This is a genomic window from Streptomyces sp. YIM 98790 (genome assembly GCF_011421595.1).
GTDB lineage: Bacteria > Actinomycetota > Actinomycetes > Streptomycetales > Streptomycetaceae > Streptomyces.
In genome coordinates this window covers 1-57671 of record NZ_WTLH01000001.1, presented here as the reverse complement: position 1 = coordinate 57671, position 57671 = coordinate 1, and the positions used below count along the sequence as shown (strand labels likewise).

The following is a 57671-nucleotide window of genomic DNA, read 5'->3' as shown; positions in this document are numbered from 1 at the left end:
GTGCCCACGGCCGCGCCGAACACCCTCTCCTCCAGATTGTCAGACATCACGTCCGCGGACATCGCCTGTCTCCTCCTTCACGGGCCGCCGGGGGCCGTCCGGCCCCCGGCTCCCCTCCTGACCCCGGTACCCGGTTCCGTCCGGGCGTCCACAGACGTCGATACGGTCGCCGCGGCTCGATCGGTTCGGCACCCGCCCGCGCCTTCCCGGAGAACACGGTTGTCCGGCCCCTGCCGTCGAGGCATGCTGTCGGGACGGGACCGGAACGTTTCGGGAGGCGTCCGGGATGGTGCGGTTCGCGGTCCTGGGACCGGTGCTGACGCATGACGAGCACGGCCGGCGCATCGAACTGCGCGGCCGTACGCAGCGCTGCCTGCTGGGCCTGCTGCTCAGCCGCCCGGGCGAGGTCATCTCCCGGGAGCGGCTGGCCGAGGCGGTGGGCGCGGGGTCGGCCGGTGCCGTGCACAGCGCCGTCTCCCGGCTGCGGGGCGCACTCGGGCCCGGCGGTGCGGAGGTGATCCGCACCGAGGGCTCCGGCTATCTGGCCGAGGTGTCGCCGGAGCGGCTGGACGCGCTGCGGTTCGAGCGGCTGCTCGCCGCCGCCCGCCGGGCGGAGCGTGAGGGCGGACCGGCCCGGGCCGCGGAGGCGCTGCGGCTGCTCACCGAGGCCGAGGCGCTGTGGCACGGTGACAGCGCGTACCAGGACCTGGCGGACCTGCTGCCGCTCGGCCCGGTGACGGCCCGGCTGGACGAGCTGCGGCTGGTCGCGGCCGAGGACCGGGCCGAGCTGCTGAGGGCACTGGGCCGGCCCGCCGAGGCGGCCTCCCTGCTGGAGGCGCACCATCTGGCGCATCCGCTGCGGGAGCGGCCGATCGGCCTGCTGATGCGGGTCTGGTACGGCTTGGGCCAGCAGACCCGGGCGCTGGAGCTGTTCCGGCGACACCGGCTGCGGCTGGCCGAGGAGCTGGGCATCGACCCGGCGCCCGAGCTGTGCGCACTGGAGACGGCGATCCTCCGCCACGATCTGCCCCCGGCTCCGGCGCCGACGCCGACGCCGGAGCCGGAGCCGGTCGCCGCCCCGCCGCCGGCCGTTCCGGTGGGCATGGACATGGGCGCAGGCATGGGCGCAGGCATGGGCATCGGCGCGGCCGTATCCGCGGCCGTGTCCGCACCCGTGACCACGCCTGTGTCCGCGCCCGTGACCACGCCGCCGGCCCCGCCCGGCCCGGCACCCGGGCTGCCCGTGCCGCCCACCTCCCTGATCGGCCGGGACGAGCAGCTCGACCGGCTGACCGAACTGCTGGACGCGCACCCGCTGGTCTCCCTGGTCGGCACCGGCGGGGTGGGCAAGACCCGGCTCGCCGCGCACGCCGCACGGCTGGTGGGGCACCGCTTCCCGGACGGCGTGATCGAGTGCCGGCTCGCCGACCTGGACGGCCCGGCCGCGCTGTTCCAGGAGCTGTCCGTGGCCCTGGGCCTGCTGCCGGAGAGCGAGCGGCGGCTGGCCGACCTCGTCCCGGCCGCGCTCTGCCTCCGCAAGTCCCTGCTGGTGCTGGACAACTGCGAGCATCTGATCGAGCCGGTGGCGGAGCTGGCCGCCCGGCTGGTGCAGCAGGCCGAGCATCTGCGCATCCTGGTCACCAGCCGCGAGCCGCTCGCCGTGGAGGGCGAACAGGTGTTTCCGGTGGAGCCGCTGGGCGGGCCGGACGCGGTCGCCCTCTTCCTGGACCGGGCCCGCGCCGCCGACCCGCACTTCGGCCCCGGGCCGGGGACCGGGGAGCGCACCGCCGTGGCCGAGCTGTGCCGGCGGCTGGACGGCCTGCCGCTGGCCATCGAACTGGCGGCGGTGCGCAGCCGCGCGCTCTCACCGGCCGGAATCCTGCGGCTGCTGGACGACGGGCTGGCGGTGCTCTCCGGCCGCCGGCGCCACCCCGAGGGGCCGCGCCACCGGTCGCTGACCTCGGTCGTGGACTGGTCGTTCCGCCTCCTCACCGGTCCGGAGCGCACCCTGTTCACCCAACTTGCCGTCTTCCCGGGAAGCTTCACCCTGGACGCGGTGGCCGGGGTGACGTGCGCCCGTCCCCACCTGCTGGCCGATCTGGTGGAACAGTCCCTGGTCCGCCGTTCCGGGGCGCGCTACTCCCTGCTGGAGACGCTGCGCCAGTACGGGCGGGAGCGGCTTGCCGAACGGGACGGGCAGCTCGACGCGCTGCGCGCCCGGCACGCCGCCTGGTACACCGCGCATGCCGAGGCCCTGGTCACCAGCGCGCCACCGCCCGACGAGCACTGGGTGACCGCCCTGGAACGGGAGCTGCCGCACTTCCGCGCCGCCCAGCAGTGGTATGCGGAGTCCGGCGATCTGGACGGCCTGCTGCGGCTGCTGCGCGCCCTGCACTACTTCGGCTGCATGACGCTGCGGCCGGAGATCCTCGCCTGGGCCCGCACCGCCCTCCGGATCGCCGGATGGCCCGGCGGCGACGGCGACGGCGACGGCGGCGAGGGCGAGGGCCGGGGGCATCCGCTGCTGGGCTCGGCGATGGGCACCGCCGCGCTGGCCGCCTGGTTCGAGGGCGACATCGAGGAGGCACGGCGCCTTGCCCGCGCCGGAGCCGCCTACGCCGAACGGCACGGCGACCCCGGCGGCCGGTACGCGCACGACGTGCTGGGCGACATCGCCTGGGCCGAGGAGCGGAGCGCCGAGGCGCTGCACCACTACCGCCGGGTGCGGCAGCTCGCGGCCGAGGCGGGCGAGGCGCACGGGGTCCGGTTCAGCGACGGCTGCGTCGCTTTCGCCCTCCTGGCCACCGGCGACGAGGAGCAGGCCCGCCGCCTGTCCGACACGGTGGCGCCGCCCGCCGCCGAGCCCGACCCGGGCTCGCTGGACGCGCAGATCGTGGCCGAGCTGGTGCGCGCGGAGATCGCGCTGCGCGGCGACGCGGACCGGGACGGCGAACTGCCGGAGGAGTTCCTGCACGCCGCCCGGCTGGGGCAGCGCACCTCCAGCACCATGCTGACCATGTCCGCCTGGGTGGCGCTGGCCACGGCACAGAGCGAGTACGACGGCAGCGGCACACGGGCGGCCCGCACCTACCGCTCGCTGCTTGCCGACTGGCCCAGCCAGGGGGCGGAGCTGGCGCTGGCCATCGCGCTGCGCGGGGTGCTCGATCTGCTGGTCCGCCATGGTGTGGACGAGCCGGCGGCGGTACTGTGCGGCGCGCTGCCGCCCGCCCCGGCGTCGATCCTCTTCACCGGGGTCTCGGCCCGGGCCGAGGCGGTGGCCGGGATGCTGCGCGCCCGGCTGGGCCAGGGGCGGTTCCGGGAGCTGTGCGACCGGGGCCGGCACCTGACCCGTACCGCCGTCCTGTCCCACGCGACCGCGGCCCTCGACCGCCTGACCGGCTGAGCCGCGGCCGGCCGCCGCACGCGGGAGGGCGGCGGGACGGGGCGGGACGGGGCGGGACGGGACGGGGCGGGACGGGGCGGGGCGGAGACGTCATGTGACGGAAACCGGGCGGGCATGTGCGGGCGTCCCGCGGGCCACCGGGGCGCCGGATAGTCGGCGCCGTGTGCAGACGTTCCGTTTCCCCGCAGGGAGGGCACCGCATGCGGTACCGGGCCAGAACCACCATCCGTTCGCTCCTCGCCGTGGCGCTGGTGGCGCTGACGGTGACCGCCGGGAGCACGCAGCACCACCAGGGCGGCGGCCGGCACGACCACCACCGGCCCCACCACGGAAAGCCCCACTTCGACCTCCAGGCGCATCGCGGCGGTCTCGGCCTGGTGGTGGAATCCACCCTGGCGTCCTTCGCCCACGCGCTGGAGACCGGGGTGTCCACGCTGGAGCTGGACGTCCAGATCACCGGGGACGGCGAGGCCGTGGTCACCCACGACCGCCGGATCTCCGGCGCCAAGTGCCGGGACACCGGACCGGCCTTCGACGGCGACCCGCAGTACCCCTACGTCGGCAAGTACGTCGTCGATCTGACGCTGGCCCAGGTGCGCACCCTGGACTGCGGTTCGCAGACCCTGCCCCAGTACCCCGGGCAGCGGCCCAGCCCCGGCGCCCGGATGCCGCTGCTGTCCGAGGTCTTCGACCTGGTCAAGGACGCCCGGGCGTACGGCGTCACGCTGAACGTGGAGACCAAGGTGGAGGCGGCGGCACCGCACGAGACCGCGCCCCGCGAGCAGTTCGTGCAGGTGGTGGCCGAGGAGGTGCGGCGGGCCGGAATGCTGCGCCGGGTCACGATTCAGAGCTTCGACTGGGGCGCGCTGATGCGGATGCGCGAGGTGGAGCCCCGGCTGCCGATCGTGGCGCTGACCAACGGCCAGCCCTTCCTCCAGGCAGGGCTGCCGGGTGCCTCGCCCTGGCTGGGCGGCATCGACATCGACGACTTCGGCGGCAGCCTGGTGGCGGCCGTCTCGTCCTTCGGTGCGGACGCCGTCTCGCCGGTGCACGGCGATCCGCAGGGCGGCGCGGTCGGTGACCCGGACTACCGGCCGTATGTCACGGCCGAGCTGGTGCGCCAGGCGCACGAGGCGGGGCTGAAGGTGATCCCGTGGACCGTGAACGACCCGGCCACCATGCACAAGCTGATCGACGACGGCGTGGACGGGATCATCACGGACTATCCGGACCGGCTGCGGCAGGTCATGGCCGAGCGCGGGCTGAAGCTTCCCCGGGCGTACCGGACGCCGCACCACCGCTGAGCACCGCCGCTGCGCAGCAGGGCGGGCACCGCGGCGGAGGACCGGGACTCCGGGAACGGCGGAGCCCGGCGGGCCCGCCCCGGGCGGCCGGTCGGCCGCGGGGGCGGGTCCGCCGGGCTGGGCCGGTACGGACGGACGGCGGTCAGGACGGCGGTCAGGACGGCGCGGAGCCGCCCAGGTTCTCCGCCAGGAGGTCCAGCAGCGGCTGCCGCCGCACACAGTTGCCCAGGGCGAAGGAGTCCGCCAGGGCCAGCAGCTCCGGCTCGTCCAGCCCGCGGAACAGCTCGGCGTACTCGGGCAGCAGCGCCTGCGCGATCAGGACGTGCCGGATCAGGTCGTCGGTCTGGTAGCGCCCGCCCCACGGGTAGGCGAACCAGTCCGGCGCCTCGGTCTCGATCAGCCGGTGCAGCGGCTCCAGCGCGTCCGCCGACTCCTCCATCGTGGAGCCCCAGCGGTCCGCGCCCAGCCGCTTCTTCTTGGCGATGAACGGGCCGAAGCGGTCCAGGTACGGGCCCGCCGGGTCCGGGCTGACCAGCCCCTGGAGGCCGACGTCCTTGTACGTCCACAGCGACCAGCCGGCCTGGTGCTCGTCGTAGAGCGCAAGCTGGTCGCGCAGGATCTGGTACCGCTGCGCGTCCTTCTCCGGATCGCCGGTGTACACCGGGCCGAACTCGCCGACCCACAGCGGCGTGCCGGTCTCCCGCTGGAAGCGGGTGCGCTTGTCGAAGGCGGCCCGCAGATGGCCGGCGTCCACCCACTCACCGCGCGTGTACCCCGGGTACGGGCCGCCGTGCGCGAAGCCGGCCAGCGCGTAGTCGTGGCAGACGAACACGGTGTTCTCGTAGACCTCGCGGAAGACCGAGAAGTCCGTGGAGTAGGTGTTGCCGTCCAGGAACAGCACGTGGTGCGGGTCGATCGCGCGCACCGCCTTGACCAGGCGGTCGTAGAACGGGCCGATGGCCTCGCCGGTCGGGTCGGCGGGCTCGTTGATGGGGTTGTAGCCGCCGACCCACGGGTTGTCCTTGTAGCGGTCGGCCATGACCTCCCACAGCTTGACCACCCGGTCCTGGAAGTGCCGGTGCAGCCAGAAGGAGGCCACATGGGTCGGGTTGTCGGAGTGCCAGTGCTGGTTCTGCGCGCCGGGCAGGGCGTGCAGGTCGATCACGCTGTAGATGCCGTGCTCGCCCAGCAGCGCGATCACCCGGTCGAGCTGTGCGAAGCCCTCCTCGATGATCTCGAAGGGCCGCAGGTCCGACTCGAAGTGCCGGTAGTTGACGGGGATGCGCACGCAGTTGGTGCCCAGGGCGGCGAGCAGCGCCGCGTCCTCCTCGGTGAAGAAGGAGGTGAGCAGCCGGTCGAAGAACAGGGCCGCGCGGTCCGGGCCGATCACGGAGGTCACCGCCTGGCGCATCCCCGCCTCGGTGGAGGGATAGCCGGTGATGAAGTTCTCCATGTTCATCCAGCCGCCCAGCCCGACGCCGCGCAGCCGGACGGTGTTGCCCTCGCCGTCGGTCAGGCGGCTGCCGGAGACCCGCAGCATCGGTGCGGAGGTGTGTGCCGTCACGGTCGTCCTCTCATCCCTTGGTGGCGCCGGCGGTGAGACCGCTGGCCAGGTGGCGTTCGGCGATGGCGAAGAATCCGAGCGCGGGCAGCATGGCGAGCACCAGGTAGGCCAGGACCTTGGCGGTGTCGGACGCGTACTGCCCCTGGAACTGCTGAACGCCCAGCGGCAGCGTCCACCAGCTGGGGTCGGTGAAGACGACCAGCGGAAGGAAGTAGTTGTTCCAGCTCACCACGAGCGCCAGCACCGAGACGGTGGCCAGCGCCGGGCGGGACATCGGCATCAGGATGCGCCAGAAGAAGCCGGCCGGGGAGCAGCCGTCCAGGATGGCCGCCTCCTCCACCTCGTGCGGGACCTCCCGGAAGAAGCCGCGCAGGATGATGATGGTGATCGGCAGGCCGAAGGCGGCCTGGGGCAGGATCACGCCCAGCGGGTTGTCCAGCAGTCCCATCTCGCGCAGCAGCACGAACAGCGGCAGGATCGCGACCGCCGGCGGGAACATCAGGCCGATGGTGAAGAGGGTGAAGAAGCCCTCCCGCATGCGGAACGCGAAGCGGGCCAGGACAAAGGCCACCATCGCGCCGGCGATCACGGTGATCACGGTGGTGCCGAGAGCGACCAGCGTGCTGTTGAACAGCTGCCGCCAGAAGTCGCCGGCGGTCAGCACGTCGGTGTAGTTCTCCGGGTGCCACGGGTCCGGCAGGCCGAAGGCGTTGTCGGCGAGCTGGGTGGTGTCCTTGAAGCCGCCGATGACGGCGAACAGCAGCGGGATCAGCACCAGCGCGACCAGGGTCAGTGCCAGGGCGTGCAGGGAGAGCCCGGCGAGCACCGGGCGGCGCCGGACGTTGCCGGAGCCGCGGCGGGCCTTGGCCGGCCGGGAGCCGCCCGTCTTGGAGACGACGGCGTCGGCGGTCTTGTCGGTGCGGGCAGTCACTTCCTGCCTCCCATGGTGGTCAGGGCGCCCGCGGTGTCACGGCGCAGAACGAACCGCTGGTACAGCAGCGCGAACACCAGGCTGATCATGAAGATCGCGACGGAGAAGGCGCTGGCGTAGCCGATCTGGTAGCGCTGGAAGCCGTAGTCGAACATGGTCACGGCCAGCGTCTCGGAGGAGTGCACCGGGCCGCCCCGGGTGAGAATCCACACCAGGTCGAACAGCTGGATGGTGCCGATCACGGAGAGGAAGGCGCTGATGCGGATGGTGGGGGCGAGCAGCGGCAGGGTGATGTGCCGGAACTGCTGCCAGCCGCTGGCGCCGTCCAGCGAGGCCGCCTCGTACAGCTCGGTGGGGATGGACTGCCGGCCGGCCAGGTAGAGGATGGTGTGGAAGCCGAAGAACCGCCAGGTGATCACCACGAACAGGGCGATCATCACGGTGTCGGGCTCGGCCAGCCACGCCTTCTGCCAGGACTCCAGGCCCACGCTGCCCAGGATCTGGTTGAACAGGCCGTCCCGCGGCGACAGGATCAGGCTGAACAGCACACCGGTGATGACCTCGGAGATCACGTACGGGGCGAAGAACAGCACCCGGTACAGGGCCCGGCCGCGCATGCGCTGGTTGAGCAGCAGCGCCAGGCTCATCGCCATCGGGAGCTGGATGCAGAGCGAGAGCACCACCAGCAGCCCGCCGCGCCGCAGGTCCCCGCTGAACAGCGGGTCCTCGAACATCCGGGTGAAGTTGTCGAACCCGATGAAGTCGGTGGGGAGGCCGCCGAAGCCGTTCCACTTGAACCAGCTGAAGTACACCGCCAGGGCGACCGGCACGAGGACCAGCAGGGTGTAGATGAGCAGCGCGGGTGCCATGAAGAGGGCTATGGTGCCGCGGCGCCGGCTGCGGACGCGCGCGGGGGAACCCGTGGACGTGCGGGTCTTCCGCACGCGGGCGTCTCCCCCGCCCGCGGCGGACGGCCGCTCGCCGGTCATCACCGGAGGTGTCATGTCTCGTCGCTCCGATTCGGTACGGAAAGGTGTGCGGCCGGGGGTTCGGCCGGGCCCGCGTTCGGTGTCGCGGACGGTGTCGCACTGGGCGGCACCGCGCTGTGCCGTCGCGACCTGAGGTGTATGTGATCGTGCATGGGTCTGACCGGTCGGATGCGCCGGACGGGGATCGTGCTGTCGGGTGGATGCAGATTCGGTTCTGCTGTGCCGCTGGGGCTGTGCGGTTCGGGGGATGCGGTTGTGTCGTTCAATTGTGCGATGCGGTTGTCCGATTCAGTTGTTTGATCCAGTTGGGCGATTCAGTTGGGCGATTCAGTTGGGCGATTCAGTTGGGCGATTCAGCGGGCGATTCAGTTGCGGTGCGCGCTCCCCGGAGGGCGGGAGCGGAGGAAAGGCCGCGCCGGACGGGACCGGCTCTCCTTGGTGTCCGGCGCGGCCGTCTGTGGACCTCAGCCCTCGGTCTGCGCGGTGATCGAGATGGCTTCGGTGACCTCCTCCGGTGTCGCCTCGCCGGCCAGCAGCTCCGCGACACTGTCATTGACCTGGCCGCCCACCGCGGGCGGGAATGCCTGGTCGAGGTAGAGCTGGAATCCGGTCGCCTCGGAGAGTGACTGGGCGACCATCCGCAGGTTGTCGTCCTGCACCATGTCCACGGCGTCGACCAGGGCCGGCAGGCCCGCGCCCGACTCCACGAACTTGGCGTGCTGCTCCCGCTCCGAGATGAAGAGGAGGAAGTTCACGGCCTCCCGGGGGGAGTCCGCGGCGAGCGCGAAGCCGTTGCCGCCGCCGAACGCCTCGTTGATGTTGCCCTCGCCGCCCTCGACCGACGGGAAGGGGAAGAAGCCCAGGTCCTCCCCGATGCCGCCGCCGGAGTCCGCCTGGACCGACGGCGCCCACTGGCCCATCAGCTCCATGGCGGCCTTGCCGGAGCCCATCAGGGCGGCCTGGCCGTCCGCGGTGGAGTACTCGGCGCCCATGAAGCCCTCCTGGAAGGGCTCCAGCTCGGCCAGCTCCTGCAGCTTCTCGCCGGCCTTGACGAAACCGGGCGCGGAGAAGTCCTGGCTGGTGGCGGCGGACTGGAGCATGTCCAGGCCGCCGATCCGCATGGCCAGGTAGGACCAGTAGAAGTGGCCCGGCCACTTCTCCTTGCCCGCCAGGGCGATCGGGATGATCCCGGCGTCCTTCAGCGTCTGCACCGTCTCCAGGAACTCCTCCCAGGTGGCGGGCGGCTCCTCGATGCCCGCCTCGGCGAAGAGCGCCTTGTTGTACCAGAAACCCACCATGCCGGCGTCGATGGGGATGCCGTAGACATTCCCGTGGATCTTGTACGGCGTGATCGCGGCGGTGGTGAAGGAGTCCAGCGCCGGTGCGCCGACCACGCTCAGATCGCGGACCAGCCCGGCGTCCACCTGCTGGGCCAGCACGCCGCCGCCCCAGGTGGAGAAGATGTCCGGCAGGTCACCGGCCGCGGTCTGGGTGGTCATCTTGGACTTGAACGCCTCGTTCTCCAGGGCGGTCATCTTGATGTCCACCCCGGGGTTCTCGGCCTCGAACTCCTTGGCCCACTGCTCGTAGATGGTCTTGTTCGGCTCAGTGGTCCCGATGTGCCACCACTCGATGGTGACCTCACCGTCGTCGCCGGACGAGCCCACGCCGCACGCGCTCAGGAGTAGTGAGGAAGTGGCGGCCACGGCCGCCACGGCCATCAGACCCCGCCGACGCAACGACATGCTCGTGCCCCTTTGCACTCGTTCAAAACTTTTCGGCCATAATCCGAATTTTTCGTAGGCGCACCCTAAGAAGCCTCCTGCCGGTCGTCAACGTTCCGGCCTCAACCCCCGTGAATCGAGGCCGAAAAGACTCGCTTCCCTCATCGAAGGCGCATTCGACGAGCACGGAACCTCTCAGGAACCTCCCGGGAACCGGGGGCCTCCCCGGCCCTCGGCTCTCCCTTTCGGATCGGACCGATCGCCACCGGCCGCCCGGTCCCGCCCGGGGCGTCCGGCGCACGGCACGCGCCGGACGCCCCGCCCGGCGCGGTCACCACTGCGGGGGGCAAGTGGGTGGTGACGGTGACCGCGCCGGACGGGACCGAGCGGAATCTCAGCCCTCGGCCTGGGCAGTGGCCGTGATGGCCTCGGTGACCTGCTCCGGCGACGCGTTGCCGCCGAGCAGCTCGGCCACGCTGTCGTTGACCTGGCCGCCGACCGCCGGGGCGTACGCCTGGTCGAGGTAGAGCTGGAAGCCGGTGGCGGTGGAAACCGTCTCGGCCACGACCTTCAGGTTGGCGTCCTGGACCAGGTCCACGGAGTCCTGCAGGACCGGCAGGCCGGCACCGGACTCGGCGAACTCGGCCTGCTGCTCACGCTCGGAGATGAAGGCCAGGAAGTCCACGGCCTCGTCCGGGGCGTCCGCGGCCACGGCGAAGCCGTTGCCGCCGCCCAGCACCTCGGTGGCGGAACCGGCGCCGCCCTCGACCGACGGGAAGGGGAAGAAGCCCAGGTCGTCACCGATGCCGCCGCCGGCGTCGGCCTCCACGGACGGGGCCCACTGGCCCATCAGCTCCATGGCGGCCTTGCCGGAGCCCACCAGGGCGGCCTGGCCGTCCGGGGTGGAGTAGTCGGCGCCCATGAAGCCCTCCTGGAAGGGCTCCAGGTCGGCCAGCTCCTGCAGCTTCTCACCGGCCTGGACGAAACCGTCGGCGGTGAAGTCGTTGCTCTCCGCGGCGTCCTGCAGCATCTGCAGACCGCCCATGCGCATGGCCAGGTAGGTCCAGTAGAAGTGGCCCGGCCACTTCTCCTTGCCCGCCAGGGCGATCGGGGTGATGTCCGCGTCCTTCAGCTTCTGCACCGCGTCCAGGAACTCGGTCCAGGTGGCCGGCGGGGTGTCGATGCCTGCCTCGGCGAACAGCGCCTTGTTGTACCAGAAGCCGACCATGCCGGCGTCGATGGGCAGACCGTAGGTCTTGCCGTCGATCTGGTAGGCCGACAGTGCGGCGTCGGTCATGGTGTTGATGGTGTCAGCGGCGGGCTCGCTCAGGTCCTTGACCAGACCTGCTTCCACCTGCTGGGCCAGCACGCCGCCGCCCCAGGTGGAGAAGATGTCCGGCAGGTCGCCCGCGGCGAGCTGCGTGGTCATCTTCGACTTGAATGCCTCGTTCTCCATCTCGGTGATCTTGATCTTGACACCGGGATTGGCGGCTTCATAGGCCTTCGCCCAGTCCGCGTAGAGGGTCTTGTTGGGCTCGGCGGTACCGATGTGCCACCACTCAACCGTCACTTTACCGTCTGCGGACTTGCCCCCGGAGTCGTCTCCTCCGCACGCGCTCAGCACTAGCGCGGAGGCCGCCGCAGAGGCAGCCAGGCCCATCAGACTTCGCCGACGCAACGACATGGTCGTGCCCCTTTGCACTCAGATCAAAAAGTTTCGGCGGGTTGCCGAATGTTTCGTAGGCGCACCCTAGGGAGACGCTGTCTCAGACGTCAACGGATCGGACCGAAGAAGCTTCGATTGAGGCCGAACCGCGATCTAGGCCCACCGAAATCTTTCGGAGTCGAACATGCCCGAACGTTTCCGTTCGCCGCCTTCGCCCTGATGTGCCCCATGGGGTACCCTCGGATGATTTGACGTGGGCCGATGCCCCGCTCCCGCATCCTCGGGCCGGCGGGATCACGCGCTCGGTACCGACCCTCCTCTCATGGGCCAGATGGTCACAGGCACCACAGCCAGTATCACTCGCCCCGCGGTGGAACGATCGATTCCGGCCATTGCGGCCGATCGCCGAAACTTCCCTCCGGATTGATTACCGGCAGGTAGTCAAGGGGGCGGCCGGCGCACCTCTCCCCCACGGCCCGTGGGCCGCCGCCGTGCCCGCCCGGCCCCGGCATCCGGGGGCCGGCACCCGGAGTCCGGGGTCCGGGCATCCGGGGCCGGGCATCCGGGGGTCCCGGTGAGAAATCTCACCCCGCCCGGCCTACATCTCCATGCGGCCGCAGACGGAACTGGAGCACACCCAGAACGGACCCTGCCCGTCCCGGTGGCGCCACATCGTGCCGCGGCACCGGGGACACCCCCGGGTCGCGATGCCGTCGGCGCTCATCAGCGGCGGATCGGGAGTGCTCTCCGCGTACTGCCTGATCAGTCGGCGCTCTTCCGGGTCGTCACCGGCCATCCGAAGGAGGACGTGCAGCCTCGGCCGCGCCTCGTCGGCGAAGTGTGGCACGTCTCCACGATAACCAGCCCAGGGCGATGGTGTGATCACTCCTGGCTACTACAAACGTTCCTGCGTACAGATGTGCCCGGCCGGGGCGCGGCGCCCTGCGGCGTGACGCGCGCCCCGGCCGGGCGGTCGGGAATGAGCGGGCGGCTCAGCCGCTCATCCGGCTGCTAGGAGCAGGTGTTCCTGGACGTGTTGTTCAGGGTGAGGTTGCGGTAGACGACATTCGTGCCGCAGGGGCTCTCGCGCAGCGACGTATTGTTGAACGTCAGGTTCTGCACGGTGATGTCCCGGTTGCCCGGGAACTCGCTCCGTGCCGCGAGACGGAACTCCCCGCCGCCCGAGATGGTGCCGCTCTGGGCGGCGATCGTCACGTTGTAGCAGTTCTCGATCAGGACCGAGTTGTTGCCGGTGTTGGTCAGCGTCACCCGGTCGATGACGGCGCCGCCGCTCTCCGAGACGCAGAACACCCCGCGTCCGCCGCCGCGGGCGATCACCTCGCCCACCCGGATGTTGGTCGGGTAGCTGCTGCCGACCCGCCCGTTCCGGTTGGCCATCCGGAACGCGGCGTAGCCGGTCCCGGTGCCGGCGTTCTCCGCGTCCACCTTCTGCACCGTGGCGTTGATGGTGTCGTTCAGCAGCAGACCGGAGTAGGCGGTGTTGCGCGCGGTGACCGTGCCGATGGTCAGGCCGTCCACGCCGTAGGTCTCCACCCCGTGGTTGCCGGTGCCCGAGACGTACACGTTGTCGATCCGGACATTGGTGGTCCGGACGTTGCGGTTGGAGTGATTGTCGATCCGGATGCCCAGACCGCCGGAGAGCCGCAGGTCGATCTGGCCGAGGTGCAGCCCGCTGACGTTCCGGGCGAAGATGCCGAAGTAGGGGGCGCCGGTGATGTTGACGTACGGCACCGCCACATTGGTCACGTTCTGTGCCCGGATCGGTGCGTGGTTCGACCCGGTGGAGCCGGTGACGTTGATGGTGCCGCACACCTCCACCGAGGTGTGGCTGGGCAGGTCCAGCGAGGCGTTGGCGGGCACGTTGCCGGAACCGCGCACCACCACCCGCTGCATCGAGGTGCGGCCGGGGGTGAGGCTGTTCACGGCGGCGCGCATGGCGGAGAGCATGTCGGACCCGCTGTAGCCGGGCGCGGACCAGGTGGAGCCGTTCTTCACGGCCTCTGCCTGGTAGCTGCCCGAGCCGCAGCCGCCGCCCGAGCCGCCGCCCGTGGTGCCGCCGCCCGACCCGCCGCTCGACCCGCCGCCGTCCACCGGGACCAGGCGGAACTGCTGGTTGGTGCCGCCGGTGTCGTCGTACTGGGAGATCCGGGCGCCGTCCGCGGTGGACCACTCCCACACGTCCAGGGCCTTGCCGCTGAAGCGGTTGATGAAGCGGTAGTAGCCGTCGCCGGTCTCCACGGCGCGGNGGCGCCGTCCGCGGTGGACCACTCCCACACGTCCAGGGCCTTGCCGCTGAAGCGGTTGATGAAGCGGTAGTAGCCGTCGCCGGTCTCCACGGCGCGGAACTGCTGGTTGGTGCCGCCCAGGTCGTCCCACTGCACGATCTGGGCGCCGTTGTCGGCGTTCCACTCGTACACGTCCAGCACCTTGCCGGAGTGCCGGGCCTGGATGCGGTAGTAGCCGTCCCCGGAGGAGACGAAGCGGAACTGCTGGTGCGTACCGCCGGTGTTGCTGTACTGGATGAGCCCGGCGCCGTTGTCCGTGCTCCGGTTGGAGACGTCCAGCACCTTCCCGGAGTTCCGGTTCTCCAGGTAGTACCAGGTGCCGGTGCTCGGCTGCGCCTGGCTGGTNGCGGAACTGCTGGTGCGTACCGCCGGTGTTGCTGTACTGGATGAGCCCGGCGCCGTTGTCCGTGCTCCGGTTGGAGACGTCCAGCACCTTCCCGGAGTTCCGGTTCTCCAGGTAGTACCAGGTGCCGGTGCTCGGCTGCGCCTGGCTGGTCGTGACGGTCAGGAGGCTGAGCAGGAGGCCCGCGACGGCTGCCAGCGCGACAGCGGCCCAGCCGCGCGTGCCGAACCTCCAGCCGCGTCGTCCACGCGGTGGTGAGGTCATGACGGAGTCGTCCTTGTCTTGAGTGGGGGCGGAAGAACGTGATCGTGCGTCATGTGCGGCCATGAAAGCGCTTCCACGGCGATTTTGAAACGTATCAATGTGACATGGCGCCGTCAATGCTCTCGACAGCCACTCCCTCAACCCGCCGAAGCCAGGGGAGCATATGTTCTATAGGTGAATATTGCACCCATTGGCCGGATGACCATGCTGTCATGACATGTGACCAGTGCATGCTCATGGCCGCAGGGAGGGGACAGCGGGTGGCCACCACCACGGACACAGGAACCGCCGCCGGGCCCGGCGGTCCGAACCGCCGCGGGGTACTCCGCGGTCTGCTCGGCGCGGCCGGGGCAGCAGCCGCCGGACTCGGCACCGCGCCGGCCGCCCACGCGGCGGGCCCGCCCGTCGACGGCGGCCGGGAATGCGCCCCGCCGGAGGACTTCGACCTCGACCACGGGAACGCGGTGCGCGACCTCTTCGCCTCCCGCGGCGCCGCCTGCCAGGAGCAGGCGACCGCCCCCATGGACGCGCCCCTGGTGGTCCGCCTGACCCATCTGATGCAGAGCGCCTGGTTCGACGCCATCGCGCCGTACCACCCCACCGCCGTCGGCGTCCACTCCCGGCTCGGCCGCCGCCCGGCCGGGGAACGCGTCACGAACCGCGCGCGGAACATCGCCCTCCTCTACGCCGCCCACCGGGTGCACACCGCCGTGCTGCCGCAGCCCGACGACTTCACGAGCGGCCTGCTGACCGCGCTCGGCCTGGACCCCGAGGACCGCCGGGAGGACACCGGCACCCCCGTCGGCATCGGCAATCTCGCCGGCCGCGCCGTGGTGGAGAGCCGCCTGCGGGACGGCATGAACCAGACCGGCGACGAGGGCGGGCGCCGCTACCACCCCATGCCCTACGCCGACTACCTCGGGTACCGCCCGGTCAACACCGCCTATGAGGTCAGCGACCCGTCCCGCTGGCAGCCGGCCCTCGGGCCGCACCGGCGCCGCCTGAGCGACGGGCCCTCGGACCTCGGCGCGTTCCTCGTCCAGCAGTTCTCCGTGCCGCAGTGGGGCGTGACCCGGCCGTACGCCATCGGCGACCCGGGGCGGTTCCGCGTCCCGCCCCCGCGCGACAGCGACCACCGCAGGACCGAGGCGTACCGGCGCCAGGCCGACGAGGTACTGGCGGCCTCGGCGGCGCTCACGGACGAGCAGAAGCTCATCGCCGAGACCTTCGACAACAAGTTCCTCGGCATCGGCCGTCCGGTCTTCGCCGCGGCCGAGCACCACCGCCTGGACCTCGACGGCTGGGTGCAGCTCTGCCTGTGCGCCTCCACAGCCACCTTCGACGCCGGCATCGTGGTGTGGCAGGAGAAACGGCGGTACGACGCGGTCCGCCCGTTCACCGCGGTGCGGCACCTGTACGGCGACCGGCCGGTCACCGCCTGGGGCGGCCCGGGCCGGGGGACGGTCACCGACATCCCCGGCAGCCGGTGGCAGAGCTATCTGAAGGTGGCCGACCACCCGGAGTACCCCTCCGCCTCCACCACCCTCTGCGCCGCGCAGGCCCAGGCCGCGCGCCGCTTCCTCGGCTCCGACGCGCTGGGCTACGTCCGCACCGTGCCGCGCGGCGGATCGCTGGTGGAGCCGGGCGTGACCCCGGCCCGCGATCTGGAACTGCGCTGGGACACCTGGGAGCAGGCCACCCGGCACTGCGGGCTGAGCCGGATCTGGGGCGGCGTGCACTTCCGCTCCGCCATCGAGGCCTCCTGGGAGCTCGGCCCCGGCATCGGTGATCTCGCCCACGACTTCGTCCGGCGCCACATCACCGGCGAAGCCGCCGCCTGACGCCCGCCCGGTCCGGGACCCGCGGGACACGCGGAAGGCGCGGAAGGCGCGGAAGGCGGCCTCGCAGGCCCGCCGCCGGGTCAGGCTCACCGCGCGGCCGGCCCTGTCCAGAGCAGCGCGTCCGGGCCCGCGCCGGAACTCCGCGGCACACGCAGAATCGTTATTCCAGCCTGTCCCACTGCTCCAATTCCGTGAAATCCGGCCTGTCGCTTGGCACCGGCCATGCACCATACCTAGCCTGCTGCGCAGAAATTTTTCCACCTGAAATTTGGTTCACTCTTCCATCAAATCAGGAATGCGCACCGGGAGGTATTTTGGAGATCACAAGCTTCGACCCGACAAGCGGCTCCGTAAATACAGCCGTAACCCTGTCGCTCAGCGACATGCCATCCGATTCCGCTTCGGACAACACATCCGTGTACCTCAACGGCTTGAGCACCGTCACGGTCAACACCGTGGATCCACAGGCGGGCACCGTGGGGATCACCATCGGACCGAACTCGCAGAGCGGCGAGTTCGTGGTCGTCGTGCAGAGCCCCAGTCAGGGCACGGTCAGCGCGCAGAGCGCGGACAACTTCACCGTGGGAGCGCAGCCGGAGGAGCCCCAGATCGAGTCCATGCGCCCGAATCCGGTATCGGTGTCCCAGCAACTGGCTCTCACCGGACGCAATCTCCAGTCGGTGAAATCGGTCTTCATCGGCGTCACCCGCATCTACAACATTCAGGTCAGCAGCACCATGATCCGGCTGACCGTTCCCGGTTCCGTGCAGGCCGGCAAGAAATACCGGGTAGCAGGCCAGACGGACAAATACGGCAAGGTGTACGCCCCCGGAATGCTTTCCGTCACCAGCGGGTCCTGACCGCAGGAAGGAGCGACAATGACTGTTCCCCCGGACTCCGTCATCAGCGCGTGGCAGAACATGCAGGACTGGGTGGAGAACCAGCTGCCGGGCCTGGCGCAGGCGGCCAAGGTGCCGGACGACAACCAGGATGTCGGCGACATCGGCGCGTGCGATGCCCTCAACCAGGGCCGCGGCGGCAGCAGCGGAACATGGGAGAGCGACGGAGACGCCCACCTCCAGCTCAGCTCGCTGCGCATCGCCTCGCTGAGCCAGGTGAGCATCCAGACGGCGACCGCGGTGGACGATTCCACCGTGCAGCTTCCGTTCGGCTTCTCCTGCCTGGAGGTCGACGGCAATTACTGGTACGGCGAGCCGTGCGCCTACTACGACTGGGGAAAGAAATCCACCACGGGCACCGCGGACGGCCAGGGCACGATCACCCAGGCGATCGACAACAGTTCGCTCTACTACGTGGCCAAGCTGAGCGACACGGTCACCCTGGACAGCGTCACGGTGAACGGCACGCCCCGGGTCAACATGACCCCGGACACCGGCGGGATGCCCTCCTGGATCGCCGCGCTGGTCGAATTCCTCTCCACCGGCACACAGCTGGAGAGGGTGCGGACCAACATGCAGAACACCTTTCTCCGGGCGGACTTCGCCACCACCATGCTCACGCTGCTCAAGCAGAAGATCGGGGGATGACCATGTCCCAGGAGCTCAACGGCACTTTCGAACTGACCCTGCGGGCACCCGCCGGGGATGTCCCCTTCGGCACCTTCACCGTGGAGAACGGAAGGGTCGCGGGCACCGGCCGCCACAACATCACCTACCGCGGTACCTGCCGGTCCACGGGCAGCGGCGTGTACGTCAAGGTGCGGGCCACCGTGCCGCACCGGACGCCCATCGGCAACGGACTGTACACCCAGGGCGAATCCACTCGTGACCTCGAATTCCACCTCCGGCCGGAGCACCTGAGCGGCAACCGGACCACATCCCTCTGGCTGCACGGCTTCGGCATGGCCGATGTGTCCTTCGAGCCCCGGTCCTGACCCCCGCCCCGCCTCGCCACCCGTACCGGAGTATCGGAGCCACGCCATGCAGGGCGATCAGCCCCCCAACCCTCTCCAGCTCGGCCAGACCCTCTACGAAGTCCTCGACCTCACCATCCTGGGTACACCGAAAGGGGCGGGCGCGGCCCGCTACAACCGGGTCACCTACAACAGCCAGGGCGGGACCACGGCCGATCCGCTCGACACCGTGCCGCAGGACACCGTCCTGGATCTCACGGCCGACACGGATGTGCAGGCGGCCGTGCAGAAGGTCCACCTGCTCACCAAGACCGAGCTGTGGATGATCGGCAGCTCCGGCGACAAGGCCACCAGCCAGACATTCTCGGTCGACGGCGCGGGGCTTACCCATGTGGTGGGCATCGATCCGCAGCAGACCGGGACCACGGCACACCTGCAGCTGCTGGGCAGTGATTCCTCCGGGGTCTTCCTGCGGAGCATGGACTGCGCCTCGGGGAACCTGACCGAACCGCTGCGGCTGAGCGCCATCGAGGGGAAGCCGGCCGGCGCCGTGCTGGTACGCCGCCAGCGGGAGGCACACGTCGTCGTCGCCGCTGTCTCCGGTCAACAGCTCACGCTCTACGATCTCGGCCAGGGCGTGCTCGGGCCCGACCCGAAGGTGCCTTCCACGATTCCCTCCGTGGCCCTCGGCACCATCTGCGACGGCGGGGTGGTCAGCATGACCGCCGCCTCGCTGCTCGACAGCACCGCCGACCAGCAGGTCGCCGTGGTCCGGCCGGACAGCGACAGCAAGGCGCAGCTGGCGGTGGCGGGCTGGCAGACCAACGGCACGTGGGTCTCGCTGGCAACGGCGACACCGGATCTCACGTTCGCGAAGCCAGACAAGAGCGACAATCCGGTGTTCCGGCTGGCCGCCGGTGATGTCATCGCCGGCGGCGTCCAGCAGCTCGTCCTGGGATACGCCGCCACCTTCACGGACTCGGCGGACTCCGTCACCTACTCGGGGTGCGCGGCGCTGATGCTGTACGAGCTCCGGGCGGCGAAGGACGGGAACTCGCCTTCTCTGCAGTTCTGCGACCACTATGTGGCTTCCCGCTACGACGGCGCGGACCCGCTGGCACTGGCCTCGGTTGATCTGCACCTGGCGGCGGGCCTCTTCGGCGAGGTCCTGACGGAGCACCGGACCGACACGCCCGGATCCGGTGACGCAGAGGGTGTCCTGGGAGTGGTGGTGATCGGCTGCGGGGCCGGCATGAAGGAGATCATCGAGGGAAAGGCGCCCATCACCGCCGGTCTGGTCCCTGTCGACCGCAATCACAAGACATTCCCCCCGTACTCCGGCAAACCCGGCACCCTGCAGCAGCCCTCGGTCCTGATGACGCTGGACTACCGGGCGACCGGATTCGCCGCGGTGCCCAGCGACACAACCGGCCGCAGCGTCGTCCTCGGCCCTCCCACAGCCTCCACGACGAGCAGGGAGAGCGCGGGCGGCCAGCTGCTCGCCGTCATCAAGTCACCGCCCTACGAGAAGGCGAAAACCTCGACGGTGCCCTCCCTGGTGTACGGCACGAGCACAACCGTCACCACGGGCACCACGGTCTCGTGCAACAAACAGTGGATGTTCACCAACGACACCGGCCAGTCGCTCGGTGTCCAGCAGCAGACCCTGCAGGACAACGTGAGCCACGCGTACGGATACGGCTTCGACAAGACGAAGGACAGCTCCACCGCCACATCCGTGCACGTGATGTCGCAGACCACCAACAACGACATGATCGCCGTCTACGGGATGGACTACTACGTCTGGACCTATCCGGTCTACCGCAAGTCCTGCAATCAGGGAAAACCGGACGGGACCATGGCGGTCCTGTTCCCCGCCTCACCGGCCCCCGAACAGCAGCTTTCACCGGCGGCGGGCTCCCCCTGGATGGGCTACGTGCCGCGCTCCGCCCCCGGAGTCCTGCTGAGCTACGTCGACACCCGGCGGGACGGCTACGACCCCCAGCGGCTGCTGTTCAGCCTCGAGTCCTATCCCGTGTCCGAGGAGACCGGCCAGACCACGGTCGTCTACGACAAGACGTCGATGAACCACGAGACCCTCAACAAGAGCTACACCGTGCACAACACCGCTTCCACCAGCAAGCATTTCGCGGTGGGCACGACGCTGCTCCAATATGTGCCGATCAATTTCGGCCTAAACCTCACCGAAACGGACAGCTACTCCCAGACGACGGTGAACACCACGGCCGTCACCACCAACACCGACCTCACGGTCACCATCCAGTCGGGAGCCGTCTCCAGCTCCGACTTCGACTACCAGGTGACGCCCTACATCTACTACCACTCCGCCCTGGGCTGCGTCATGGTGGACTACGACGTCCAGCTGAGCGGCAAGGGCTGGGACGGGTACTACAAGACCCCACAGCCGCTGCTGATCCCGCTGCAGCCGTCCGCCCAGGACCCCCTGCTCAAGGGGTTCAGCCGTTCCCTCTCCTTCACCGACACCACCGACGGCACCATCGTCTCCGTGGAGATCTTCAACAACGGGCTCCAGCAGATCGACGACGTGTTCTGCGAGTTCTACCGGGGCCTGCCGAAGAGGAGCGGCAACACGCTGGTTCCGGACGGCCCGGTGGTGGCCGAGAAACACCTCAGTCCGCTCGCCGCGCTGGCCCGCGGCACGGTGGAGCTCACCATGGCTCTGAAGGAGAAGGACGTGGTGACGGTCAAGGTCTACGCCAAGGGCCTGGCCCCCCTTGGACAGGTCTGCTGGGCCATCTACCCGGCCTCTGCCTACGCGGACTGGAAACCGCCGGCATGAACGCCGCCATGACCCCGGTCGCCACACGACAGGTGCGGTACGGGCACGCCACCGGGGCCGGCGGCCGGTCCGTCTCCCCGCTGCCCGCCGGGCTCTCCCCGGCCGCCGCCGGCACCGTCCTGCGCACCCGCCGCTTCGGCCAGGACCTGTACGTCACCCGGGCAGCCGAACGCGCCGTCTCCGTCCTGTGGGAGTCGCTGCCCGAGCCGCCCGGCACCACCCGGCTCGGCCTGGTGCTGGCCACCGACCGAGGCGACCAGCATGCGTTGCTGCGCCGGATGCCCGAGTTCGCCTCCTGCATGCGCGCGGGCGGCAGGGCGTCCGCCGACCTCTTCCGGGCGATCGCCTACTTTCCCACGGGCCGAGTGACCAGGAGCGTCGCCCAGCGGCTCCGGGCCCGCGGCCCCGTCGCCACGGTCCCGGCCGGCGGGACGGATGCCCGGCGGCTGGCCGGTGTCTGGCTGGCGGCCGGCCGGGCCGACCACGTCGTCACGGTCACCGCCGAGCTGACGGGCGACCACGAGGCGACCGCCACGGCGACGCTGTGGCACGGAACCGGGCATTCCCGGACGGGAGGACCGGCGGACCCGGGTTCGGAGGACTTCGCACTCGCGGTGCCCGCCGGGACCGTCCGGCCGCACCACGGCGACGGTGTCTCCTGGAGCGGACTCGTCCAGGAGGCGCTGGCACGGCTCGCCCCGGCGGCCGTCCCGGGGCGGCGCAGCACGCTGGTGCTCACCTCCATGCTCGCCGACGCAGGCGAAACCGCTTTTGCCGGGGTCGTGCCTCGCGACCCCGGCCCTTCCCTGCCGGGCACGGTCCGCTCCCTGACGTCCCGGATGCGCTTCGACGAGACCTTCGTCCTCGTCGGATCGTCCGGCGGCGGCATGACGGCACTCGCCCTGGCCCAGGACCTGCTGGCGCTGGGGCGGACCGACGAGGTCGTGGTGTGCGGTGCCGACCTCGTGCACGGGGCCCTTGCCCATGCGCTCGGGGTGCTGCGCTGCCCCGACCTGCCGCACATGCGCGGTGACGCCACCGCGCTGCGGTTCCGGCCCGCCGGGCCGGAGGACACCGGCCGCCCCATCGTGCGCACGTGCGCACTCCTCAGCCCGCAGGTACCGGACTCACCGAACCGGGCGATGGAGCTGACCGGGTTCCCGGTCCGCCGGGGGACCGCTCCCCGCCCGGCGCATGTGGCACTCAGCGGCCTGAACGCGGTGGATCTGGCGGGCGCCGAACGCCTGGCGGCCCACATGTGGCCGGGCGTACCGGTCCGGCCGCGCGGTGACGTCCGCAGTGTCGGAGCGGACGTGCTGCGCCGTGTGATGCGGGCCGCCGAGGGGCAACCTGGTGACCTGCCGATGGCGGTCGCCGGCGTGCACTCCCTGGGCGGCAGCGGCTACTGCCTTGTCGCACGCCATGAGCGGGCGCCCGGACGGTCTTCCGCCCGGACGCCCGTGGGATGGCGACGAGTCAGCCGCGGCCGATCAGGAAGGCCACGGCCCCCACCCGCTCCGGCGGCTCGTACTCGCGGAACTCGTCCGGGCGGAGAGGCGGCATGAGCGCCAGCTCGCCGCTGCACGGATTGCTCTGCTGCCGGTCCGCGCGGAAGAGCACGACGGTCACCTCGGTACGGTTCAGGGCTGCCTGGGTGACGAACGGCCGCTCCAGGGGGACGCACCCCGGGCCCTGCTCGACGACCATGGCGCCGTCGGGACCGCGCAGGTAGACGCCGGGTGGCGGCTGGGCGGTGGCGGAGCCGGCCGACAGGGCCAGAAGGGTGGCAGCGAAGGCCGCCGCCACCGCGGAACGCAGAACACGGCTACTCATGCTGGGATTCCTCTCTGAGGGGACTGCCCGCCCGGAACGGGCCGGCGTGACGGAACATCAGCATGTTTGCAAAAAAGAACAACCTCGGCACCGGAGCGCAGTGGCAGTTCACGCGCTACCACGATCATCTGACTACTACCGCCCCGCACCGCAGATCATCACTGGTAACGAAGAGATGTCCGTGCCGCGTGATGCCGAGCAGACCCGCGGGCAGCGCTCCTCCCCACCCCTGACCTGCACCCCGCAGTCACGGAGCATTGCAATCGTGAATCATCATTCCAGCTTTCACTCCCCGGTATGCGGCCTGCGGCCCGAGGCCGCCCGGGACATCCGGCGCACGCGGCGTGCCGCTGCCGGGCCGTAGATCACCGCACCGCAGGCCGCGCAGACCAGGACCTGCCCACGCTCGGCCAGTTCACCGGTGTGCGGACACGCCTCCCTCCGCTCACCGGCCGGTGGGGCGGTCATGCTCCCGGCCACCGTCCCGCTGCACCGCCGGCCGGCCGGCCGGCATTCCGGACATCAGCGCCCGGGCGAGCTTGTCCGCGTGCTCCACGGACAGCGGACCGACGCTCACCACCAGCCGCCCGTTGACCCCGCCCAGCCGCACCGCCCGCTCCGGCAGGCCCAGCAGGCCGAACACATCCCGCAGAGAGTCCCGCGCCGCCCGCCCGGCCGCCGCCCGCCGGTCCGTCGTGAACACCCCGGCGTACGCCGCCCACGACTCCTCGCCCGCCGCCGCAGCCGTGCTCTCCTCGCCGCCCTCGCCACGTGCCATGCCTGTACCACCTGTACGTCTGTGCGCTCCGTGTTGCCTTGGTTACCAGGTTCAACGCCCGGGAAGGGCTCCGTACAGGCCAATCCCGTGACCAACGCATGCCCGGGGACGGCCGGTTGAAAGGACCTGCCCATGGAACTCCGCACCGACGACGACGAACGCCCCATGCCGCGCGCCCGGCTGGCCCGCCGGCTGCGCCGGATGCGGGAGAACCGCGGCCTCTCGCTGCGCGCACTGGCCGACGAGCTGGGCTATCCGCACACCTACCTCAACCGCGTCGAGCGCGGCGAACAGCTCCCCTCCCCGGCCCTCGCCGAAGCCCTGGACACCTTCTTCGAGCTGGACGAGGTCTTCACCGAACTTCTGGAGCTGGCCCGCGACGCGTCCATTCCGGACTACGGGAGACAAGCCGTTGCCTGGGAGGACCAAGCAGTCCGCTTCCAGATGTTCAACAGCAGCGTGATCCCCGGACTCCTCCAGACGGAGGACTATGCCAGGGCTCTCATCCGTGTCTCGCTCGCCACCGCCTCAGAAGAGCGGGTTCAGGAGCTCGTCGACATTCGGATGCGGCGCAAGCGCATCTTCGCCAAGCCCGAACCGCCGCTGTACTGGGGCGTGATGGACGAGGCCGCCCTCGCCCGGCCGGTCGGCGGCCCCAAGAAGATGTACCACCAGATGCACGCCCTGCTGCAACACGCGGCAGTTCCTCGGAACACGCTGCTTGTTCTGCCCTTCTCGCAGGGCGAATACCCCGCGCAGGGTGGCAGTCTGGTCCTGCTGACCCGGAAGAACGGCACCAAGGCGGCGTACGTCGAAAGCTTTGTCCACGGCGAGTCGGTGGAGACGCCTGAGCGGGTCATCGACCTCACCCAGCGTTTCGAGATCATCTGCTCAAAGGCGATGCCGCCGGAGGATTCCGTCGATCTGATCCGCCACTACCTGCGGGAGTACGAACATGCAGCCCTGCAAGACGAAGACGATGACTGATGTCCCGCGCACCGCTTCCTGGCGCAAGAGCACCTACAGCAGCAACGGCGACGGCGCCTGCCTGGAGGTCGCCGACGGCATACCCGGGCTGCTGCCCGTCAGGGACAGCAAGAACCCCAGCGGCCCCGTGCTCGTCTTCTCCAGCCCCGCGTGGCGCGCGTTCCTCAGCCGCGCCATGCGCAACTGAACAGATCTTTTCGCCCCTCGGTCACCATCCGTAGCAGCTCTGTCACGCGACGGGCCGTGCGGTACTACCGTTTCCCCGAACCCATTACCGGGAGGGGCACATGGACGATCTCGAACGGCTCACCGCAGCTCTGGAATCCCGTCTGGAAAGGGTGGAGGCCACCCAGAATCTGTCCCCGGTCCTGGAGCCCGAAGCGCTCGCCGAGTCGGAACGGCTCAATGAGATCGCCCAGGACGACGACCTCGGTTCCCTGAACGTCCTCGGCTGGTTTCACTGGTACCGCTACCAGGCGCTGCCCGAGGACGAGGACCAGGAGGACTTCGAGGCCGCGGTCGACTCGCTGACCCCGTGTTTCCTCTTCGAGGAGGAGCCGCTGCCGCAGCCTCTTCTCCCCCTTCTCGCCGACCGGGCGTTCCCCACCGCCGTCGCATTCCTCCAGCAGGCGCCCCAGGCGCCGGATACGGATCTGGTCAGTTACACGGTCCGGCTGTGGAAGCGCCTGCTGGACGCCACCGATCCCGCCCACCCCAACCGCGCAGGCCGCCTGTCCAACTACGGTGCCGCGTTGCGCATCCGCTTCCAGCGCACCGGTTCGGCCGAGGATCTCGACCAGGCCGTCACCGCCGGGCAGGAAGCCGTCGAGGCCACCCGCCCCAGCCACCGCAACCGCGCGGGCCGCCTGTCCAACCTCGGGATCGCCCTCCAGCTCCGCTACGAACGCACCGGCATGGCCAAGGACCTGGAGCAGGCCATCGCCTGCGCCCAGGAAGCCCTGGACGCCACCCCCGCCGCCCACCCCAACCGCGCGGGCCGCCTGTCCAACCTCGGGGCCGTGCTCCAGCTCCGCTACGAACGCACCGGCAAGGCGGCCGACCTCGACCAGGCCATCGCCACCGGCCAGGCGGCCGTGGACGCGGCCCCCGGCAACCACCCCGGCAGGGCCACCATCCTGGCCAATCTCGCCTCCGCGCTCCGCGCCCGCTACGAGCGGACCGGCACGGCGGGCGATCTGGACCAGGCCATCGCCTCCGCCCAGGAGGCGGTCACCGCCACGCCCGCCGAACACCCCGAGCGTGCCGGACGCATGTCCAGCCTCGGCGCCCTGCTGCGCATCCGCTACGAGCAGGAACAGGCCGCCGCGGCAGAGGCGGCCGACGACCTCGACCACGCCGGACATCCCGCGGAAGAGGAGGACGAGGACACCGCTCAGGCCGGGGAGGTCCCGGTCATCGCCGCACCCCCCGCCAGGACCCCGCAGCGCCCGCGCCACGCCACCCCGCGCCACGCCACGGAGCCCTCACCGGGATCACCGGCCGCTGCCCCCGGCCACCGCCCGCCCCCCGCCTGACGGGCGTCCGGCGCCGCCCGGCGCGGCGAAGGCGGCACGGTAGGCGCTGGGGGAGGTGCCGACGGCGCGGCGGAAGTGGGTGCGGAGGTTGGCCGCGGTGCCCATGCCGCAGCGCTCGGCGATCTGGTCGACGCCCAGGCCGCTGCTCTCCAGCAGCTCCCGGGCCCGGTCGATCCGGGCGGCCAGCAGCCAGCGCAGCGGCGTGGTGCCGGTCTCGGCGAGGAAGTGCCGGGCGAAGGTGCGCGGCGTCAGGTGCGCGTGCACGGCCAGCCGTCGCACCGTCAGCGGCTCGTGCAGCCGGGCAAGCGCCCACTCCCGGGTGGCGCCCAGCGCCGTCCCGGCTCCGGGCCGGTCCCCGGGCAGCGGGCGGCTGATGTACTGTGCCTGGCCGCCCTCCCGGTGCGGGGCGGCGACCAGGGTGCGGGCCACCCGGTTCGCGGCTGCGGCGCCCAGATCGCGCCGCACCAGGTGCAGGCACAGGTCGATCCCGGCCGCGACCCCGGCCGAGGTGAGCACCTGGCCCTCGTCCACGTACAGCACCCTGGGGTCGACCCGCACCGCGGGATGGCGGGCGGCCAGTTCCTCGGCGTAGCGCCAGTGGGTGGTGGCGGTGCGGCCGTCCAGCACCCCGGCGGCGGCCAGGGCGAAGGCACCGGTGCAGATGGAGACCAGCCGCTGCCCGCGGGCGTGGCAGTCGGCCAGGGCGCCGAGAATGCCGGCCGGCAGCTCGCGCCGGTGCGGGGCATAGCCGGGGACGACCACGGTGTCCGCTTCCCGCAGCGCCTCCGGGCCGGCCTCCACGGTGACGGCGAACCCGGCCGTGGTGGGCACCTGGCCGGGTTCCCGGCCGCACAGCCGCAGCCGGTAGGGGCTGTCCTGCGGTGTGGTGAAGACCTGCACCGGGATGCCCATGTCCAGCGGCAGCACGCCGTCGAGCACCAGCACCGCCACCCGGTGCGGCCACGGCGGCCCGGCCGGTTCGGACATGGCAGTTTCCTTTCGGATATTGGGAATTCTGCCACTGTAACCGCGGGCGGTGCGCGCCGCAGCATGGTCCCCATGCAGAACCCGCACCCCCAGGCCCAGCCCCAGCCCCAGCTCCAGCCCCGGACCCGGCCCTTGCCGCAGGCCCCGGCCCCGTCGCCGGACCCGTCGCCGGACACGCCGCCGGTGCCGCCGGACACGCCGCCGGTGCGGGACGCGCTGGCCCTCGTCCGCCGCACGGAGTCCGTCGCCACCGCCAACCACAGCATCCGCTCGGCGCTGTTCGCGCGCATGCTCGCCGACCACCGCGGCGCCGTCCCCGGCTCCGACTACGACCCCGAACTGCTGTTCCTGGCCTGCGTGCTGCACGACATCGGGCTCAGCGAGGACGGCGACCGGAACCAGCGCTTCGAGGTGGACGGCGCGGACGCCGCCGCCGAGTTCCTCACCGCCCATGGCCTGCCCGCACCGCAGGTGGATGCCGTCTGGGAAGCCATCGCCCTGCACACCTCCGTCGGCATCGCCGAGCGCCGCGGCACCCTGTGCGCGCTGGTCCACGCCGGGATCGGCATGGATTTCGGCATCGGAACCGGCTTCGTCTCCGACCGCGCCGGGGCGGCCCTGCACGCCGCCTACCCCCGGCACTCCGTGGCGACCGCACTCGCCGACGAGATCGTGGCCCAGGCACAGGGCCGCCCGGAGAAGGCGCCGCCCTACTCCCTCACGGCCGAGCTGCTGCGCGAACGCTCCACCCCGCCGCACACCACCTCCCTGGAGACCCTCACCGCCTCCGGCCGCTGGGGCAACTGACATCCCGGTCAGGGTTGGCGGCGGCTTTCCGGGATACCCGGGTGCGGCTGCCGCCCGCCACCGACGGCCGGACGGCCCGTTGTCCGTCCGGGCCCGGGGAAGGAGACCGCACCGGCCATGACGCTCGCGCTGACCGTCCGACCCGGAGAACGGGACTCCCTGGAGGTGCGGGAGGAACCGGAGCCGGACCCGGACCTGCCCCCCGGCACGGACCAAGGCACAGCCCCGGCCCCGGGCGCAGGCACAGGCGCAGGCACAGGCCCGGAGCAGCCGGGCCGGGGCGGCGTACTGCGGGTGCGCGGACTCGCCGCGGGGGTGTGCGGCACGGACCGGGAGATCGCCTCCGGCACCTACGGCCGGCCTCCCCCGGGGCGGGACCGGCTGATTCTCGGTCACGAGTCGCTGGGCCGGGTCGAGCAGGCCCCACCGGACAGCGGCTTCGCCCCCGGCGACCTGGTGGCCGGGGTGGTGCGCCGCCCCGATCCGGTGCCGTGCGGCGCCTGCGCCCGCGGCGAGTTCGACATGTGCCGCAACGGCCGCTATACCGAGCACGGCATCAAGGAGCTCGACGGCTGGGCGCGCGAGCGCTGGACTCTCGACGCGGCCATGGCCGTCCGCCTGGACCCCGCGCTGTCCCGGGCCGGGGTGCTGACCGAGCCGGCCGGCATCGTCGCCAAGGCGTGGGAGCAGATCGAGCGGGTCGGCGGCCGGTCCTGGTTCGAGCCGCGCCGGGTGCTGGTCACCGGCGCCGGGCCGATCGGCCTGCTGGCCGCGCTGCTCGCGACGCAGCGCGGGATCGAGACCCATGTGCTGGACCGGGTCATCGAGGGGCCCAAACCGGGCCTGGTGCGCGACCTCGGCGCCGATTACCACACCGGTGATCCGGAGGAGACCGTCGCCCGCCTCCACCCCGACGTCATCATCGAGGCCACCGGCGCCGGGCCGGTCGTCTTCGCCGCCCTGGGCGGCACCGCGCCCTACGGCGTGGTCTGCCTGACCGGGGTCTCCCCGGCCGGGCGGCGGCTGACGGTGGACGCCGGCAGCATCAACCGGGAGATCGTGCTGGAGAACGATGCGGTGGTGGGCTCGGTCAACGCCAACCTGCGCCACTACCGGCAGGCCGCGCGGGACCTGTCCCGGGCCGATCCGGCCTGGCTGGAGCGGCTGCTGAGCCGCCGGGTGCCGCTGGCCCGGGCCGCCGAGGCGTTCACCCCGCAGCCGGACGACGTCAAGGTGGTGATCGCCCTGGAGGGCACCGCCCCCGGCGGGCCCTGACCCGGCCGTGCCCCTGCGCCCCTGCGCCCCTCATCCGCCCGTCCGCCGCCCTCGTCCCTCCCTCCGTCCGTCCCCTCTCCGAGGAGGTGCCCGCCGCCGTGCCGCCGCCCGCTCCGATCGAGGACTACGCACTGATCGGTGATCTGCTCACCGGCGCGCTGATCAGCCGGGAGGGCTCGGTGGACTGGCTCTGCCTGCCCCGGTTCGACTCCCCCGCCTGCTTCGCCGCCCTGCTGCACGACGCCTCCGCCGGCCGCTGGCTGCTCGCCCCGGCCCGGGAGGCCGCCGTCGGCGGCCGGGCCACCTCCCGCCGCTACCGGGGCGACTCGCTCATCCTGGAGACCGAGTGGCGCACCCCGGACGGCACCGTCCGCGTCATCGACTGCATGCCCCCGCGCACCGGCGGCGCCGACGTGGTCCGGCTGGTGCAGGGCGTCTCCGGACGGGTGGACATGACCATGGACCTGCGGCTGCGCTTCGACTACGGCAGCGTCGTGCCCTGGGTCACCCGGCGCGGCGAGGACCTGTGCGCCGTGGCCGGGCCCGACTCCATCTGGCTGCACACCCCGGTGGAGACCCACGGCGAGCATCTGACCACCGTCGCCGACTTCACCGTCGGCGCCGGGCAGGCCGTGCCGTTCGTGCTCACCCACCACGCCTCCCACCTGCGCCGCCCCCGCCCGGCCGACGCGGAGCAGGCCATCACCGGCACCGAGCGGTACTGGGCCGACTGGATGTCCGGCTGCCGCTACGACGGCGGCTGGCAGACGGCGGTCCGGCGCGCCCTGGTCACCCTCAAGGGCCTGACCTACGCGCCCACCGGCGGCATCCTGGCCGCCGCCACCACCTCCCTGCCCGAGCGGCTCGGCGGCCCCCGCAACTGGGACTACCGCTACTGCTGGCTGCGCGACTCCACCTTCACCCTCCAGGCCCTGCTCAGCGCGGGCTTCCTGGAGGAAGCCCGGGCCTGGCGCGAGTGGCTGCTGCGGGCCGCGGCCGGTGATCCGTCCCAGCTCCAGATCATGTACGCCCTGGACGGCACCCGCCGTATCCCGGAGGCCGAGCTGCCCTGGCTGTCCGGCTACGAGGGCTCACGGCCGGTGCGGACCGGCAACGACGCCGCGGGCCAGTTCCAGCTCGACGTCTGGGGCGAGGTGCTGGACAGCCTCCACCTGGCCCGGGAGACCGGACTGGCCGTCGACACCACGGCCTGGGACCTCCAGCGCATGCTGCTGGAGTACCTGGAGGGCCACTGGCGCGACCCGGACAACAGCCTGTGGGAGGTGCGCGGCGACCGCCGGCACTTCGTGCACTCCAAGGTGCTGGCCTGGGCGGGCCTGGACCGGGCGGTGGACACCGTGCGCCGCCACGGCCTGCCCGGCCCGGCCGACCGCTGGGCGGAACTGCGCGACCGCATCCACCGCGAGGTCTGCGACCAGGGCTACGATCCGGAGCGCAACACCTTCACCCAGTTCTACGGCTCGCGCGGGCTGGACGCCGCCCTGCTCCTGCTGCCCCGCGTCGGCTTCCTGCCCTGGCACGACCCACGGATCAGGGGCACGGTCGAGGCCGTCGGCCGGGAACTGTGCGAGGACGGTCTGGTGCTGCGCTACCGCAACGACGCCGACGGCGGTGTGGACGGCCTGCCCGGCGACGAGGGCGCTTTCCTGGCCTGCTCCTTCTGGTACGCCAACGCCCTGCACGGCACCGGCCGCACCGGCGAGGCCCGGGAACTCTTCGACCACCTGCTCAGCCTGCGCAACGACGTCGGCCTGCTGAGCGAGGAGTACGACGTGCGGGCGGGCCGCCAGATCGGCAACACCCCGCAGGCCTTCTCCATGGTCGGCCTGGTGAACACCGCCCGTTTCCTCAGCGGCATGTCGATCGAGACCCCTGCCAAGGGCCCGGCCCAGACCCCCGCCGGTCCGGAGGAAGACCGGAAGGTCCGTCCGGGGGGCGGTGCCCGGCGGTGATCCGTCCGCCCCGGGTGAGGCGGGTGACCACCGGGGCCGCGCAGCCGCCGGTCCGCCGGCCCAGGCAGCACCGGAATCACGGGGATCTCGGAATCACCGGAATCACGGGATCAGGGGAATCACGGGATCAGGGGAATCAGGGGAATCACCCGGACGAGTGAGGAGAGAGCGGCTCTCTGGCCCGCCCCGGCCGAGGCCGGGCGGGCCAGGGGGCCGGCTCAGGCCGCCAGGATGCGGCCCAGCAGGTCGTCCAGGCTGATCAGGCCGGTGAGCCGGCCGTCCGGTGTGCTGACCACGGCCAGCGAGGCCCGGTGGTGGCGCAACTGCTCGACCGCGTGGGACACCGTGTCGTCCGGCCTCAGCCGCGGCACCTCACGCGCCAGCTCCGCGGCGGTCACCCGGCGGCCCTCCACCCGGGCCACCATGGCGTCCCGGGCGTGCACCGAGCCGACCACCCGGTCGCCGTCGCGCACCAGCAGCCGGGTGTGGTCGCTGGCCGCCGCGGCGGCCAGGATCTGCGCCGGTCCGGCGTCCCCCGGCACCGAGACGATGTCCTTGGCCGGCACCACCAGCGCGGCCACCGGCGACTGCGGCTCGGTGAGCGAACGCGTCAGCAGCCCGGAGTCCGTCTCGCTGATCAGCCCCAGCCGCTGCGACTCGGCCACCAGATGGGCAAGCTGCTCCCGGCTGTGCACCGAGGACAGCTCCTCGCGCGGCGTGACCCGGAACAGCCGGACCATGCCGTTGGCCAGCTTGTTCAGCACCCACAGCAGCGGACGCACCACCCGCACCATGGCCATGAACGGCGGCGCCAGCAGCATGGCCGAGCGCTCCGGGTGGGCGATCGCCCACGACTTGGGCGCCATCTCGCCGACCACCATGTGCAGGAAGACCACCACCGCCATGGCGAACAGGAAGGCGATGCCGTAGGAGAGCTGGTGCGGCAGGCCCAGCCGCTCCAGCAGCGGCTCCACCTGGTGCGACAGGGCCGGCTTGGAGACGGAACCGAGCAGCAGGGTGCAGGCGGTGATGCCGAGCTGCGAGCCGGCCAGCATCAGCGACAGCTCGCGCATGCCGGACAGCGCCGAGCGGGCGCCGCGCCGTCCCTCGGCCACGGCCTGCTCCATCCGGTGGTGCCGGGACGCCACCAGGGCGAACTCGGCGGCCACGAACAGCCCGCTGCCCAGCAGCAGCAGGACGGTGATCCCGGCCGCGTACAGCGGGTTCATGCGTTCTGCTCCTGCCGCGACGGGTGCGGGGAACCGGCCGGCAGCAGCGCCAGCCGCACCCGCTCCGGTACATGCCGGTCCATGTCCAGCACCTCGATTCCGGCGGAGTGGCCGTCCTCCAGGGTGACCACGATCCGGTCGCCGACCTCGGGGAAGCGGCCCAGATGGTCCACCACCAGGCCGGCCATGGTCTCGAAGCTGTCGTCCTCGGGCAGCGGGATGCCGGTCACCGCGGCGACCTCGTCCACCCGCCGGCCGGCGTCGACCAGCCAGTCGCCGGAGCCGTCCTCGGCACGGACCGCCACCGCCGTCACCCGGTCGCTCTCGTCCGCGATCTCGCCGACCAGCTCCTCCGCGATGTCCTCCAGGGTGACGATGCCCGCCAGCCCGCCGTACTCGTCCAGCACCACCGCGAACTCCGACAGCTCCGCCTGCATCTGCTCCACCGCGCGGGGCAGCGGCAGCGAGTCGGGCAGCAGCAGCGCGGGGCGGGCCAGCGCACCGGCCGTCACGCGGCGCATCCGCACCGGCGAGAGCCGCATCAGCTCACGCACCCCGACCACGCCGACCACGTCGTCCACCCGGTCGGCCACCACCGGGTACTGGGAGTAGCCCTTGCGGGCGATCACCTCCACCACCTCGGCGGCCGTGGTGCCGCTGCGCACGTGCTCCACGTCCACCCGGGGCACCATGACCTCGCCCAGCGTCCGCTCGGAGAAGTCCAGGGCGTGGTCCAGCAGCTCGGCCGTGGACCGCGGAAGCTGCCCGTGCTCGCTGGACTCCACGATGAGATGGCCCAGCTCCTCGGCGGTCGCCCCGTGGTGCAGCTCCTGGACGGGCTCGATGCCCACCCGGCGCAGCAGCCGGTTGGCGGCCGTGTCGAAGATCCGGATCACCGGACCGGTGACCTTGAGGTAGAGGAGCGTGGAGCCGGCCAGCGCCTTGGCCAGCCGCTCGGGCACGGCCAGCGCCAGGTTCTTCGGTCCCAGCTCGCCCAGCACCATCTGGATGCCGGTGGCCAGCAGGAAGGCGAGCGCCAGCGCGATGCCGTGCACGGCGGCGCCGGGCACGCCGAGGGCGCCGATCGCCGGGTCGAGGAGTGCCGCGATGGCGGGCTCGGCCAGGAAACCGACGATCAGGCCGGTGACGGTGATGCCGAGCTGTGCTCCGGAGAGCATGAAGGAGAGACGCTGCTGCACCCGGATGGCGCGGGCGGCGCGTTTGTCGCCGGCTTCCGCTTCACGGGTCAGCGTGAGCCGGTCGGCGGCCACGAAGGCGAATTCCTGCGCCACGAAGTAGCCGGTACCGGCGGTCAGAACGAGGACGGCCAGCAGTCCCAGTGCGGCACTCATCGCACACCACCCCGTCGTGTGCCGCGGTCATCCCTGTGCGGACGAGGTGGTCGGGGACTGTGATCAGGCGGGTCCGACGATCTGGCGGACAAGAGGGCTCCTTTCCTGGCTTTCCCTGGTGTCCAGACAAGGTACGCGCCGAGCGGGGTGCCGGCGTCTGTGCTGGTGAAACTTGATACAGACAACGTTAATACCGGTGTGGATGTTCCGCCTTTACCCCGCATGCGCACCTTGAACCCGCTCCCGGCTCCCGCCGGCGGCGGGGCACCGCCGCCGAGGCCACGCCGCGCGCTGTGCCGCCGGGCCGGAGCACCGAAGCCCCGCCCCGGCGCGAAAGCGCCCGGACGGGGCTGACAGCGCCGCCCGGCGGCGCAGCGGGCGGGCGGCAGACGCTCAGCGGCCTCAGCGCGCCATAGCGCCGGCGCGCCGGCGGCCTCAGCGGCCCTGGAGGCGGGCCATCCAGGCCTCGACCTCGTCGGCGCCGCGCGGCAGCATCGCGGAGAGATTGACGTTGCCGTCCTCCGTCACCAGGATGTCGTCCTCGATCCGGACGCCGATGCCCCGGTACTCGGCCGGCACGGTCTCGTCGTCCGCCTGGAAGTACAGCCCCGGCTCCACGGTCAGGCACATGCCGGGCTCCAGCGTGCCCTCCACATACGCCTCGCGGCGGGCGGCGGCGCAGTCGTGCACGTCCATGCCCAGCATGTGGCCGGTGCCGTGCAGGGTCCAGCGGCGCTGCAGGCCGAGCTCCAGCACCCGGTCCACCGGCCCTTCCAGCAGGCCCCACTCCACCAGCTTGCCGGCCAGCACCCGCTGCGCCGCCTCGTGGAAGTCCTTGAACTTGGCCCCCGGGCGGACGGCGGCGATGCCCGCCTCCTGCGCCTCGAAGACCGCGTCGTAGACCCGGCGCTGCAGTTCGGTGAACCGGCCGCTGATCGGCAGGGTGCGGGTGATGTCGGCGGTGTACAGCTCGCGGGTCTCCACCCCGGCGTCCAGCAGCAGCAGGTCGCCGTCGCGCACCGGGCCGTCGTTGCGCACCCAGTGCAGGGTGGTGGCGTGCGGGCCGGCCGCGCAGATCGAGCCGTAGCCGACGTCGTTGCCCTCGACCCGGGCGCGCAGGAAGAAGGTGCCCTCGATGTAGCGCTCGGAGGTGGCCTTGGCCCGGTCGAGCACCCGGACCACGTCCTCGAAGCCGCGCGCGGTGGACTCGCAGGCCTCGGTCATCCGCTCGATCTCCCAGTCGTCCTTGATCAGACGCATCTCGGAGAGGAAGGTGTGGAACTCGGCGTCCCGCTCGGCGGTGACCTTGTCGTGCAGCGCCTTCTCGATCCCGGGGTCGTGGCCGCGCACCACCCGCACCGGGCCGGTGGCCTCGGCCAGCTTCTCGGGCAGGGTGCGCACGTCCTGGCACGGGATGCCGTACAGCCGCTCGGCCTCGGTGAGGCTGTGCCGGCGGCCGACCCACAGCTCGCCCTGGCCGCTCAGCCAGAACTCGCCGGACTCCCGGTCCGAGCGCGGCAGCCGGTAGAGGGTGGCCCGGTGGCCGCCCTGCTCGTCCGGCTCCATCACCAGCACGCTGTCCTCGGTCTGGTCGCCGGTGAGGTAGGTGTACTCGACACCGGAGCGGAACGGGTAGTCGGTGTCGTTGGAGCGGGTCTTCAGCCGGCCGGCCGGGATCACCAGGCGCTCGCCGGGGAAGCGGGCGGAGAGCTCGGCGCGGCGGCGGGCGGTGTGCCCGGCCTGCGGCACGGGGGCGAGATCGCGCATCTCGGTGTCCGCCCAGCCGCGCTTCATGTTCTCGGCCAGTTCGTCGGAGACGCCCGGGGACAGGCCGTTCTTGCGCGGCTTCACGGTCTCGGGCATCTCCTCCGGGTTCTCCGGGGTCTGCTCCTCATCCTTGGCCACGTCGGACACGTCAGATGCCTCCTTGATGCTGGTGGGGCCGGTGCGGTGGGACCACCCGCGGGCCTTTTCCCATCGTAGGCGGCGGCGTAAGGCGCGCGACAGGGTTATGCCCCTGATCTTGGCCGGGCGCCGCGCGTGCCGCCGGCGCGCCGGCACCGCCGGCACCGCGGCCGGATCGATCCCGGAATCAGAACAGCTCGCCGTCCCGCGGGAAGCGGACCGCCAGCAGCACGGCGTCCTCGGTGCGCGCCGCGGTCTCGGCGGCCCGCACGGTGACCGGGTCGGCGTCCGGCCCGGGCGCGATCCGGTGCAGCACATGGGCGAGCAGCGCGTCCGGATCGCGGCGGATCTCCGGGCGGGCGGCGTGCGCGGCCGCGGTCAGCCGGGCGGCGGCCAGGTCGGGTGCCTCGCCGGTGCGCCGCAGCAGGCCCTCGCTGTACAGCAAAACCGTTTCTCCGTTGGGGACTTCGATCTCCACGCTGGGCGCCTCCCAGCAGGCCAGCATGCCCAGCGGCGCGGAGAGCGCGGTCTCGGCGAACTCCACCCGCCGCTCGCCGACGATCAGCGGCGGCGGATGCCCGGCCGAGGCCACCACGATCCGGCGGGCGGCCGGCTCTGCGTATCCGAACAGCGCGGTGGCCGACCGGACCAGTTCGGTGACCCGCAGCATCAGCTCCAGATCGGAGAGCACCGCCACCGGGTCCTCGCCCTCCATCACCGCGTAGGCGCGCAGCCCGGCCAGCAGCCGCCCCATGGCGGCCACCGCGGCGGGGCCGGAGCCGCTGACCGAGCCGATGGCCAGGCCGAGGGCGTTCTCGGGCAGCGGCAGCGCCTCGTAGAAGGCGCCGCCCCCGTCCGGCGGCGAGAGGTGGCGGACGGCCAGCCCGACGCCCGGCAGATGGGGCAGCCGGCGCGGCAGCAGCCCGTCGTGGACCTCCTTGACGGCGGTACGGGCCCGGGCCAGCTCCAGGCGGTTGGCGATGTGCTGGGTGGCCTGGCGGAGGTAGAGGGCGAGCAGATGCCGCTGCCGATCGTCGGGCTGGGCGTCGTCGTCGTAGAGCCAGACGGCGGCGCCCAGCGGCACGGCACCGCCGTCCGCCCCCTCCGCCCCCTCCGGCCCGTCCGGCCAGGCCCGGCCGGCCGCCGCAGCGCGCAGCCCCTGTGCGTCGCCGAACAGCGGCAGGGCGTAACTGGCGGCGAAGCCGAGCCGGGCGGCCACCTCACGGTGCCGGGGGTGGAGGGCCGGGTTGTGCGGGATGTCACGCAGCGCGATCTCCTCGCCACCGCCGGCTGCCGCCTCACCGGCCACCGCGGCCACCCCGGCCACCGCGGCCTCCCCGGCCACCGCGGGTTTCCGGGCCTCTCCCGTCTCACCGCCCCCGCCGTGCCCGGCGGCACCGCCCGTGCGTGCGCCGGCGCGCATCGGCAGCAATCCGTCGATCAACCTGGCATAGGAAGCGGAACCGCGCGGTACCGTCTCGATGTCCCCCAGTTCGGAGGGCCCGAGCCCGAGCCCGATGAGATGCTCGGCCTCACGGTCGGAGGGGCGGAGCGCGATCAGCCCGCGGCGGGCGCCGGCCAGGCCGGCCCCGGCGCGCAGGGTCTCGCGGAGGGCTTCGTCCAGCCCGGTGGTGCGGCTCAGACGTTCGGTGAGGTCGTGGAGGGTGGTGAGGTCGGAGATCCAGCAGGCGAGCCGGTCCTGCACGCCGCCGGGACGGCTCTCGGTCAGCGTCCCGGGCGGAACCGGGTGCGGGGAATCGGCGGAGGCGGACGACGCCCCGGGGGGTGAAGCATCTTGGGGCAGAGCGGACAGCGAGCGGTGGAAACCGGCCACATTCGGCGGGGGTGAGCTATTCATGGCGTTCGGCTTTCATGGTGCCGACATCTCGCACTAGCATCGCGAACCCCCATGTCATCTGCGCCACCATGGAGACATTCCAGATGTACACGTGCTGGCGATGTGATGTCCAGCACAATCGACCGAAGGTCCGATCGGATCCGATGATGTCCATGTGGCCCGCGTGTTTTCGGCCCGACAGGCCGGGCCGGGACAAGGTTGGCGGAAAAGGGACGCTTGTACAGCACGAGGCGGTCGACTGATCGGGGGCCGTACGGGTACCGCCCCGGGTCCTTGCGGGTCCGGGGGGCATGCGCCCGTCCGTCCGCGACCGACCGCCCGTCCGCCCCGGGCAGGTACGGCCCGGGGGTGAATTGCCCATTCCCCGGCGGAGGGAAGGACAAGCGCGCATGCGTGATTTCCTCGGAAGGCGGAGACGACGCCGGGCCCGGCCGTTGCCCGGCGAGACGGCCCTGATCTGCGCGTCTCGCTGGCGCTGGCCGGTGGTACCCGGCGCCGGACTCCTACCCGGCGGCAACTGCCGCTGCGCAAGCACCGACTGCGTCGCGCCCGGCGCCCATCCGCACGATCCCGGGCTGCTGGCCGCCACCACCGATCCACGGATGGTGGGCTGGTGGTGGACCTGCCGCCCGCAGGCCCCGGTGCTGCTGGCGACCGGTGCCGCGGTGTGCGCGATCAGCCTGCCCGCCGCGCCCGCCCTGCGGGCGGTGTCCGAGCTCGACCGGCTGGGGGTGCGCACCGGCCCGGTGCTGGCCGTGGGCGGCCGGGTCGCCCTGCTGGTGGCGCCCTACGAGCGGCCGGAGCTGGGCGAACTGCTCTGCGCGCTGATGACGCGCGGTGCGCCCGGCGGCCGCCGCCGCGACGAGCCCGGCCGCCCCGGCCGCCCCGGTTCACCCGGACGGCCGGGGAGCCGTCCCGGAGAACCGGCGTCCCCGGCATCCCCGGCGTCCCCGGAGACCCGGGGCCCCCACGGCGCACCGGACCGCCGCCCCGGTGCCGGGCTGCGCTTCCACGGCCCTGGCGGCTATCTGCCACTGCCCTCGGGTGCCGGCAGCGGCGCCGGGCCGGTGCGCTGGCTGCGCCCGCCGCGCCGCCGGGCGACGACCGGACCGGACCGCCCGGTCCTCTGGCCGGTTCCCGCCGCCGGCCCGCCCGTCCGGGCGGCCACGGCCTCCGGCCTGCCCCGGCCGGTGTGGCTGCCGCGCGCCGCGGAACTGCTGGACGTCCTGATCGCCGCCGATCGCAGCGCGCCGGGCACGGGCACGGGTACCGGCACCCGGCTGGGCTAGCCGGTTTCACCCCGGGGGGTCACGTCTTCTCTCCCCGGCGCAGGAATGGGGGGATACGACCGGGAATACGAGCCCGGTCTGCGGTTATCGTCCCTGCAACAGCTCGGTCACCGACCGCAGCACCGGCAGCACCATTGTTTGTTCCCGGCGAACCGCAGGGTGGCCCCGTGCACGAACCGACACCGCGCGCCTCCAGACTCCGGACAACCGCGTTCGCCAGCGCGGTGGCCCTGGTCCTCGGGCTGCCCCTGGCCTTCGTCACGGTCGGCCCGTCCCCGTCCGCCGGTACCCCGCCCGACGCCGGCGCCGCGGGCGCGCCGCACACCGGGGTCGCCGCACCCGCTCCCGGCCCGCACCATCCCGGCAGCGGGCCCGGCACCATGGCCGGGGCCGGAGCGTTCTGCGGCACCGAGGTCAGCTCTCCGGAGGGGGTGCGGGCCCAGGCCTGTGTGCTGACGCAGGGCCCGGAGACCTGGGGCCGCCTCTACTGGTCCAACGACTCGTCCCGGACCCTGACCGGACGGCTCACCGTGCACCGGCCGGACGGCGGCCGGGTGCAGGTGCAGTGCACGCTGCCGCCCGGGGACGAGCCGGGCACCTGTGAGACCCCGCCCGAGCCCACCGCCGCGGAGCGCCCCGGCCGGCAGCCCTACCTGGCGGTGGCCGAGGTCTCGCCGGTCGGGGAGGACGGGGAGGACGGGACGGAGCTGCGCGCGGAGAGCGAACCGGCAGCAGAGAACCCGGTCGCTGGCGACGGGGGATACACCAACGACCGGGCCCAGCTCAGACGGTAACAACTCCTGCCCGTTTCGCAAATCCCGGATCGGGCCGATGGCCGAACTTGCCTGCCTCGCCAGTCACTTGTGTCCGGAATCACCGGCCGGTACGCGCCCCCGCAATGCGCCCGCGCTCCCCCGGCGCACCACCGCGGCACCTCTGCGCTAGTGCGAACGGCGGTTGACACAACACCGTCTGAGGGCCCCGCACCGCCTGCCGCCGCATCAGCCCCGCCCCACCCCGCCCCGGCTCCGCGCGGCGTGTCGGCGGATCAGCCCGGCGGATCAGTTCAGCGTCACCTGGCGGTTCGCCAGCCCGCTGCGCGCCCGGCGTTCGTCCGCGGTCAGCGGCACGGTGGACTCCAGCGCCCCGGCCAGCCGCTCGGCAAGGGCCGCCGCGGGCTTCTCGCACTCCTCCGCGGTCATCGCCCCTGGCAGGTCCCACACCGGCACCATCAGCCCGTGCGCCCGGAACGAGCCGACCAGCCGGGTGCCCTCGCCCAGCCCGGAGGCACCGGCCGCGTGCAGCCGGGCCAGCGCGTTGAGCAGCCGCTCCTCCGGATGCGGCATCACCCAGCGCAGATGGTTCTTGTCCGGCACCCGGCACCAGTACGCGGCGTCCACGCCGGACAGCCGCACGGTCGGGATGGCCGCCTCGTTGGCCCGCTCCAGGGAGGCGGCGACCTCCCCGGTGGCCTGCTCGGCCGAGCCCAGCCAGAACTCGAAGCCCTCGTGCACCTGCGGCTCGAACGGAGCGCCGAGGTCGAGCAGGTCCTGCAGCCGCGGCCCCTCGGCGCCGGTGCGCCGGGCCGGGACCGGGGTGCCCGGCTCGGTCTCCAGGGCGCGCAGCAGCACATCGGCCAGATCCCGGCTGAGGTCGCCGGTGGCGGTGTCGTTCTGCAGCGCGATCAGCACGCTGCCGTCGTCCCGGCGCAGCGCGGGCCAGGCCAGCGGCAGCACGGTGGCCAGCGCCACCGAGGGCACGTCCGCGGGCAGCCCGTCCTTCAGGGTCAGCGGGGCGGTGGCGGCGGGCACCAGCTCGCGCATCGCCACCCAGTCGCACTCGCCGGGCAGCCCCTCGAAGGGGCGGCGCACCAGCTCGGTGGCGGCCTGGGCGGCGGCGCGGCCGTGGCACGCCTTGTAGCGGCGGCCGGAGCCGCAGGGGCAGGGCTCGCGGGCACCGACGACCGGGATCTCCCCGTCGGTGCGCGGGGCGGGCCGGGGCGCGGCGGCGGCCTTGGTCTGGGGGCGGCGCTTTTTGGCCATGACGGAAACGACTCCTGCGTCGGTACGTGTGCCGCGACGGCGGGCCACGGCGGTTCGGCTGACGGCCGCCGCCGCGTCCGGCCTCCGGGCCGGCCTCCGGCCCGCTCCGTGCGCGGACCCGGGACCCCTGGGGCCCGGGACCCCGCGGGTGCGGGAGACCGGGGGACCGGGGAGACCCCGCAGGAACCGGGCGGGACCCGGCGGCTGCTCCGTCCTCCGGCGCCGGGTCGGGCCACGGCGCCGTGCGTGAGCCTAGCCGCCCCGCCGGCTAGCCGCGCGGCACGGGCAGCACTGCCCAGACGGTGACCGCGCCGGAGGGGTCGCCCTCCAGCACGCCCCAGTCGCGCGCCAGCGAACAGATGATGGTCAGGCCGCGTCCGCCGCGGGCGGTGACCGAGGGCATGCCGAGCCGGGGACGGGTGGGCCCGCCGCCGTCGGTCACCGCGATGGTCACCTCGCCGTCCTGGTCCTGGCCCCAGGAGGCGCGCACCCGCTCGTCCTCCAGCGGCCGGGCATGCCGGCACGAATTGCTGAGAAGTTCGGAAAGAATGAGCACCGCGTCGTCGATCACCGCGTCCGACGCACCGCGGTTTCGCAAATCCTGCCTGAGCCGGCGACGCGCCTCACCCACACCGGCCGGGCCGTGGGGTACGGACATCGTCGACGACGTCGGCACCTGCCGAGTTACCACCAACGCCACCCCCGAGACCTCCTTTGCCCCACGCCACAGGTCAGATGCCCTGCGGACTTCGGCCGGAAACCGCCGCAACCAGAACTGTTGATGTGTTTGTAATGATCGTCACATCAAGAGACTCGTTATCCTCACCCGCTGTGCCGGGCCGCTCAACGTCCCGTAAGGACAATTGTCGGCACAACCGGACGTTTGCCCAAGCAAGTCGTTCAGAGCTCGATGCCCGGACGCCCTCAGCCCAGCTCGTCAAGAAGTGCACGCACCGAACGGGGGCGATTGGTGATCACGGCGTCCACGCCGAGCGCCGCGCACAGCTCCACGTCCTCCGGCGCGTCCACCGTCCAGACGTGCACCTGGTGCCCACTGGCGTGTGCCCGCGCCACATAACCGGGATCGCGGCGCAGGATGCGGATACTCGGCCCGGCGATGCGCGCCCCGGCCGGCAGCCGCCCCGAGCGGTTCCGCGGCAGCATGAACTGCATCAGGTACACGGTCGGCAGCTCCGGCGCCTGCATCTTCACCCGCTGAAGGGAGCGCGCCGAGAAACTCATCACCCGCACCGGGCCCGGCACCGGATGGCTGCGCAGCAGCTCCAGCAGCCTGCGCTCCACCTGCCCCGCCCAGCGGGTCGGATGCTTGGTCTCGATCGCCAGCCCCACCGGCCGGCCCGCCTCCGCCACCAGCCGCAGCAGCCGCTCCAGGGTCAGCACCGCCGTACCCTCCGGGTCCAGGCTGTCCGGGCTCTCCGTCCCGCCACCCGGCGACTTCCACGACCCGAAATCCAGCTCCGCCAGCTCGGCCAGCTCCATGGCGGCCACCGCACCGCGGCCATTGGAGGTACGGTTGACCCGGCGGTCGTGGACACAGACCAGATGACCGTCGGCGGTCATCCGCACGTCGCACTCCAGCGCGTCCGCGCCGTCCGCCACTGCCTTGCGGTAGGCGGCCAGGGTGTGCTCGGGCGCGTCCTCGGACGCCCCCCGGTGCGCCACCACGGCGATTCTGTGCCCGCCCCGCTCCCGTGCACCGCTCATCGCCTCATCGTGCCACCCGGCGGCCGGCCACCCGCACAGACTTACGCCGTACTGACGTCCCGCGAGCGAAACTTCCCACAGCTACTTAGGGTCGGAACAGCAAACCCGACCCTCCACATCCCCCACCTGTCGTGCATCCGAGGAGACCGCGGTGAGCACCGAGAACGACGGCGGCACCGGCCGTCCGCCCGAGGAGCCCGTCCCCACCCGGCCGGACGCGCCCCCCTCCCTTCCCACCCCTCCCGCTTCGCCCCCCTCCTCCTCCTCGTCCTCGCCACCGCCGCCCCCCGCCCCGACGGGGAGCTGGACGTATCCGGCACCCCCGCCGCCGCCTCCGCCGCCCCGTCGCAGGACGGGCCTGATCGCGGCGGTGGCCGCCCTCACCCTGGTGGCGGGCGGCGCGGGCGGCGCCATCGGCTACCTCGCCGCGGACACCGCGGACAGCGCCTCCGAGACCTCCGGGCCGTCCTCCACGGTGAACACCGCCACCGGCGAGCGCACCGAGCGGCCCCCCGAGTCGGTGGCCGGCATCGCCGAAGCGGCGCTGCCCAGCGTGGTCACCATCACCGCCGAGGGCAACGGCGAGGGCGGCACCGGCACCGGCTTCGTCTACGACGAGGAGGGCCACATCATGACCAACCACCACGTGGTGGCCCCGGCGGAAAGCGGCGGCACGCTCGCCGTGACCTTCTCGGACGGCGAGACCTACGAGGCCGAGCTGGTCGGCGGCGCCCAGGGGTACGACGTCGCCATCCTCCGCCTGGACGACGCCGGCGACCGCGACCTGCAGCCGCTGCCCATGGGCAACTCCGACGACGTCGCCGTCGGCGACACCACGGTGGCCATCGGTGCCCCGTACGGGCTCTCCGGCACGGTCACCACCGGCATCGTCAGCGCCAAGCACCGGCCGGTCGCCTCCAGCGACGGCAGCGGCGCGGCCTCGTACCTGAGCGCGCTGCAGACCGACGCCTCCATCAACCCGGGCAACTCCGGCGGCCCGCTGCTGGACTCCTCCGGCGCGGTGATCGGCGTGAACTCGGCCATCCAGTCCAGCAGCGCCCTGGGCCAGCCGGCCGGCAGCATCGGCCTGGGCTTCGCCATCCCGATCAACCAGGCGCTGCGCGTCGCCCAGGACCTCATCGAGACCGGCGAACCGGTCTACGCGATCCTCGGCGTCTCGGTCGACATGCGCGAGTCCGGCACGGCGGGCGCCCAGATCCCCACCGAGGGCTCCCAGGGCTCCGAGCCGGTGGTCGAGGACGGCCCTGCCGACAAGGCCGGCCTCCGGCCGGGTGACGTCATCACCAAGTTCGGCGACCGCCTCATCGACAGCGGCCCCACCCTGATCTCCGAGATCTGGACGTACGAGCCGGGCGACACCGTGGAGCTCACCTACCGCCGCAACGGCGAGGAGCACACCGCCACCGTCACCCTCGACTCCCGAGTGGGCGACAGCAACTGACCTCCCTCGGGACCGCAGACGCTACGCTGTCCCCCGTGCCGCCCGCCCCGCGCGCGGCACCCGGGAGGCTTGCCCGAGCGGCCTAAGGGAACGGTCTTGAAAACCGTCGTCGGGGCAACCCGACCGTGGGTTCAAATCCCACAGCCTCCGCACTGAGACGGCCCCTGACCAGGGTTTCCTGGTCAGGGGCCGTCGTTGTGGTGTGGGTGACGGGGGCCGGGAAGGGCTGGGCGGGGAGGCTTCGGGGAGGCCGGTGACCGGGCCGTCTCCCTGTGGGCGGCGGGCCTCTACCGGGGGCGGGGGCGGTCGCGGAGGGGGTGACTCTCCGTTCTGCCGGTGGTGGTGTGAGGTCGGTCACAAGGGGTGCAACTCGCGGGAACTGACAGGTATTTGCGGGATTGCGGTGGATCACTGCAAAGACGGGCAAGGGGTGCAGGTCAGCGCACGGGGTGGTGGCAGGGCCAAAGGAGGGCCGGGCTCCGTTCCTGTGCCGATGCACAGAAGTGGAACCACTGGTTCCGGAAGGACTCGAAAGAGGATTCAACAATTCACCACCCAACGCGCTTAGCTGATTGCTGAGAGCGAGGGAGCTCTCCTGGTGCGCCGACCCCATAGAAGGAGCGCAGTGTTGAGCCACGATTCCGTGAACAGCGTGCTGGTCCTCGCCATCGCGCTGCGCGTGCTCGCGCCGGACGCGCGGGCCCTGGTCCGGTGGGTGCTCGGCGTCGGGGTCCGGGTGGGCGCGGATGCCCTGGCCGAACGCCGGCACCCGCACCGCAGCGGTGGCGGCGGCAGCAGCAGCCGCCACCGTCCCGATCCGGTGCTGGAGGACCACGGGAGGCGTGCATGAGGACCGGCGACGACGACCGGCGGCAGCCGGACAGGGCGGTGCGCGAACTGAATGTACGGCTTCCCGCCGCCTGGCGGGGTTTCCACCAGCAGTTCTACCCGGTGTACCTGGCGTACGCGGAGCTCCAGCTCGGCGACCGGAAGGAGGCCGAGGAGCTGGTCCACCGGGTCTTCGTCCATCTCGCGGTGCACTGGAACAGGCTGATGCGAGAGGAGGCACCGGCCGCCGCGGCCTGGGCGATCCTCAAGGCGGGCATCGCCGAGGTGCTCATATTCCTCGGCCGCCAGCCCGCGATGCCCGAGACCGCTGCCTTTCGCAAGGTCTGCCGCAAGGTGCTCAGTGACGTCCGTGACCGCTTCGCCGTCCTGGAGAGCGCGATCGGCCTGTACACGGCCATCGCCGACCTCCCGGAGCGGCAGTTCGACGTGATCGTCCTGCAGTACGTTCTCGGACACCGGAGCCCGCAGGTCGCGCAGATCCTGGGGGTGGCCGAGGCGACGGTGCGCAGCCACCGGACGGCCGCGCGGCGGAAGCTGGGCCGCGAGCTGGGGCTGCACGCGCCGCAGGAGGACGAGGAACGGGACGTGGAACGGGAAGAGGACCGGGAAGAGGAAGAGACGGAGCGGGAGAGGGAGGGGGAAGTGTGATGCGGGCGGAAGACGGGCTGGACGCTCTGCTGGCGGACGCCGCCGTCCCGGCCGGCGGGGCGGGCGCCGAGGAGATCGCCGCTTCGCGACTGCGTATCGAACACGAGCTCGCCGAGGTGGCCTGGCAGGAGACGCTGCACCGGGACACCCACCCCCGGCGCTTCCTGGCCCGCCCGGAGGCCCCCCTGCCGGTCAGCCTGCCGGAGCAGGCGGCGCACGACCTGCTGGCGCTCTCCGCGCGCGTGATCCGCGACTCCCGGGCGGTGGGCAACATGGCCGGTCTGGTGGACTCGCCGCGGATCGAGCCGGACGGCGCGCTGACCTTCGCCTGCCTGCTGCATCTGGCCGGCAACACCGACGGCGCACAGTTCTGGTGGCAGTTCTGCGCCGGTGCCGGCGGGTCCACGGCCGCGCTGTTCCTCTATCTGCTGCACCTGCAGCGCGGTGAGCTGCGTGACGCCCAGCACTGGGCGGCGCAGGCGGCCGAGCTGGAAGAGCGCGGAGGAGAAGGGAGAGGAGAAGGGAGGGGACAAGAGCGAGGAGGAGGCACGGGGGGCTCCGGCGCGGGGGCGGCAGCGGGCCAGGAGCCGGCGAGCGACCCGCTGCGGGCGTTCTACGCCTGGGACGAGCCCTCCCGCACGATGTACCGGAGCGGCTTCAGCACGGTGGAGTCGATGCTGCTGCGCACCCTGAGCGGCCTGGGCGCGGTGCCCGCCGAGGGCCACTGGGCGCGGAGCGGGAACGGCGAACTCGCCGCCGCGGTACGGCGTCTGGCCGTGCAGCACGACAACGACTTCGGCACCGTCCCCCGGCCCGATCCCGGTCTGGCGCACCGCCTGGAGGTGTGCGGGGACGGCGCATGAGCGGCGGGTGAGGCGCGCGGGGTTTATCCGCCGATTGTCATTCGTGCGGGGGAATAGCCCGGCGCGGGGGCGTTCACCGGAGTCTTCCCGGGCAACTCTGCTTCCGCGACGTCGTTCTCTCGCGGGGTGGCCGGCCAACCTCCCCGCGGCCCAATGCCTTTGCAGCCTGGAGGAATACATGGCAATCATCCGTACCGCCCGCGTCGTCGCCGCGCTCGCCGCCCTGCCGCTGACGGCGGGGCTGCTCGGCGGAGTGGCTCACGCGGACAGCTTCGACAGCGGGTCGTTCGCGGGCTACGGATCGAATGCGTCCGTCGGCACCATCATCGGCAGCGGGGTCGGTGGCACCAACAACGGCAACTCCGCCACCACCCAGCAGATCGCCACCGGCGGCGGGGCCTCGAACCAGAGCAACACCGCCGGCGTGGTCGGCAGCGGCCTGACCGCGATCGACCAGTCCAACGACAACGTCGACGTTTCCTTCGGAGGCCTGTGGTGGTGACCACCGGCTCCCGGATCCCCCTGGGGTAGGGGCCCGGGACGCCGGAACGACGGGATGGTGTGCTCACTGGGTCAGGCGCGCGGCCGCACCGTGGACGGTGCGGCCGCGTCGCCGTGTTCCCGGGCCGTCGTGTTCCCGGGCCGTCGTGTCCTCGCGCCGCGTGACCGCCGCCCCCGGCAGGACCGGGCCGCCCCCGCGGCCGGTGGGCGCTGCGGCCGCGGGGGCGATCATCAGGTGAATCCCTGAGGCCGGCCCCGGGTACCCTGCCGGGTCCCTCCACCTCCAGGAGGTGTCTCCAGGTACCCCTCTACTCCCTGGGGCGGAGAACGCATCGCGACCTCGGGCCGATCCGCCGGAGGGGGTCCCGCTCCTAAGTTATGGAGCATGACCACGCCAGGGAGCACCTCGACCGCAGCCACTGCCGCGCAGGTGACGCCGCTCACATTCACTTCCTATGTGAAGGCCCGCGGACCGGTGCTGATGCGCACCGCCCGCTCGCTGACCGCGAACCCCAGCGATGCCGAGGATCTGCTCCAGACCGCCCTTGCCAAGACCTATGTGCAGTGGGAGCGGATAGCCGACCAGCGGGCGCTGGACGGCTACGTCCGCCGGGCGCTGGTCAACACCCGGACCTCGCAGTGGCGCAAGCGCCGGGTGGACGAGTACGCCGTGGAGGAGCTGCCCGAGCCCGAGCCGCTGCCCCAGCCGGACCCGGCCGAGGTGCAGGCGGTGCGCGAGACCATGTGGCAGGCGGTGCGCCGGCTGCCGGCCCGGCAGCGGGCCATGGTGGTGCTCCGCTACTACGAGGACCTGAGCGAGGCCCGCACCGCCGAGCTGCTCGGGGTGTCGGTCGGCACGGTGAAGAGCGCGGTCTCCCGGGCCCTGGCCAAGCTGCGCGAGGACGCGGCGCTGGCGGCCGTGGTGGACGCCCGGCTGGCCGACGAGGAGGCCGACGAGGAGCAGGACGGGGGCGAGGAGCGGCGGGGCGGGGGCGGGCGGCTGGCGGCGGCTGCCGGAGCCGGAGCAGGGTCGCTGGCCGCCTGACGGAAGAAGGGCGCGGAGGGGCAGCGGAGGGAAGGGCGGGGAGAGGCGCAGAAGGGCGTCGGTGCCATATTTCCTCCCCGAGTATGCGCCCGACCTCATGACATACCGTCCGGTCGGTGTCAGACTGCCGGGGCGTACGGCGTTACTCGCGCGTAATGCCACCCTCGTACCCCCGGGAGGACACGGTGCTCAGCACGATGCAGGACGTTCCGCTGCTGGTCAGCCGCATCCTGCGGCACGGCATGACGATTCACGCCAGATCCAGGGTGGTCACCTGGACCGGCGCCGAGCCGCAGCGCCGCACCTACGCCGAGACGGGCCGGCGCACCGCACAGCTCGCCCACGCCCTGCGCGACCAGCTCGGCGTCACCGAGGGCGACCGGGTCGCCACCCTGATGTGGAACAACGGCGAGCACCTGGAGGCGTACTTCGCCATCCCCAGCATGGGCGCGGTGCTGCACACCCTGAACCTCCGGCTGCCCCCCGAGCAGCTCGCCTGGATCATCAACCACGCCGAGGACAAGGTCATCCTGGTCAACGGCACCCTGCTGCCGCTGCTCGCACCGCTGCTCCCCGGCCTGAAGACGGTCCGCCACATCGTGGTCGTCGGCCCCGGCAACACCGCCCTGCTGGACGGCGCCGAGCCGGCCGTGCACGCCTACGAGGACCTGCTCGACGGCCGCCCCACCGACTTCGACTGGCCCGAGCTGGACGAACGCGCCGCCGCCGCCATCTGCTACACCTCCGGCACCACCGGCGACCCCAAGGGCGTGGTGTACTCCCACCGCTCGATCTTCCTGCACTGCCTCCAGGTCAACACCGCCGAATCCATGGGCCTCACCGACGAGGACATGTGCCTGCCGGTGGTCCCGATGTTCCACGTCAACGCCTGGGGGCTGCCGCACGCCGCCTTCATGTCCGGCATCAACCTGCTGATGCCCGACCGCTTCCTCCAGCCCGCCCCGCTCGCCGAGATGATCGCGGCCGAGCGGCCCACCTACGCCGCCGCCGTCCCCACCATCTGGCAGGGTCTGCTGGCCGAGCTGGAGGCCAACCCCCGTGATGTGTCCTGCCTGAAGAGCGTCACCATCGGCGGCTCGGCCTGCCCGCCGGCCCTGATGAAGGCATTCGAGGAGCGCCACGGCATCAAGGTCGTACAGGCCTGGGGCATGACCGAGACCTCGCCGCTGGGCAGCGTGGCGCACCCGCCGGCCACGCTCTCCCCGGAGGAGGCCTGGCCGTACCGCATCACCCAGGGCCGCTTCCCCGCCCTGGTGGAGGCCCGGCTGATCGGCCCGGACGGCGACGTCAAGCCGTGGGACGGCACGTCGGCCGGCGAGCTGGAGGTGCGCGGCCCGTGGATCGCCGGCTCCTACTTCGGCGGACCGGACGCCGAGCCGCTGCGCCCGGAGGACAAGTTCAGCCCGGACGGCTGGCTGCGCACCGGTGACGTCGGGGTGATCACCCCGGACGGCTATCTGACCCTCACCGACCGCGCCAAGGACGTGATCAAATCCGGCGGCGAGTGGATCTCCTCGGTGGAACTGGAGAATCAGCTCATGGGTCACCCGTCGGTGGCCGAGGCCGCGGTGGTGGCGGTGCCGGACGACAAGTGGGGCGAGCGCCCGCTGGCCACCGTGGTCCTCAAGGAGGGCACCACCGGGGTCGGCTACGAGGAACTGCGCGAATTCCTCGCCGGCAAGGTCGCCCGCTGGCAGGTGCCGGAGCGCTGGGCGCTGATCGACAGCGTGCCGAAGACGAGCGTCGGCAAGTTCGACAAGAAGGTGCTGCGCAAGCAGTACGCCGAGGGCGCCCTGGACGTCACCACGCTGGACCGCTGAACCGCTGAACCGCTGAACCGCTGAACCGCTGAGCCGTTGGGCCGTTGGGCCGCTTGCCGGGGGTGGCGGCGGCACGGCGTGCCGAGGGGGGCGGGGAGATCCGGTCCGGATCTCCCCGCCCCCCTCGCATGCGGTCGCGCGGAAAGCGGGCCGTTACTGGGCGCCGATCCGGGCGAGCAGATCGACGATCCGGTCCTGCACGTCCTCGGTGGTGGCCCGCTCGGCCAGGAACAGCACCCGCTCGCCGGAGGCGAGCTGCGGCAGCACCGCAGGCTCCAGCCCGCCCGCCGTGTAGACCACGAACGGGGTGCGGTTGAGCAGGCCGTTGGCCCGCAGCCAGTCCACGATCCCGGCGCGTCGCCGCCGCACCTGGCCCAGATCCATCACCACCAGATTGGGGCGGAACTGCGCGGCCAGCTCCACCGCCTGCGGGTCGCTCGGAGCGTGCGCCACCTGCATCCCGCGACGCTCCAGCGAGGCGGTGAGCGCCGCCACGATCGGCTCGCGCTCCTCCACCAGCAGCACCCGCGGCGGGTGCTGCTCGCTGTCCCGCGGCGCCAGCGCCTTGAGCAGCACGGCCGGGTCGGCGCCGTACGCGGCGTCCCGCCCGGCCTGGCCCAGCCCGGCCGTGACCAGCACCGGGACCTCGGCGGCCACCGCCGCCTGGCGCAGCGACTGGAGCGCGGTGCGGGTGATCGGCCCGGTCAGCGGGTCCACGAACAGCGCGGCCGGATACGCGGCGATCTGCGCGTCCACTTCCTCCCGGGACTGCACCAGCACCGGTCGGTAGCCGCAGTCGGTCAGCGCCTGCTGGGTGGACGGGTCCGGCTCGGGCCAGACCAGCAGCCGGCGCGGGTTGTCCAGCGGTTCGGGCGGCAGTTCGTCGCCGGCCGGGCCGCCGGCCGACGGCTGGTGCGGGCGGCCACCGGTGACCTCCACGGCACCGTTCGGGCCGTCCAGCGGCTCCGGACCCTCGCCCGAGCCGGCGGCCGGGGCGCTGATGGCGAACTGCCGGCCGCCCTCCACCGGGCCGTGCGGGGTGACCGGCGCCGCGGGGCGGGGGCCGGCCAGGGCCGCCCGGGGGTGTCCGGCCGGTCCGGCCGGTCCGCCCGGTGCGGCGAGCCGCGGGTCCTCGGGACGGGGGTACCCCGCGGGCTGCGGAAACCGGGCGGCCGGGGCCCCGGCCCGCTGCTGCGGCTGGTCCGCCGGCTGCGGCTGGGGACGGGTCCGGGCGGCCGGAGCCGGGCCCTGGGGAGCCTGGGCCTGCTGAGTCCGGACCTGCTGGGCCTGGGCCTGGGCCGGAGCCGGGTGCTGTGGCTGCGGCTGCGGCTGCGGCCGGGAGGGGAGCTGCGGACGGCCGCCCCCGGATGACGCCGCCGGCTCCCCTGAGGGGTTCTCGGGCGGCGGCGCGGCCAGCTTGCGGCGCCGTGCCGGAGCCGGCACCGGCGCGGGCGCGGGCACCGGGGAGGCCGGGGACGCCGGTGAGGCGTTCGCCGGGGCGGGCGCCGGCCCGTGGACGCCGGGCGCGGTGCCGGCCCGCTGCTCGGCCGCCAGGTGCTGGGTGAGCTGGGAGACGGGGATGCCCTGGCCCAGGGTCTGCACATTGACGGCGGAGGCCCGCGCGTCCGTCCGGTTCGCCCGGTCGCTGCCCGGCATGGGCAGCGGCTGCGGGGCGGGAAGCTGCGGCTGCGGCACGGAACCGTTGAGGATCGGGCTGGCCGCCACCACGGTGTGCTCCATGACCGGCGGCTCGCCGTCCTCCTCCTCCGCCGCGGCCGGGCCGGGGACGTCACCGGACGGCTGCTCGCCCTCCGGCCGCTCCGGCCGCGCCTGCGGCGGCGGTGTCTGCTGGTCCGCGGCCTCCTGTCCCGGCGCCGGTGCCGGGGCGGGCGCGGACCCGGCGGGCACGGCAGTGGCCGGAACCGGTATGCCGGGTGAGGAGGGATGACTCTCCTGCGTCCCGCGCGACTGTCCCGGCACGCCGGGCATGCCCGGGGCGGGCCCCGGCTCCGGCCCGTTCGTCATGCCCGCCGACTGCGGCTCGGGCTGCAGTCCGGGCTGCGGCCGGGGCTGCTGCGGCTCGGCGGCGGGCAGCGCGATCGGCTCCCGGCGCTGCTCCGGCTCCTGTTGCTGCGGCGGTTCCTGGGCGATGGCCCGGCGCCGCCGGCGGCCGGTGGGCTGGTCGCCCTCCGGCTGGCTGGGGATGGCGGGCGCCTCGGGAGCGGCGGTCCGGGCCTGCTGGGCCTGCGGCGCGGCCTCGACCGGGGCCAGCGCACGGCGCCGCCGGCCGGTGCCGCCGGTGGCCTGCTCCTCGGCGCCGCCCGGCTGGGCCTGCGGCTGCGAGTGCGGCTGCGAGTGCGGCTGCGGCTGGGCCTGCTGGGGCAGGGCGGGGTTGGGCGTTCCCGCCCCGGAGGCCGGTTCGCCCTGCGGTACCGCCACCGGCACCTGCATCGGCTGGGCGGGGGTGTCCTCCGCGGCCACCCGGCGCCGCCTCCGGCCGCTGGGCTGCGGCGGAGTCCCCGGCGGCGAAGCCCCCGGCGCCGCCTCCGGACCGTGTCTGCCCTGTGCCGGAACCGGGGTGCCCGCTCCCCGGGACGGCAGCTCGACGGAGCCCGAGTGACGGCCGTGCAGCTGGCCGTGCACCTGGCCCTGGCCCTGCACTGGGCCCTGTTCCTGGCCCTGTCCCTGGGCGGGGACCGGCAGCCGCGGCTGTGACGCCTGGTGCTGGGCCTGCTGCTGGGCCTGCTGCTGTACCTGCTGCCGCGCGGCCTCCCCCACGGCCTGCGTGGTGCCCCGGGCCGGTTCCGTGGGAACCGGCATCACCGTGGTCTCCCCGCTGCCGTCCTGCACGCCGCCGTTGCTGCCGCCGCCCGAGGTGCCGCCGCCCGGGCGCTCTCCCGCGGCCGGCCGGTCCCCGGCGCCCGCGGCGGCGCTCACCGGCACCTCCAGCACATAGGCCTGACCGGCCGAGGCACCGGGCAGCTCATGGGTCTGGAGCACTCCGCCGTGCAGCCGGACGATGCCGCGCACCAGCGGCGCGTGCACCGGATCACCGCCGGTGAACGGTCCGCGCACCTCGATCCGCACCACCTCGCCGCGCTGGGCGGCGGCGACCACGATCGTCGAATCGCCGGCGGCCGAGCCGCTCTGCGCCCGCCCGGTGGCGTCCACCCCGGCGACGTCCGCCACCAGATGGGCGATCGCCTGGGCCAGCCGGTCCGGGTCCACTTCGGCCTCGATCGGCGGGGCGTGCACCGCGAACTGCGCGCGGCCGGGCCCGATCAGCTCGGTGGCACCCTCCACTCCCGCGTTGACGACCTCGTCCAGCGAGACCAGCTTGCGGCTCAGCTTCTCCTCGCCGGCGTCCAGCCGCTGGTAGCTGAGCACGTTGTCCACCAGGGTGGTCATCCGCGAGTAGCCGGCCGCCAGATGGTGCAGTATCTGGTTGGCCTCCGGCCAGAGCTGCCCGGCCGGATCGTTGGCCAGGGTGGACAGCTCGCGCTTCAGCTCCTCCAGCGGCCCGCGCAGACCGTCGTCCAGTACCGCCAGCAGCTGTGCCTGGCGGGCGGCCAGCGATTCGTACGGGCGGCGGTCGGTGAACGCGAGCACCGCGCCGACGAGCTGGTCCCCGATCCGCACCGGGGCGGTCGTCATGTCCACCGGCACCGCGCGCCGGTCCTTGGTCCACAGCACCTGGCCGCGCACCCGGTGCTTGCGCCCGGAGGAGAGAGTGTCGTGCAGCGGCGTCTCCTCGTACGGCAGGGGCGAGCCGTCGGGGCGCGAGTGGTGGATCAGCGGGTGCAGTTCCTGGCCGCCGAGCCGGCTGGCCCGGTGGCCCAGGATCTGGGCGGCGGCCGGATTGACCAGCACCACCCGGCCGGCGGTGTCCACGCCGATCACGCCCTGGGAGGCGGCACGCAGGATCATCTCGGTCTGCCGCTGCTGGCGCACCAGCTCGGCCTCGGTGTCCAGGGTGCCGGTGAGATCGCGGACCACGAGCAGCAGCAGTTCCTCGGAGGTGTCGTCGTCGAAGAAGGCCGCCTCCACGGCCGACGCATAGGGGGAGAGGTTGCCCGCCTTGAGCAGGGCGCTCGTCACCTCGACCCACAGCTCGCTGCCGTCCGTGCGCCGGGCGATCATCCGGGTCGGCTTGGTCCGTGCGCCGTGGTCCTCCTCCGGGCGGCGCATGGAGCCGGGAATCCGCCGCGGATCGAAGTCCGGGACGATGTCCAGCAGGCCGCGGCCGACCAGTGGTGCGCCGGGGAGCTCCAGGGTCTCCGTGGCGATGGTGTTGGCGTTGACGACGGTGCCGTTCCCGTTGACGAGCAGCAGCGCGTCGGGCAGTGCGTCGAGTATGGCGGCGAGGCGAGCAGCGCCCCTCGCTGGCCTGCTGCTCACGACGTCGATCCTCCCTTGACCCGTGTGGTGTCGCGCACGTCGCCGACGGTCATACGGACGGCCGGATACCCGTGCGTGTCATTCAGGGGGAGTCTACGGGGACCGGTACGCCGTGCGGTGGTGCGTTCGCCGATGCATTGTCCCGCACCGCTTCGCGCCGGTCTGTGGCCGGGGCCGCGTTGCTCTTGGCCGCGGGTTTGCGTGCATGATCGGTTCATGTCCGGGCAGCGGCGGGCGTACCCGTGGGGGCTGCTGGGGCTGCCGGGGTGGCCGCGCCGGGCTCACCGCATGATGCCGGCCGCGCCGCCCGCGCGCTGCGGGGAGCCCCACAGGCCGCTCTCCCGGCCCTCCCCGCTCGTCTGCCGCTCCTGCCGGCCCTCCTGCTGCTCCTCCTGCCGGCCGGGCACCTCGCCGGAGGGGTCGCCGTCCTGCTGGTTCGCATCCGGCAGGGCCGGGACGAGGCGGTCCCAGCGGGCGATCTCGCAGCCGTTGAGCCGGCTGAACTCGGCGTCGATGGTCCGGCCGTTCCATTCGCCGCGGATCTCGGCCTTCCAGGGGCCGCCGTAGATCTGGGTGCAGATGGCGTCCTCGGGCACCGGCGCGAACGGATCGTCCCCGCTCGCGGTTGCTTCGTCCAGCGCATCGCAGGCCGCGCGCGCCTTCGGGTGATCCCCGCCCGCCGGGTGGCACTCCAGAATGTGGCTCTCCTCCACCCCGCGGCTCTGCCCGTCCCGGACCGAGACGGTCAGCCGGGCGCCCGGCTCGGTGTCGTCTCCGGGGCCCCCGGCCGGGGCCCCGGAGACGGGCGCGACGGCCGCCGCGGCGAGCGTGAGCGCGGCGAGCACGGTGTGCGAGACAACCGGCATGTCCCCTACCTCTTTCCCTGTGTCGGCCCTTTCCGGCCCCTTCCCACCTTCTAACGCTGCCGGGCTCCGGGCGTTGCGCAACTCGGCGGAACCCGCTCGACGCGGGGCGGGCGCAGCCCGTAGGGTTGGTCCCGATTGGCTGCCCAGCGCGCGGCTGTGGCATCATTTGCACGCGCTGTCCAGTGCAGCCGGTCGGCCCACGCGGCCGGTCACGGCCGCGCCGGGGCGACGAGGAGGCTTCGCCTAGTCTGGTCTATGGCGCCGCACTGCTAATGCGGTTTCGGGTTTATCCCCGATCCCGGGTTCAAATCCCGGAGCCTCCGCTTTCCGAGCAGGGAGCCCATGCCCGATGGCATGGGCTCCCTGTGGTGTGTCCGGCCCGCTGTCGTCACGGCGCCCTTCACCTGATCTCCACATGCGCCTACCATCGGCTGATATGGAGCCCATCCCGGCGGATCCCGAGGCGCCTTTACCTCAGCTCACCGAGCGCGAGCTGACCGTCTTCCGCTGGATGAGCAGGCACGGCGAGGTCGACTCCGGGGCGGCGGCGCAGGTGCTGGAGATGGGCCATCAGGAGCTGGACGACGCGCTCGCCGTGCTGGCCCGGCTGCGGCTGGTGCGGCGGCTGCCGGAGTCTCCCCGGCGGTACTCACCGGTCCCCCCGGAATCCGCGCTGGCCGAACTGGTGACCCCGCGCGAGCTGGCGCTGCGCCGCCAGCTCGCCGAGACCGAACGGCTGCGGGACGAGCTCACGCTGCTCGCCCCCGTGTACGCGGAGGCGCGGCGCGTGGACCAGCCGCGCCCGCCGTTGCAGGAGGTGCGGGAGCTGGAGACGGTGGTGGGCCTGATCTCCGACGCCTCGCTGCGCTGCCGCGAGGAGGTGCGCACCTGCCAGCCCGGGGGCGGCCGGGCGCCCAAGCTCCTGGAGCAGGCCTACGCCCGGGACCGGGACATGCTGCAGCGCGGGGTGCGGATGCGCACGCTCTACCAGCACACCGCGCGGCATCACCCGGCCACCCAGGAGTATGTCCGGCGGATGACCGGCGAGGGCGCCGAGGTCCGCACGCTGAGCGAGCTCTTCGGCCGGATGATCGCCTTTGACCGCGAGGTGCTCTTCCTGCCGCACCAGAGCGATGTCAACGCGGCGATCGTGGTCCGCGATCCCTCGACGGTCGGCTATCTCTGCGCGGTCTTCGACCACGCCTGGTCGCTGGCCACCCCCTACAGCCCGGCGTGGTCGGAGAGCGCGGCCCGGGAGGATGTGAAGTCGGCCATCATCCGGCTGCTCGCCCAGGGCATGAAGGACGAGGTGGTGGCGCGCAGACTCGGCATGTCGCTGCGCACCTGCCGGAAGCACATCGCCGAGATCATGGAGCAGCTCGGTGCCTACAGCCGTTTCCAGGCCGGGTATCTGGCGCGGGTGCAGGGCGTGTACGAGGGGCGGGCCGGGGGCGCCCGGCCCCGGGCCTGAGCACGGTCCCGGCCCCGGGCCTGAGCACGGTCCCGGCCCCGGGCCTGAGCACGGGCACGGCTCAGGCGGCGGGCACGGGCACGGCGGCGCGCTCACCGCCGGCGTGGAGCCAGAGCAGCCGGGGCAGCACGAAGCACTCCGCCGCCGACGGCCCGGCCGGGGTGTCCGGCCCGGCCCCGGCCGGTGCCAGGACCCCTGAGGTGACCAGCGCCTCCAGCAGCGGGACGGCCTGCGCCGGCGGGCGCCCCAGGGCCCGGGCCGCCTCGGTGAGGCGGAAGGCCGGGGAGGGCAGGCCGCCCAGTGCCCGCAGGGTCTCCCGCTGCGCGGGCGGCAGTTCGGCCACGGCCTCCGCGAGCCGGTCCCGCAGCCGCCAGCTCCCCGCCGCCAGCAGGTCGAGTGCCTCGCCGGGCCGCGCCAGCCGGTCGGCATAGGCACGCAGCGGGGTGTTCCGCAGCATCGCCAGCCGGTGCCCGGCGATCCGCAGCGCCAGCGGCAGCCCGTCCACGGCGGTCACGATGCGCCGGGCCGCGTCCGGGTCGGCCCCGGCCCGCTCCGCCGTGATGATCCGGCCGAGCAGTCCGGCACCCTCCTCCGGGGTCATCGCCGGCACCGCGAAGCGACGGGCGGGCTCCAGCCCGGCCAGCGGATCGCGCGCGGTGAGCAGGGCCCGGGCCGGCCCGGCGTCCGGGAGCAGCCGGCGCGCGGTCCCGGCGTCGGCGGCGCCGTCCAGCACCAGCAGGACCCTGTGGTCCGCGAGCCAGGCACGCCAGGCCGCCGCGGCCTCGGGATGCCCGGACGGCGCGGGCAGCTCGGCGGCGCAGCCGAGCGCCCGGGACAGCTCGGCGAGCACGGACGGCCACGGCCGGGGCGCGCCCCGGTCGTCCCGCAGGGACGTCATGACCCGGCCGTCGGGATAGCGGCCGGCGAGCCGGTGGGCGAGCCGGACGGCGAGCGCGGTCTTTCCGGCACCCGGTCCCCCGGTGAGGACCACGGTGGCCGCCGTCTCCCGCCGCAGCTCGGCAAGGAGCTCGTCCACCAGCGGTTCCCGCCCCGTGAAGTCCTCCAGATCAGGGGGGAGCCGCACCGGCCCGCGGCGCGGCGCCGGGCGCCCGGCGCCGGCAGC

43 protein-coding genes, 2 tRNA genes and 4 pseudogenes (1 of these 49 running past the window's edge) are annotated in these 57671 nt (G+C 72.7%); 26 read left to right on the top strand and 23 right to left on the bottom strand.

Going from position 1 to position 57671, the window contains the following annotated elements; genetic code table 11:
* Positions 1-62, bottom strand: the 5' portion of a protein-coding gene (locus GQS09_RS00240; protein WP_165983876.1) for a class I SAM-dependent methyltransferase. Its footprint begins 1027 nt before the window's first position; the window shows 62 of its 1089 coding nt (coding positions 1-62); the start codon lies at positions 60-62; the stop codon falls past the left edge of the window.
* A 224-nt stretch (positions 63-286) separates the two neighbouring features.
* On the opposite strand from GQS09_RS00240, the gene GQS09_RS00235 reads away from it, so the two are divergent.
* Together GQS09_RS00235 and GQS09_RS00230 are read left to right on the top strand one after the other, a co-directional pair.
* Complete coding sequence (locus GQS09_RS00235; protein ID WP_165983875.1) at positions 287-3403, top strand: BTAD domain-containing putative transcriptional regulator; 3117 nt, start codon at positions 287-289, stop codon at positions 3401-3403.
* A gap of 200 nt (positions 3404-3603) precedes the next feature.
* Positions 3604-4707, top strand: a complete 1104-nt coding sequence (locus GQS09_RS00230; RefSeq protein ID WP_165983874.1) for a glycerophosphodiester phosphodiesterase — start codon at positions 3604-3606, stop codon at positions 4705-4707.
* Positions 4708-4861: 154 nt separating this feature from the next.
* Here the strand turns inward: GQS09_RS00230 and GQS09_RS00225 are convergent, their stop codons facing one another.
* The 9 genes and pseudogenes from GQS09_RS00225 to GQS09_RS30855 form a co-directional block, all read right to left on the bottom strand.
* Positions 4862-6271 carry a cellulase family glycosylhydrolase gene (locus GQS09_RS00225; RefSeq protein WP_207957298.1) on the bottom strand — a complete coding sequence of 470 codons (1410 nt, stop codon included), beginning with the start codon at positions 6269-6271 and terminating at the stop codon, positions 4862-4864.
* A 10-nt stretch (positions 6272-6281) separates the two neighbouring features.
* Positions 6282-7097: a carbohydrate ABC transporter permease gene (locus GQS09_RS00220; RefSeq protein WP_165983912.1), complete on the bottom strand. Its 816-nt coding sequence runs from the start codon at positions 7095-7097 to the stop codon at positions 6282-6284.
* A 101-nt stretch (positions 7098-7198) separates the two neighbouring features.
* Positions 7199-8206, bottom strand: a complete 1008-nt coding sequence (locus GQS09_RS00215; RefSeq protein ID WP_399552362.1) for a carbohydrate ABC transporter permease — start codon at positions 8204-8206, stop codon at positions 7199-7201.
* A gap of 449 nt (positions 8207-8655) precedes the next feature.
* The gene (locus GQS09_RS00210; RefSeq protein ID WP_165983873.1) at positions 8656-9936 is read right to left on the bottom strand and encodes an extracellular solute-binding protein; all 1281 of its coding nucleotides are present in this window, start codon (positions 9934-9936) and stop codon (positions 8656-8658) included.
* Between the two features lie 373 nt (positions 9937-10309).
* On the bottom strand, positions 10310-11599 hold the full coding sequence (locus GQS09_RS00205; protein WP_165983872.1) for an extracellular solute-binding protein: 1290 nt from the start codon (positions 11597-11599) through the stop codon (positions 10310-10312).
* 580 nt (positions 11600-12179) lie between these two features.
* Positions 12180-12428 carry a hypothetical protein gene (locus GQS09_RS00200; protein ID WP_313895922.1) on the bottom strand — a complete coding sequence of 83 codons (249 nt, stop codon included), beginning with the start codon at positions 12426-12428 and terminating at the stop codon, positions 12180-12182.
* A 164-nt stretch (positions 12429-12592) separates the two neighbouring features.
* Positions 12593-13840 (bottom strand): RICIN domain-containing protein, encoded by a 1248-nt coding sequence (locus tag GQS09_RS28900; RefSeq protein WP_313895921.1) that lies wholly within the window; start codon positions 13838-13840, stop codon positions 12593-12595.
* Positions 13841-13905: 65 nt separating this feature from the next.
* Positions 13906-14274, bottom strand: a pseudogene (locus GQS09_RS28890) (RICIN domain-containing protein); the annotation flags it as partial.
* Positions 14234-14494, bottom strand: a pseudogene (locus GQS09_RS30855) (RICIN domain-containing protein); the annotation flags it as partial. The pseudogenes GQS09_RS30855 and GQS09_RS28890, both read right to left, overlap by 41 nt.
* Positions 14495-14706: 212 nt before the next feature.
* Here GQS09_RS30855 and GQS09_RS00185 point away from each other — a divergent pair.
* The 6 genes from GQS09_RS00185 (at position 14707) to GQS09_RS00160 (ending at position 22594) form a co-directional block, all read left to right on the top strand.
* Positions 14707-16335, top strand: a complete 1629-nt coding sequence (locus GQS09_RS00185) for a vanadium-dependent haloperoxidase (RefSeq protein ID WP_243760974.1) — start codon at positions 14707-14709, stop codon at positions 16333-16335.
* Between the two features lie 314 nt (positions 16336-16649).
* Positions 16650-17195 (top strand): IPT/TIG domain-containing protein, encoded by a 546-nt coding sequence (locus GQS09_RS00180; RefSeq protein WP_165983870.1) that lies wholly within the window; start codon positions 16650-16652, stop codon positions 17193-17195.
* An 18-nt stretch (positions 17196-17213) separates the two neighbouring features.
* Entirely contained in the window at positions 17214-17882 is a 669-nt protein-coding gene (locus tag GQS09_RS00175) for a hypothetical protein (protein ID WP_165983869.1), read from the top strand.
* Positions 17879-18229, top strand: a complete 351-nt coding sequence (locus GQS09_RS00170; protein ID WP_165983868.1) for a hypothetical protein — start codon at positions 17879-17881, stop codon at positions 18227-18229. The genes GQS09_RS00175 and GQS09_RS00170 overlap by 4 nt, the downstream gene beginning before the upstream one ends.
* Before the next feature lie 46 nt (positions 18230-18275).
* Positions 18276-21029: a hypothetical protein gene (locus tag GQS09_RS00165; protein WP_165983867.1), complete on the top strand. Its 2754-nt coding sequence runs from the start codon at positions 18276-18278 to the stop codon at positions 21027-21029.
* The gene (locus tag GQS09_RS00160; protein ID WP_165983866.1) at positions 21026-22594 is read left to right on the top strand and encodes a hypothetical protein; all 1569 of its coding nucleotides are present in this window, start codon (positions 21026-21028) and stop codon (positions 22592-22594) included. The genes GQS09_RS00165 and GQS09_RS00160 overlap by 4 nt, the downstream gene beginning before the upstream one ends.
* Here the strand turns inward: GQS09_RS00160 and GQS09_RS00155 are convergent.
* Complete coding sequence (locus GQS09_RS00155; RefSeq protein WP_165983865.1) at positions 22506-22862, bottom strand: hypothetical protein; 357 nt, start codon at positions 22860-22862, stop codon at positions 22506-22508. The genes GQS09_RS00160 and GQS09_RS00155 overlap by 89 nt on opposite strands.
* A 445-nt stretch (positions 22863-23307) precedes the next feature.
* Positions 23308-23640 (bottom strand): hypothetical protein, encoded by a 333-nt coding sequence (locus tag GQS09_RS00150; RefSeq protein WP_165983864.1) that lies wholly within the window; start codon positions 23638-23640, stop codon positions 23308-23310.
* Positions 23641-23772: 132 nt separating this feature from the next.
* Here GQS09_RS00150 and GQS09_RS00145 point away from each other — a divergent pair, with 132 nt between their 5' ends.
* The 3 genes from GQS09_RS00145 (at position 23773) to GQS09_RS00135 (ending at position 26162) form a co-directional block, all read left to right on the top strand.
* Positions 23773-24627, top strand: a complete 855-nt coding sequence (locus GQS09_RS00145; RefSeq protein ID WP_165983863.1) for a helix-turn-helix transcriptional regulator — start codon at positions 23773-23775, stop codon at positions 24625-24627.
* A complete protein-coding gene (locus GQS09_RS00140; protein ID WP_165983862.1) occupies positions 24620-24814 on the top strand; it encodes a DUF397 domain-containing protein in 195 nt (64 codons plus the stop codon). Before GQS09_RS00145 ends, GQS09_RS00140 begins: the two co-directional genes overlap by 8 nt.
* A 100-nt stretch (positions 24815-24914) precedes the next feature.
* Positions 24915-26162, top strand: a complete 1248-nt coding sequence (locus tag GQS09_RS00135; protein WP_165983861.1) for a tetratricopeptide repeat protein — start codon at positions 24915-24917, stop codon at positions 26160-26162.
* On the opposite strand, the gene GQS09_RS00130 is transcribed toward GQS09_RS00135, so the two are convergent.
* Complete coding sequence (locus GQS09_RS00130) at positions 26121-27149, bottom strand: helix-turn-helix domain-containing protein (RefSeq protein ID WP_165983860.1); 1029 nt, start codon at positions 27147-27149, stop codon at positions 26121-26123. The genes GQS09_RS00135 and GQS09_RS00130 overlap by 42 nt on opposite strands.
* Positions 27150-27221: 72 nt before the next feature.
* Between GQS09_RS00130 and GQS09_RS00125 the strand changes: the two genes are divergently transcribed.
* The 3 genes from GQS09_RS00125 (at position 27222) to GQS09_RS00115 (ending at position 31204) form a co-directional block, all read left to right on the top strand.
* Complete coding sequence (locus GQS09_RS00125) at positions 27222-27956, top strand: HD domain-containing protein (protein ID WP_165983859.1); 735 nt, start codon at positions 27222-27224, stop codon at positions 27954-27956.
* Positions 27957-28073: 117 nt separating this feature from the next.
* Positions 28074-29231: a glucose 1-dehydrogenase gene (locus tag GQS09_RS00120; protein ID WP_165983858.1), complete on the top strand. Its 1158-nt coding sequence runs from the start codon at positions 28074-28076 to the stop codon at positions 29229-29231.
* A gap of 86 nt (positions 29232-29317) precedes the next feature.
* The gene (locus GQS09_RS00115; protein WP_313895920.1) at positions 29318-31204 is read left to right on the top strand and encodes a glycoside hydrolase family 15 protein; all 1887 of its coding nucleotides are present in this window, start codon (positions 29318-29320) and stop codon (positions 31202-31204) included.
* A gap of 218 nt (positions 31205-31422) precedes the next feature.
* On the opposite strand, the gene GQS09_RS00110 is transcribed toward GQS09_RS00115, so the two are convergent.
* The 4 genes from GQS09_RS00110 to GQS09_RS00095 form a co-directional block, all read right to left on the bottom strand.
* Complete coding sequence (locus tag GQS09_RS00110) at positions 31423-32433, bottom strand: hemolysin family protein (RefSeq protein WP_165983857.1); 1011 nt, start codon at positions 32431-32433, stop codon at positions 31423-31425.
* A complete protein-coding gene (locus GQS09_RS00105) occupies positions 32430-33785 on the bottom strand; it encodes a hemolysin family protein (protein ID WP_165983856.1) in 1356 nt (451 codons plus the stop codon). The genes GQS09_RS00110 and GQS09_RS00105 overlap by 4 nt, the downstream gene beginning before the upstream one ends.
* A 435-nt stretch (positions 33786-34220) precedes the next feature.
* Positions 34221-35648 (bottom strand): aminopeptidase P family protein, encoded by a 1428-nt coding sequence (locus GQS09_RS00100; RefSeq protein WP_165983908.1) that lies wholly within the window; start codon positions 35646-35648, stop codon positions 34221-34223.
* 229 nt (positions 35649-35877) lie between these two features.
* Positions 35878-37395 carry a PP2C family protein-serine/threonine phosphatase gene (locus GQS09_RS00095; RefSeq protein WP_399552361.1) on the bottom strand — a complete coding sequence of 506 codons (1518 nt, stop codon included), beginning with the start codon at positions 37393-37395 and terminating at the stop codon, positions 35878-35880.
* A gap of 542 nt (positions 37396-37937) precedes the next feature.
* On the opposite strand from GQS09_RS00095, the gene GQS09_RS28885 reads away from it, so the two are divergent.
* On the top strand, positions 37938-38837 hold the full coding sequence (locus tag GQS09_RS28885) for a bifunctional DNA primase/polymerase (protein ID WP_165983854.1): 900 nt from the start codon (positions 37938-37940) through the stop codon (positions 38835-38837).
* A 167-nt stretch (positions 38838-39004) separates the two neighbouring features.
* The gene (locus GQS09_RS00085; RefSeq protein ID WP_165983853.1) at positions 39005-39631 is read left to right on the top strand and encodes a hypothetical protein; all 627 of its coding nucleotides are present in this window, start codon (positions 39005-39007) and stop codon (positions 39629-39631) included.
* Between the two features lie 267 nt (positions 39632-39898).
* On the opposite strand, the gene GQS09_RS00080 is transcribed toward GQS09_RS00085, so the two are convergent.
* The 3 genes and pseudogenes from GQS09_RS00080 to GQS09_RS00070 form a co-directional block, all read right to left on the bottom strand.
* Entirely contained in the window at positions 39899-40879 is a 981-nt protein-coding gene (locus GQS09_RS00080; protein WP_165983852.1) for a DUF5926 family protein, read from the bottom strand.
* Between the two features lie 286 nt (positions 40880-41165).
* Positions 41166-41648 (bottom strand): annotated as a pseudogene (locus tag GQS09_RS00075) (ATP-binding protein); the annotation flags it as partial.
* A gap of 155 nt (positions 41649-41803) precedes the next feature.
* A complete protein-coding gene (locus tag GQS09_RS00070) occupies positions 41804-42604 on the bottom strand; it encodes a glycerophosphodiester phosphodiesterase (RefSeq protein ID WP_165983850.1) in 801 nt (266 codons plus the stop codon).
* 151 nt (positions 42605-42755) lie between these two features.
* On the opposite strand from GQS09_RS00070, the gene GQS09_RS00065 reads away from it, so the two are divergent.
* The 8 genes and pseudogenes from GQS09_RS00065 (at position 42756) to GQS09_RS00030 (ending at position 49813) form a co-directional block, all read left to right on the top strand.
* Positions 42756-44066 (top strand): S1C family serine protease, encoded by a 1311-nt coding sequence (locus tag GQS09_RS00065; protein ID WP_165983849.1) that lies wholly within the window; start codon positions 42756-42758, stop codon positions 44064-44066.
* 63 nt (positions 44067-44129) lie between these two features.
* Positions 44130-44216, top strand: a tRNA-Ser gene (locus tag GQS09_RS00060).
* A 478-nt stretch (positions 44217-44694) separates the two neighbouring features.
* Positions 44695-44916, top strand: a complete 222-nt coding sequence (locus GQS09_RS00055) for a hypothetical protein (protein ID WP_165983848.1) — start codon at positions 44695-44697, stop codon at positions 44914-44916.
* Positions 44913-45563 carry an RNA polymerase sigma factor gene (locus tag GQS09_RS00050; protein WP_165983847.1) on the top strand — a complete coding sequence of 217 codons (651 nt, stop codon included), beginning with the start codon at positions 44913-44915 and terminating at the stop codon, positions 45561-45563. The genes GQS09_RS00055 and GQS09_RS00050 overlap by 4 nt, the downstream gene beginning before the upstream one ends.
* Positions 45563-46426 carry a hypothetical protein gene (locus GQS09_RS28470; protein WP_243760977.1) on the top strand — a complete coding sequence of 288 codons (864 nt, stop codon included), beginning with the start codon at positions 45563-45565 and terminating at the stop codon, positions 46424-46426. The genes GQS09_RS00050 and GQS09_RS28470 overlap by 1 nt, the downstream gene beginning before the upstream one ends.
* 178 nt (positions 46427-46604) lie before the next feature.
* A complete protein-coding gene (locus GQS09_RS00040; protein WP_165983846.1) occupies positions 46605-46928 on the top strand; it encodes a hypothetical protein in 324 nt (107 codons plus the stop codon).
* A 384-nt stretch (positions 46929-47312) separates the two neighbouring features.
* Positions 47313-47846 (top strand): annotated as a pseudogene (locus GQS09_RS00035) (SigE family RNA polymerase sigma factor); the annotation flags it as partial.
* A gap of 311 nt (positions 47847-48157) precedes the next feature.
* Entirely contained in the window at positions 48158-49813 is a 1656-nt protein-coding gene (locus GQS09_RS00030; RefSeq protein ID WP_165983844.1) for a long-chain fatty acid--CoA ligase, read from the top strand.
* Between the two features lie 153 nt (positions 49814-49966).
* Here GQS09_RS00030 and GQS09_RS00025 read toward each other — a convergent pair whose 3' ends face one another.
* Positions 49967-54211 (bottom strand): PAS domain-containing protein, encoded by a 4245-nt coding sequence (locus tag GQS09_RS00025; RefSeq protein WP_165983843.1) that lies wholly within the window; start codon positions 54209-54211, stop codon positions 49967-49969.
* A 281-nt stretch (positions 54212-54492) separates the two neighbouring features.
* Positions 54493-55077: an SSI family serine proteinase inhibitor gene (locus GQS09_RS00020; RefSeq protein WP_207957295.1), complete on the bottom strand. Its 585-nt coding sequence runs from the start codon at positions 55075-55077 to the stop codon at positions 54493-54495.
* Positions 55078-55309: 232 nt separating this feature from the next.
* Here GQS09_RS00020 and GQS09_RS00015 point away from each other — a divergent pair.
* Positions 55310-55400, top strand: a tRNA-Ser gene (locus GQS09_RS00015).
* A 113-nt stretch (positions 55401-55513) separates the two neighbouring features.
* Complete coding sequence (locus GQS09_RS00010; protein ID WP_165983842.1) at positions 55514-56548, top strand: LuxR family transcriptional regulator; 1035 nt, start codon at positions 55514-55516, stop codon at positions 56546-56548.
* Positions 56549-56609: 61 nt separating this feature from the next.
* Here GQS09_RS00010 and GQS09_RS30190 read toward each other — a convergent pair.
* Positions 56610-57671: NB-ARC domain-containing protein (locus GQS09_RS30190; protein ID WP_207957294.1), on the bottom strand; the 1062-nt coding region annotated here is incomplete at its 5' end.

Bases quoted from the DNA above. Each gene is read 5' to 3' on its own strand.
- GQS09_RS00160 (WP_165983866.1), top strand. From the start codon at position 21,026: ATGAACGCCGCCATGACCCCGGTCGCCACACGACAGGTGCGGTACGGG.
- GQS09_RS00120 (WP_165983858.1), top strand. From the start codon at position 28,074: ATGACGCTCGCGCTGACCGTCCGACCCGGAGAACGGGACTCCCTGGAG.
- GQS09_RS00185 (WP_243760974.1), top strand. From the start codon at position 14,707: ATGACATGTGACCAGTGCATGCTCATGGCCGCAGGGAGGGGACAGCGG.
- GQS09_RS00130 (WP_165983860.1), bottom strand. From the start codon at position 27,149: ATGTCCGAACCGGCCGGGCCGCCGTGGCCGCACCGGGTGGCGGTGCTG.
- GQS09_RS00150 (WP_165983864.1), bottom strand. From the start codon at position 23,640: ATGGCACGTGGCGAGGGCGGCGAGGAGAGCACGGCTGCGGCGGCGGGC.
- GQS09_RS00175 (WP_165983869.1), top strand. From the start codon at position 17,214: ATGACTGTTCCCCCGGACTCCGTCATCAGCGCGTGGCAGAACATGCAG.
- GQS09_RS00070 (WP_165983850.1), bottom strand. From the start codon at position 42,604: ATGAGCGGTGCACGGGAGCGGGGCGGGCACAGAATCGCCGTGGTGGCG.
- GQS09_RS00105 (WP_165983856.1), bottom strand. From the start codon at position 33,785: ATGAGTGCCGCACTGGGACTGCTGGCCGTCCTCGTTCTGACCGCCGGT.
- GQS09_RS00050 (WP_165983847.1), top strand. From the start codon at position 44,913: ATGAGGACCGGCGACGACGACCGGCGGCAGCCGGACAGGGCGGTGCGC.
- GQS09_RS00170 (WP_165983868.1), top strand. From the start codon at position 17,879: ATGACCATGTCCCAGGAGCTCAACGGCACTTTCGAACTGACCCTGCGG.
- GQS09_RS00110 (WP_165983857.1), bottom strand. From the start codon at position 32,433: ATGAACCCGCTGTACGCGGCCGGGATCACCGTCCTGCTGCTGCTGGGC.
- GQS09_RS00155 (WP_165983865.1), bottom strand. From the start codon at position 22,862: ATGAGTAGCCGTGTTCTGCGTTCCGCGGTGGCGGCGGCCTTCGCTGCC.
- GQS09_RS00235 (WP_165983875.1), top strand. From the start codon at position 287: ATGGTGCGGTTCGCGGTCCTGGGACCGGTGCTGACGCATGACGAGCAC.
- GQS09_RS00040 (WP_165983846.1), top strand. From the start codon at position 46,605: ATGGCAATCATCCGTACCGCCCGCGTCGTCGCCGCGCTCGCCGCCCTG.
- GQS09_RS28470 (WP_243760977.1), top strand. From the start codon at position 45,563: ATGCGGGCGGAAGACGGGCTGGACGCTCTGCTGGCGGACGCCGCCGTC.
- GQS09_RS00140 (WP_165983862.1), top strand. From the start codon at position 24,620: ATGACTGATGTCCCGCGCACCGCTTCCTGGCGCAAGAGCACCTACAGC.
- GQS09_RS00215 (WP_399552362.1), bottom strand. From the start codon at position 8,206: ATGACACCTCCGGTGATGACCGGCGAGCGGCCGTCCGCCGCGGGCGGG.
- GQS09_RS00010 (WP_165983842.1), top strand. From the start codon at position 55,514: ATGGAGCCCATCCCGGCGGATCCCGAGGCGCCTTTACCTCAGCTCACC.
- GQS09_RS00205 (WP_165983872.1), bottom strand. From the start codon at position 11,599: ATGTCGTTGCGTCGGCGAAGTCTGATGGGCCTGGCTGCCTCTGCGGCG.
- GQS09_RS00165 (WP_165983867.1), top strand. From the start codon at position 18,276: ATGCAGGGCGATCAGCCCCCCAACCCTCTCCAGCTCGGCCAGACCCTC.
- GQS09_RS00080 (WP_165983852.1), bottom strand. From the start codon at position 40,879: ATGGCCAAAAAGCGCCGCCCCCAGACCAAGGCCGCCGCCGCGCCCCGG.
- GQS09_RS00100 (WP_165983908.1), bottom strand. From the start codon at position 35,648: ATGCCCGAGACCGTGAAGCCGCGCAAGAACGGCCTGTCCCCGGGCGTC.
- GQS09_RS00145 (WP_165983863.1), top strand. From the start codon at position 23,773: ATGGAACTCCGCACCGACGACGACGAACGCCCCATGCCGCGCGCCCGG.
- GQS09_RS00135 (WP_165983861.1), top strand. From the start codon at position 24,915: ATGGACGATCTCGAACGGCTCACCGCAGCTCTGGAATCCCGTCTGGAA.
- GQS09_RS00125 (WP_165983859.1), top strand. From the start codon at position 27,222: ATGCAGAACCCGCACCCCCAGGCCCAGCCCCAGCCCCAGCTCCAGCCC.
- GQS09_RS00230 (WP_165983874.1), top strand. From the start codon at position 3,604: ATGCGGTACCGGGCCAGAACCACCATCCGTTCGCTCCTCGCCGTGGCG.
- GQS09_RS00020 (WP_207957295.1), bottom strand. From the start codon at position 55,077: ATGCCGGTTGTCTCGCACACCGTGCTCGCCGCGCTCACGCTCGCCGCG.
- GQS09_RS28885 (WP_165983854.1), top strand. From the start codon at position 37,938: ATGCGTGATTTCCTCGGAAGGCGGAGACGACGCCGGGCCCGGCCGTTG.
- GQS09_RS00210 (WP_165983873.1), bottom strand. From the start codon at position 9,936: ATGTCGTTGCGTCGGCGGGGTCTGATGGCCGTGGCGGCCGTGGCCGCC.